Below are 57,671 nucleotides of genomic sequence, written 5' to 3'. Positions count from 1 at the left end.
CGGGTTAAGCGCGTTTACGGTGTCTTTATTCTTTTTTACCAGCGCCTGCATCTGCTCTACAGTGCCAAAACGGGCGGTATCAAAAACATCTTTGTCCTGGGCGGTGCATAGGGTGCCTATCAGGACTATCAGTAAAAACAGCTTTTTCATATCCTTCTGTTATTTGATTAGCGAAAAGCTATAGGTTACACTGATCTTATCGGATACTTTTTTGCTGACCACACTCGGAATTTCGATAGCAAAATCACCGGGCTTCACTTCAAAAGCTCCTGTTACAGTTATGGTGTTACCCGACTTAGATATCTTAGCCGAATCGGTCACTTTTTTGGTTTTGCCATGAAGCGTTAAGTCGCCCGTAATGGTGTAAGCTTTTGGTTCTGAGGTTAGTTTCGATGCATCAAACCCTTCTATCTTTCCTTTAAAAGTAGCCTTGGGGTATTTATCCGACTCTACGTAATTCTCGTTAAAGTGCTCTTCCATTAAGGCTACTTTAAAGCGGAAGCCCTTCATTAAAGCCAGTACGGCAATATCTCCGGTAGACGACTCCACCACTGCCGATGCTGTTTTGTTCTCACCTGCTACTTCTTCAAAAGAAGGTACCGTAGCCTCAAACTTAATGTTACCCGTTTTAGTAGTATACTTTTGGGCATACATGCAGTTATAGATGGTTAAAATGATGAGTACGAGTATAAATCTTAGATTTTTCATAGCTATATTGTTTTATTGTTCGGTAAGCCCGTCGGTATTCCATTTTAGTACAATGTCGATATTGCCCTGCGGCATCCTGCCGGTACTTGGCATAATTCCCGGCTCGCCATTTTGCAGCTGAATCCTGTCCAGCAGGCCTGCGTTCTGCACGGCATCTACCACATTGGCATAAGTGGTAAGGTCTCTAAAGGCGGCAATGCCCCCATCTGAATGGCAAACCACGCAATTGTTATCTATAATAGCCTTTACATTGGCGGTATAAGTTGTTACTACAATAGTATCGGTTGGGGGCGGTATAACATCGGCCTCAATATCCTGGTAAGTTTGGCTGTCGCAACTGTATAACGCTAAGGCAGCCAGTGGTATAAATATGTATTTTTTCATTATTAGCATTTTAAAAAACCCTGTATAAGTTAAACCCGAAAAAGAAATCGCCATCGCCCCAGTCGCCCGCAGCATTGGTTATATAACCACTTTCTGTCATGGCCTGAGAGCTGGTAAAAATGAGCTGGAAAATATGCCCGCCGGTCTCTACATCCAACCCTACCGATAGCGGATTGTTATAAAAATCGGGCTTATCAAAATTATAGGCATACTCCAGGTTTAGCGATAGCCTCTTGGTAAGTTTCATCCTTCCGCCGGCAGCCAGAGCAAACTGGTCATCGTTCTCTGTAGCAGGGGTGTACAGGTTTTTATGTATAAACGTGGGTGCCAGCTCCAGCGACAGTTTATCAGAAAATTTTCTGGATATAAGTAACTGGTTAACAAACGCAAGCCTGTCGGCAAATTCTATTTTAGGATAATCGTCCTTCTTTAAAAAACTATTGATATCTATGGTATTATAGCCCACAATATCTACCGGAAAATTCTCGCTTTGGCGTACCAGCCTGTACTTTAAACTGGTTTCGTACATTTTTAGCAGGGTGTGGCGCGATGCACTAACCGATAGCCAGTTGGTAATACCATAAACCCCACCCAGTTTTGTAGTGGCGGCATCAAGGCCAAAAAATTCGTCTATACCATTTTTAACGGTACCAAACCTGTGCGATACTACGAAGTAAAACTCTTTGGCCGCGGGCAGCTTGGTGCTTTGCAGGGTTACAATTTGCAGCCCCTTAAAGGTGGCGGTGGCATAGGTATCCTGCACTTGGGTAGAATCCAGCTGTGAGAGCAGGTCGTCTTCCTGTGCGTGGGCAAAAACGGTAAATAAAAGGCTTGCAGCCAATAGTAACTTCTTCATGCTTAAATAATTATTCTTTTATGGTACACTGGTCCAGCTTTACTTCGCCAAAAAGCTCATCAAAACCAATACACCGGCCTTTTATGGTAACTGTCTTGTTAATAGCGTGCTTACCGGGTTTAATGTCGAAACCGCAAAACACCTGCCCGTTTACGGTTAAAACCGAATCGGTTATTTGGGTAACCGTACCCTTTATCTCTATGGTTTTATTAAGATAGGTCGAATCTGCCTGCTGCTGGTTGGCCGTATAATCGGCAAGCAGCTTGGTGGCGGGTATCTGAAAATCAGCCTCTTCGCTGCTAACATTGCGTGCCTCTTTGTACAGGTAGCCATAATACATAAATGCGGCTGCACCGGCCATTACCAATAATACAACGAGTAGTATAAAACCCTTTTTTTTCATAATCGGTTAGCAAAAATTGTGGGATAATACCCAATTTTTTAACAAAACTATCAAACCATTGCTGCTACCCGCCTAAATAGTGGCAAATGCATTTTTTGATTTAGGATTTGCAAGCTTTGACCGAGAATTTGAATTTACCCCCTGTTGGAGATGGGGTTTGGAAGATTTTGAGGATACTTAAATATGATAATACTAAGGAGTAGCATTTTACTATGAAATTAAGTTACAACATATCTTAATTATTTAAATTTTGCAATAAAAGCTAAGTCTTAAGCAAAAAGCCAGTACTAAAATGGTGTTTATCAAAGCGGGAGGCCAACAGATTAAAATGTAACAACAACTATTATTTTACCCAAAGGTTAACCGGATATCCGGGGCCGGGCATTTTACCATCCAGTCTTCGTACGTATTTTACTACAATACAAGTTACTTTTTAACTTTACTATGCATGCATTGCATTATCCTCAATAAAGCACCTTTATACTAAGAAATAGTCAAATACATTAACGTTTTTACGCAGAAAACCCTGACAATTGATGATTGTCAGGGTTTTCCATTTTTCTTAAAAGTGTGTCGTTCATCGATAAATAAAATTGTTATATCGACATATTTTATTTTCCCAAAATTGTGCTTCCTGCCTCAGGCTTACTTTGTTATAGAATTGAGCATTCTTGAATTTAATTCAGAAAACGAGGTTTAAACATGATTAATATATAATTAATTGTGACAAAAAAAGCCTTATTGCAACTATTATCTATTTTTTAAATAATTATAAAATCTAAAAACCTGTCGGTAAAGGCAGCTAAAAACATCAGTAAAATACAGCCATTCAGCCCCCTCTTGTTTCTTGTTTACAAAATTCAAAAATACCCATTATTCAACTTTTAAATATTAATTACTAATCTAAAAGAAGCTTATGATTACTACATTACGCAATTTGGCATCCAGGGTCGCACTCCTTATGCTCATTTTGTTTGCTTCCTGGCCCTCCGCCCAGGCGCAAACAACGGCTTTTAGTTCAGACTTCAACACCAACACTGGAGTTCTGTACACAACAACCAATGGCCCCATTGGTAACAGCAGCACATGGAGCATGATACGCAGTGGTACCGATTTTGGTGCCCGTATTAATGCCGACATACTGGAGCTGTCTAACGACGCTACCGGTTTGTTTAACAACTCCGGTTGGGTACTTGCTTATGCATCTGCCCCTGCAGCACCTTATAATAGTGTGCTTAGCTCTAACCCGGGCGTTGTAACCTGGACATTTAATATGCGCCAGCCACGTGCCAACCCATCCGGAATATCCAGCGGCAGGTATGCTGCAGCATTTATTTTAGCCGGTACGGCAAACACCACTGCCACCACTGGTAGCGGTTATGCAGTAGTATTAGGAAACTCCGGCTCAGTAGACCCACTTAGGCTGGTTCGTTATACCGCAGGTGTAAGAACCAACAGCAACATTATCTCGTCTAACACGGCGGGATTGTCAGATTTTGGAGGTAACTTTTTAAGTGTAAGGGTAACCTATACCCCCTCTACCAATACCTGGCAGCTATTTGTAAGGAACGACGATTTGCTTGTAGCACTATTATCGTTCCTTGATCCGTCTCTGGGCACATTGATATCTCAGGGAACAGCAGTAAACAGCTCATCCACAGGCACATCACTTCCGCTTATCGGCGCCTATTGGAATGCCGGTACAGGTATAGCCCAGACTGCTTTTTTTGATAATGTAAAAGTTGCCGTTACCACTCCGGCAATAACCTCTTTAGCACCAGCCTCTAAGGTTGCCGGTACAGGCGCCTTTACACTTGCCGTAAATGGTACCAACCTTACCGCGGGCTCTGTTGTTAAGTGGAATGGCACCAACCTTACAACCACATATGTATCGCCAACGCAAATAACGGCGGCAGTACCGGCTAACTTAATTACGGCAGCGGGCACGGCATCTATTACAGTAGGTACAGGCGCAGCAATATCTAATGCCCTAACGTTTACAATAGATGCGGCAAACATACCGTCTATAACTACATCTGTATCGGCATTAAACCCTTATACAACAGTTACAGGTACAGCATCGGCACAGCAAAACTTTACCTCTACAGGAGCCAGCCTTAGTGCACCTATAGTGGTAACAGCACCGGCAAACTTTGAGTTATCTACCGTTGCCGGAGGTGCAGGAGCTTATTCGTCGAGCGTTAATGTTACCGCCGCTACTACCACTATTTATGCAAGGGTGGCAGCAACGGCGCCTCCTGGTTTATACAGTGGCAATATAACGCTTACCTCTACAGGGGCTACTACAAAACAGGTGGCCGTAAGTGCTACGGTTTTAAGTACAGAGCCTACCACGAGCGATACCAACCTTACCTTTACTAATACCAACTCTATATCTACCACCGTAAACTGGACCAACGGCAACGGCTCTAACCACCTTGTGGTAGTGCGCGCCGGCAGTGCAGTAACCGGCACCCCGGTAGATGGGGTAAGCTACACAGCCGTAGCTGCCTATGGAGCAGGATCTGAGGTTGGAACCGGTAATTATGTGGCGTATAATGGCACAGGCAACTCTGTAACATTAACAGGCCTTAGCCCGGCAACTACCTATTATGTTTCGGTTTTTGATTATAACGGATCTGGCGGAACAGAAAATTATAGAATTACAACCCCTGCAACAGGAAACAAAACCACCCTTAATGCCCCAGTTGGCCTACAGGTAACAGGCGCTAACACAGAATATAAAATTAATTTTGATACTACTGTAGAAGGTGTTAACAATGGTACTTATGCCGGTGGTGGTATTGGTCCATCGCCTCAGCCGGGCGAACTTAACTCTAACGCATTTGCATTTAGCGGCTTTAGCGATGGTGCGCTGGCCTTTGGGGCAACAAGCCCTGAAGATTCGGCCTCTTACGAAAACGGTACCAGTACCGGTGGAGAAACCGATGGCGGGCTTTATAGCTATATGGTTGCCGATGGTAACTATGCACTGGGCATCCAGCCTAGCTCAACAGAGTTTTCGCCTGGTAACATATCGTTCAGGTTCCAGAACCAAACGGGTGCACCTGTAACATCTTTAAGCGTTGGCTATAAAGTATGGGTACGTAATGATGAGGCAGGCGCAAATAGCCTTAGTTTTAGCTACTCTTCAGATAACACTACGTACAACACAGTAACGTCTTTAACCCAAACTACAGATGCAGCAGCAGACGTTATGCCGGGCTGGAAAGCATATAACAAAGTTGTAACCATTACAGGATTAAACGTTGCAGCAAACGGCTATGCTTATTTAAGATGGTCGGGCGCAGCGGTAACCGGCACTGCTTATGATGAAATTGCTATTGATGATATTAGCATTGTGGCTAACCCTACTACTACATTTGCATCGTTTAACGGCACTGCCGAAACATTTACCCTTGCAGGTAATGCTAACCTGTCTGGCAATACTACCATTTTGGGCAACACCAACTTTGTAAACGGTAAAGTAATTGTGGGTGCCAATACCCTAACATTAGGTGGTACGGTTACCAACACTTTTGCAGGCGGTATTAGCGGTAGTGCAGCAAGTAACCTTGTTATTAATGGCGCAGCCAGCCCAACTCTTAGCTTCGACCAGACTACAGTTGGCACTACCAATATGCTTAATAACTTAAGCATTAACACCACAGCGGCCAACACTACATCTATAGCCAATAACGTAATTGTTGGTGGTACACTTACTGTAGATACAGACCAGACACTTAACTTAGGTACTGCCACATTAAATGGTGCATTATCTACTATAGTAAATAATGGTACTGTAGCTACACAAAACACCAGCTTAACTCCGTTTGCTTCGGGCAAAACATGGGGAGGTACAGGTACAATAAACCTAAATGCAGCTACGGCAGCACAAACTCTGGTTGCCGGTACTTATAATAAAGTAACAGTAAGTACCACAGGTGGTGCTACGGCTACCGGTAACATTACCCTTAATGGCGACCTTAACCTGCCTAACGCAAACGTATCGGCTACTAAAGGTAGTTTTGATACCGGTGCCTTTACGCTTACAATGGCACCAACATCGGCCAATACCGGTGTGGGCGATGTTAGCGGTACTATTACACGTAACTCTATTGCAGCTAACGTGCAGTATACTTTCGGGCATCCGCAAACACACCTTGTTATACCTCCGGTTGGTACATTGCCAACATCGTTAAGCTTAAAAACTACGCTTGGCGTTGCCCCGGCAGGCAAAACCGATGGTATATTAAGAACTTATGATTTGATCCAGACAGGAGCTACAGGTACAAAAGCTATTATTACGGCCCACTACCTGGACTCTGAACTTAATGGTAATACCGAGAACAAACTGGTAGACTGGGTTGTACAGGTTTCGCCACAACAGGTTATAGAGCAGGGTCGTACCAACTACGATGCTACTCAAAACTTTGTAGAGCTTGGTAATGTTAACCTTGCATTCTTTGCCTCTACATTCGGGCAAAAACTGCTTACACTGGCTAACTCTCAGGTTGCGGTTGCAGTTTGGAATGGCTCTGTAAGTTCGTCATGGACAACGGCTGCCAACTGGTCGCCAAACGCAGTACCGTCAGACGATACTCAGGTAATTATACCCGATGCAGCTACTACGCCTAACGACCCTATACTTAACCCACTTGTTACCATAGGTAAATTATCGATAGAAACAGGTGGTATATTAAATTCGCCAACAGGCTCTCAGTTTAATATAACAGGAGCATCGGGCGCATGGATTAACAATGGTACGTTTAACCCGGCTAATGGTACGGTAACATTTACATCTAACGCTACTACTAACGGCGATGCTACCATTGCAGGCAGCACAACGTTTAACAACCTTGTTATACCAACCGGCACTACACTTAGGGCGTTAGCCAATAATGTTATGGATATTGCCGGTACATTTACTAAAACAGGCAGCTTTGTTGCCGGTGCAGTAAACAACACCGTTATATACAGTGGTACCAACCAAACGATAGTAACGCCTAACGGTGCACAATCGGCTTACGATAACATTACCATTACAGGTACAGGTGCTATCTTCCCAACTACATTAAATGTAAATGGAGATATTACCTTTAACAATGCTGTTAGCCTTGCAGGCAAAAGTATATTGTTAACCGGTACAGATAACCAGCTTATAGGCGGCACTGTTGCCCCTGTGTTTAATAACCTAACGGTTAACAAACCTACAGGCCAGGTTATACTTACTAATAGTGCTACAGTTGGTGGTACATTAACACTAACGTCGGGTTTATTAGACATAGACAATTACAACCTTACACTTGGTGTTACGCCAATTGCAGGAACTTTCTCTGCCACAAGCATGATAGTTGCCGAAGATGCGGGTGTTGTAAGGGCTCCGTTTACAGCAACAGGCTCATATTTCTTCCCTATAGGAGAAACTACAAGCAACACTACGTACTCTCCTATTACGGTTAACATTACATCGGCATCGGGCTTTACAAATGCTTATGTGGCGGTTAACGTTAAAGATGCGGTACACCCTGATAACCACAGCATAAGCAGCTACCTTACACGCTACTGGAATGTTACACAAACCGGTATTGCTAATGCTGTTGCTACTATTACGGCTAACTACTCTACGGGCGATGCCGTTGGTGGCCAGGCTACCCTTAGTGCAGCACAGCTTAGCGGAGCGTTTAATGTAGAAACTAATCCGTGGTTAAAATTTAGCCCATTAGCAAACAATACGCTAACTGCTACCAACGCTTTATTAGGCGATGGCGTGCTATCTGCCTTTACAGGTATAACCCTTGCTAACGTTATTGCTTTAATTACAGGCGAGGGCGAGGTTTGCCAAAACAGTGTTATTGTGCTAAGTGCCAATATTACTGCCGGCGATGCTCCATATACTTATTTTTGGTCTAACGGCCTGGGCACGGGTGCAACAGCAACTCCGCCAACTAATGTTGTAGGTAGCACTACTTATACATTAACGGTAAGAGATGCTAACGGTATCGTGTCTGTAGATACTGCGGTGGTGGTTGTAGATCCGTCGGCGGTTGGAGGTACTGCCTCATCAGACCAGGCTATATGCTCTAATACCTTACCTAACGCATTAACACTTACAGGCTACACAGGTAGCGTTGTACGTTGGGAGCGTTCTGCGACACCAGACTTTGCAACCGTAACTACTATAGCCAATACAACAGCTACACTGCCAAGCAGCCAGCTTAATGGTATTACAGCTACAAGATACTTTAGGGCTGTTGTACAAAATGGCCCATGCGACCCGGTATATTCTAACACGGTTACAATTACCGTTAATACTACCACATGGAATGGAACAAGCTGGAGCAATGGTGTACCAACAGATGGTTATACTGCTATATTTAGCGGCAACTATACCTTTACTTCAGATTTGTATGCCTGCCAGATAAACGTAAACAGCAACGCTGTTGTAGTTGTACCTACCGGCTTTAATGCCATTGTTACAGGTGCAGTTATTGTAACCACAGGTAGTTTTACTGTAGAAAACAATGCGGCACTTGTACAAATAAACAATGTTAACAACACGGGTAACATTACTGTAAAAAGAAACAGCAACCCATTATACAGGCTGGATTACACCTTATGGTCGTCTCCTGTTAGCGGCCAGCAATTAGGTACCTTCTCGCCATTTACAAGTACTTCGCGTTTTTATACTTACGGAGGCCTAAATAATGGTGTTTATGATGACGGATACTTTGTAGTGCCAGACCTTACTACAACCTTCCAGCCGGCAACCGGATACTTAATACGTATGCCAAACTCTATAACCGGTGGCCCTACAGGAACGTACTACCAGGGTACTACAACACATACCTTTGTAGGCAAATTTACGGGTGTGCCAAATAATGGTATAATAAACAAATCGCTTACTGTTTTAGGAGATGCGTATACTGCAACAGGTAACCCTTACCCTTCTCCAATAAGCGTTTACGAGTTCTTTATGCAAAACGATGGCGTACTTGACGATGATTCTGGTTTGTATTTCTGGAGAAAGAAAAACGACCACGCAATATCAAGCTATGCCACCCTAACCCTTGCAGGTTTAGTGGCTAACGGCGCAACACCGGATGGCGACTCTGAAGAAGAACAAGATCCTGATTACCAGTTTGGCGGACAAAACCAGTCGGTATACTACCAGGGCAGTAACCTTAACTGGATAATATCTCCGGGCCAGGGCTTCTTTGTAAAAGCCGATGTAAGTGTTAGCAACCCGCAACTTGCATTTAGAAACACTATGAGAAGACCGGCACTGGGTGCTGGACAGCCTTTCTTTAAAGGAGCGCAGTCTGGCCAGGATATGTCTCGCCTATGGTTAAACCTTAGCGGCACAAATGCCTTTAGCCAAATAGCTGTTGCTTACATAGAGGGCGCAACCCTGGGCATAGATTATGCTTATGATGGTAAAAGGCTTACAGATATGGGCAATGCCGAATTGTATACTACTGTAGGCCAAACCAACCTGGCCATACAGGCAAGGCCAGAGTTTAATGCTACAGATGTTGTTGCTCTTGGCTTTACAGCCCTTGCACCGGGCCAGTATACCTTTACATTAGATCATGTAGATGGTGTATTTGCCGCAGACCAGGATATATATCTTGTAGACAAGCTTACAGGTATAACACACGATATTAAAGCGGGTGCTTATAACTTTACTACAGAGGCCGGCACTTTTGCCAACAGGTTTGATGTTATATACATGAAAAACCTTGGTGTTAATAACCCTGAACTTGCAGCTAACAATGTAATTATTTACAAACAAAGCAAACAGGTAAAAATTGATGCAGGCGGCAACATTAAAGATGTTAACATTTTTGACCTTACAGGCCGACTAATTTACAGCCACGGTGGTATTAATGCTACAAACTTTAGCACTACCGATATACACATAGCCCAAGAGGTTATTATAGTAACGGTTACTTTAGAAAACGGAGCTTCCGTTAGTAAAAAGGTAATCTTTGATTAAGCTTTTTTAGATTTTTAATTTTTGTTAATGCCACAGTATGTTTATCATACTGTGGCATTTTTTTTTGTTTAATTTTTTAGGTTGATACCTCGCTGTATTTAAAAAAACTAAACAAAAAACTAAACAAAAAACTACATTATAATTACATTTACCTACATCGTTATACCGCAGTATTTTACACCTCCAAACAGCATTAATTGTTAATTATTTTTTACTAATTCGTGCAGTTTATCGAAAAAATGTGCTTTTTGTCTGTTTTTAAAAATGACAAAAAGGTCATTATTTAAATTTTAAATATCACAATTAGGGTAATTTTCGCAATATAATTTAACAAATCTGTCGAATTTATATTTTTAATGAAGTTTTTTTCGGCAAAGCTTATCAATCTACTAAATATTAGGACTGCATAATATGCGCTCTCATATTTAAATATATTTGTGAGGAAATTAAGATTTATTTAACAGTATAACGCTTCTTAAAAAAAAGTTAAAAAGATTTTGCTTCATTTTGAAACCATAATCGTAACCCGCTCGTATAGGTAGATATAGACAAATAAGTTTTTTCTATCATACGATAAATTTAAAAATTGCTTTAACAAACATTAACATAGTCTTAACTTTTACATTTGCCCTCATATTAATCGATATTTACAATCACATTATGAATTACATCTACCCCAATTTTACTAATCGCTATTTAAGGCTTGCTTTACTGGCTGTGCTTTTTGTAATTAATTTTCAGGTACAGGCACAATGCTCATTTGGAAACCAAACCACTTTTGGTACAGACCAGTGGTATGGTTATGTTTACAACAATATACCTACCGGCAACCCACCGGCAACAACACCGTTTGTAAGCGCTAACTACAGAGGCTATGTTACACGTGCCCAAAACTTTGACCAAAACTTAGGCAATGGTGCTATACCTGCCGAAGCTACCCTTTGTACGGGTACTTATAACGATAATTTTGCCATTCGCTACAAAATGACTAAAAACCTGGCTGCAGGTTACTATACATACATTGTAGGTGGCGATGATGGTTACAGGCTAAGCATTAATGATGGCGAATTTATTACGTCCCTTTCTGCCTGGGATGACCATTCTTATGGCTCTAAAACAGCAACTATATACCATGCAGGTGGTACAATTAATTATATACTTGAATACTACGAGCGTGGCACAGACTCGAGGGTTAGGTTTAATATGGCAGTTGCCGATTGTACTACCACTGCTCCGGAATCTATTACAAGCACAGGTACATCAAGCTGTACAACAACTACAACACTAACTGCTACCGGTGGTACAGTAGGTACTAATGCCACCTACCAATGGGGTATAGGCTCTGTAGCGGGTAACAACATAATATCTGGCGCTACAACAGCATCTATAACAGTACAACCACTATCTACAAAAACATACTGGGTAAGGCGCGTAGCTGCATCACCATGTTCTAATACTACCGATGCTGCTTTTAAAGTAGTAACACCGGCTGCTCCAGTGGCAGGTAACCCATCAGAATTTGGTAGCAATGCCTGGAACGTTTATGGTTACAAAGGCGAAAGCATTAGCCTTGCCAGCACTATAGAATATGCAGGTTTTTATACTGCATCTACATTAAGCTTTGATACTACTGCTTCTTGGCCACAAAACGCATCGCCATCATCTGCAACAGCTACTGCAAACAGTACTGCATGGAGTGGCTGTACAATACCGGTAGACAACTTTACATTTGTAAGCAAAAGGCAGGGTTTTCCTTGCGGTAACTACTCATTAGTGCTTAACAACTGGGACGACGAGGTTATTGTTTATGTTAACGGTACAAGCGTATACACACACAACGGATACAGTGGTGGTGCAGGTGGTGCTCAAACACTTGGCAATTTTAACCTAAGCGAAACTTCTACTATAGAGATAAGGATTAGAGAGAACGGTGGAGATGCCAACGCAAAACTTACTATTACAAATACTACAACAGCACCAACAGGCATATCGGGTACACTAACCGTTGGTTGTGGTAGCGAGTCTACAACACTTACAGCTACAGGCGGTACAGGTTCTACTTACCAATGGGGTACCGGAGACGTTGTAGGAGTTAACCCTATTGCCGGAGCTACAACAGCATCTATAACAGTTTCGCCATCGGCAACTACTAAATACTGGGTAAGGCGTGTAGCTACTGCACCATGTACTTTAACTACAACAGGCGTGGTTGTTACAGTAACAAGAAATACACCATTAGTAGACCCATCTACATTTGGGGCAGGCGTTTGGAATGTTTATGCTTACAATGGCGTAGATATAGCTACACCGTCTAACAATGTTTACCGTGGTTCTTATTCTGTAAGTACTTTAGGTTTTGATACTACTACAAGCTGGGGTTTATCGTCGTCTCCGTCATCAGCTACAGGCTACCAGGGATGTTCTGTAAACACAGATAACTTTACTTTTATCCACAAAAGAAAAGGCTTTAACTGCGGTTCTTATAAAATTACATTAAACAAATGGGATGATGCTGCCAGCATGTATATAGATGGCACATTAGTATGGTCTAACAACGCCTGGAGCGGCGATGCAGAAGTTAGTGTGGTAGTTGGTACTTACCAGTTAGGGCCAAACTCTACAATTGAATTCAGAACTCAGGATAACGCTACTTATGCAGTTGCAAAAGTAACTATTGCAGCAGTTACCTCTACAGATGCTGCCTCTATAGCAGGAGCGTCTATAACATGTAAAGATGCCTCTATAACACTTACAGCTACAGGAGCTTCTTTATTATCAAATACAGAGTACCAGTGGGGTACAGGCACAATAGGGCAAAACATAATTGCAGGCCAAACAGGCGCAAGCATTGTTGTTGCACCAAGCGCTACTACTACCTACTGGGTAAGAATTAAAAATACTATTTGTGGTACAACTACAGCCGGTACAACTAAACTGGTTACAGTACCAGCAGCAGTTACTTACACTAACGGTACATGGAGTGCTACACCAAGCATAAACACCCCGGTAGAAATAGTTTCGGGTAACCTGGAAGTAACTTCATCTTTACAAGCATGTTCATGTTTAGTTAAAGCTAACGCTACAGTAGCGGTAAACACAGGCGCAACATTTACAATTAAACGTAAATTAACGGTAGAGCCAAACGCTTTATTTTTAACACGCAACAACGGTGCATTAGTACAAATAGATGATAATATTGTTAACGAAGGTAGCATAAGGGTGGTTAAAAACACCAACCAGTTATACAGGTTAGATTACACAATGTGGTCGGCACCGGTAACAGGCCAGCAATTAGGTTTATTCTCTGTATTTACAAGCGCATCTCGTTTTTATGTGTACGGTGGTGTAGATGCCAGCAATAACTATACAGATGGTTACACAAGCATTAGCCCTAACAACAATTTTGATGTTGCTACAGGATACCTAATACGTATGCCAAACTCTGTAACAGGTGGCCCAACAGGCACGTACTACCAGGGTACAAGCACTATATCTTTTGAAGGTACATTTAAAGGCTTACCTAACAACGGTACTATTAATAAAACACTTAACACCCTTGGTGGCCGTTACACAGCAGTTGGTAACCCTTACTCTTCGCCAATTAGCGTAAAAGATTTTTACACTCAAAACAGCGGTGTGTTAGACGGTACTTCTGCAATGTACTTATGGAGAAAGAAAAACGACCACAACGTATCGTCTTATGCTACACTAACCCTTGCAGGTTTAGTAGCTAATGGTGCATCGCCAGACGGTTCTACAACTGTAAACCCTACTTACCTAAATGGTGGCCAGGATCAGGCAGTATTCTTTACAGGTACAAACAGCGATAATGCAAACTGGTTAATTGCACCTGGACAAGGTTTTATTGTAAGAACACAAACAGGCCTTACCAACCCGCAGCTTACCTTTAACAATACTATGAGAAGAGCAGCCCCAACAACAGGTGCAGAGCCTTTCTTTAAAGTAACACCGGGCCAGGAAACATCTCGCCTATGGTTAAACCTTACTACAGAAGGTGGCTTTAGCCAAACTGCTGTAGCTTACATACCGGGTGCTACTACAGGTTTAGATTATGGTTATGATGGTGTAAAATTAACCGATGGTAACAACGTAGCTCTTTACACACTTGCAGCAGATAATACGCTTACAATACAGGCAAGGCCGGCATTTACATCTTCTGATGAAGTTGCCCTTGGTTTTACAGCTAAAACTGCAGGTTCTTACACAATAGATGTAGATCATGTAGATGGCGTTTTTGCCGAAGGCCAAAGCATTTACCTTAGAGATAGCTTTACAGGTGTAACACATGATATTACAAGCACTGATTTTACCTTTACAACAGAGGCCGGTACTTTTGATGACAGGTTTACAGTACTGTATGCTCAGCCTACGCAATTGGGTACAGATAACCCTGTTATTACAGCTAACAGTGTAGTGGTTTATCAGCAAGACAACACTATAAACATAGCTTCAGGCAATATTGATATGACCGATGTTACTATTTACGACATCAGGGGCAGAAAATTATACAACCAGTCTAATATTAATGCTACTACAGTTACAGTAACAAACCTTGCAGCACAGCAGCAGGTACTTATTGTAGAAATTACCACAGTAGCAGGTAAGGTTAGCAAGAAAATAGTTTACTAAGCACACACAACACCCCGTTTTTTTTTTAGAATCCCTGTTGCAATGCAACAGGGATTTTTTTATGCCCTTATGCCTCATAACCTCGGCAGCATCAATAGCTTAACTATGAATAAATGATTAATTTATAAGTAAATAAAAAGCTATATCATACATTATCATTGTATAAATAGGATTTTACATTTTTAGTTATTTTTTAACTAATTACATAGCGATATTCCTACGTAAAAACGTAAAATAATCTTACATATAAATTTTATTTAACCACAATATTCTGACTAATAGGCGTTAAAACAATGACAAACAAACTCTTTGGCAGGAAAAAACTGTATTTCATCGAATATTTGAAGATTGGATAATAATCTAATTGGCATTTACTTTTTTTGTTAATGATTACTAAAATTTTAACAAAAAACAACTAATTAATTAATAAATATTAATCTAAATCTTAAATAACAATGAAACATCTTTACTTGCCGGGTAAGTGCTTAACGGTATTGTTACTATTTTTTACAGGTTTTATTACTGCTAATAACAAGGTTAATGGTGCTTTACTAACCAACAACCTAAACACAACTGTTGTTGCAGCGCCGGTTATAACAACGCAGCCTGCATCTCAGGTGGCCTGCACAGGCGCACAGGCATCGGCTACATTTACCGTAGTTGCCACCGGCGCCGAATCATATCAATGGAAAAAAAATGGCGTAGCCATAGACGGTGCAACATCGGCTTCCTATACAATTAGTAATGTAGAAACATCTCATATTGGTGCTTACAGCGTTGCAGTAACTAACAGCTCTGGCACCGTACAAAGCAGCACTGCTTATCTTAACAGTGTAATTACACAGCAGCCACAATCTGTAAACACCTGCCAGTTTAATGCGGTAAACCTTTCGGTTACGGCAAGTGGCACCTCTGTTAGCTACCAGTGGTATGTAAATACCACAAACAGCACAAGTGGCGGCTCTGCAATAGCAACGGCTAATTATGCCACCTACACTCCATCTGTTAATGCTGTGGGCACAAAATACTACTATGCTGTTATAAAAAATAATGGGCAGGAGTGTACCGCCACCACAACCAATGTTGCAGCCGTAACCGTTGCAACTGCGGCAAGTGTAAGTGCGCCATCGCCCAACCAGACTATATGCCCAAACAACGCCGCCGTTATAAGTGTTAGCTGGGCCAATGGCACATTGCAGTGGCACCAGAGTGCTAACGGCACCAGCGGCTGGATGCCTGTAACCGGTGGCTACGCAGTTAACAGTACTACCTATGTAACGGGTTTACTAACCAGCACCACCTACTACAGGGCTTTTGTAACCAATGGCAACTGTACTACTACAAGCACCGTTATATCTATTACCGTTGCCGAAAGCTACATCTGGACCGGTGCCGTAAGTGCCGACTGGAATCATCCGGGCAATTGGTCGTGCGGTACGGTGCCTACATCGGCACAAAATGTTATTATTACATCTCAGGCCGCTAACCAGCCCGAAATTGCCGAAATAACCGCTTATGCCAAGAGTATTTCTTTAGGCCAGGGCGCCTCATTAAATATATTAAGCACCGGTACACTGCAACTGGTAAACGAGGTTACCGTTGCCGAGGGTGGCGTATTAACCGTGCAAAACAACGGGTCGCTTTTACAGCAAAACAGCGTTGCCAACACCGGTAAAATAGTGGTAAAAAAAGACAGTAACCTTTTATACAGGTTGGATTATACCATGTGGTCGTCTCCGGTGGCAAACCAGCTTCTAAAAAACTTTTCGCCATTTACAAGCACCTCAAGGTTTTACACTTACGGCGGACTCGATACCGGCAATGTATACAAGGACCAGTATTTTGTAGTACCCAATATTAATACTGCAACCTTTAGTCCCGCAACGGGCTACCTTATCAGGATGCCCAACTCGGTAACAGGCGGGCCAACAGGCTCGTACTACATGGGCGAAGCTCCAATGGTTTTTAAAGGCAATTTTATTGGTACACCCAACAACGGCACTATTTACAAAAACCTGCAAACACAGGGCAACCGCTACACCGCTGTTGGCAACCCCTACCCTTCGCCTATAAGCGTATCGGAGTTTTTTACCCAAAACTCAGGTGTTTTAGATGGACTATCGGGTATGTATTTCTGGAGAAAGAAAAACGATATGGCCGTATCTACTTACGCCACCCTTACCCTTGCCGGCTTTGTGGCTAACGGTGCTACGCCAAAAGACGAAGAGGAGGATGAGGAAGAAGAAGTTCCTACTCCCGGCTATGCCTTTGGCGGACAGGATCAGAACATTTATTTCTCAGGAGAAGGTAACGATAATACCAACTGGCTAATAGCGCCCGGCCAGGGCTTTATTGTGCAAACAAAAGAGGGTGTGGCCAACCCGCAGGCTGTGTTTAACAGCAGCATGAGAAAACCGGCCACGATAACGGGCAGTGTAGCTTTTTTAAAGGGAGCATTGCAGCAGGAAAACCAGACATCGCGCGTATGGATAAACCTAAGCTCGGCAAATAGCTTTAGCCAAACGGCCATTGTTTATATGGATGGCGCAACTACAGGCCTTGACTATGGTTATGATGGCCGAAAGTTTATTAACGGTAACGCCACATTATATTCGGTGGCCCTAAACGAAACCTTAGCCATACAGGCAAGGCCGGTGTTTAACGCTACCGATGTTGTAGCACTTGGCTATGCGGTAGAAAACTATGGCAGCTACAAACTATCGTTAGATCATTTTGAAGGTGTTTTTGCCAACGGGCAGAACGTTTACCTTAAAGATAACTTTTTAGGCACAACCCATAACCTAACCGATGCCGATTATACATTTACAGCCGCGCCGGGCGTTTTTAACGAAAGGTTTGAGATTGTTTACGCACAACCGCTTAGCACCGGTAACCCTTTATTAAATGCCAACAGTGTGGTAGTTTATAAAGAGGGCAACGCTATAAAAATTTCAACAGGAAATATCGATATGAATGCTGTTACGGTTTACGATATTACCGGCAGGAGGCTGTACAACCAGCAAAACATTAACGCAACACAAACAGCTATAACTAACCTGGCCGCACAGCAGGAAGTATTAATTATTCAAATTGATACTGTGCAAGGCAAAGTCAGTAAAAAAATAGTGTACTAATATCCCCAATACCTTTGTTATTTTTTCCCTGTTGCTGCCCGCAACAGGGATTTTTTTTTGCTTCATAAATAAACATAACAACTAAATATCAACATATTAAATCTAAATAATTTAAAAGTTTAAAAAAAATAAAAGGCTCAGGCAACTTTTAAAAAAAAATGTACGTCTTTAGCATAACCAACCTTACTATAACCTTGAAGATAATAGCCTTACATACACCAGATGATGTGCTTATAAAAAAAGCACTGCGCCATGATGGTAAAGCAGAGCAGGCGCTCTTTAACCGGCATGCCCCTAAAATGCTGGGCGTGTGCCGCACCTATATTAAAGATTTGCATTATGCCGAAGATGTTATGATACAGGGTTTTACCAAGGTGTTCGAAAACCTGGATAAATTTAGGCATGAAGGCAGTTTTGAAGGATGGATTCGCCGCATTATGATTCGTGAGGCGGTCGATTTTTTAAGGAGCCGCAGGCAGTTATATTTTTCGGAAATAGAAGAAGCAGAGACCGTAGCGGTGCAAACCGAATCGGATTATGATATTGAGGTACTGCAATGGCTTATGGATAATTTGCCCAACGGCTACAAAACAGTAATGGTTTTATACACGGTTGAGGGCTACAGCCACAAAGAAATTGCCGACATGCTGGGCATTACAGAGAGCACCAGTAAATCGCAGATGTTTAAAGCCCGAAAAATGCTGCAACAGCAATTAGCCACACTTAGCAAAAAAGAAAATGGAGCACTATAATTTAGAAGATCAGCTACAGCGCAAACTTAAAGAGCGCAGCATAGCCCCATCTGCCGATGCGTGGGAAAGGGTTGCCTACAACAGGCAACTGACTAAGAAAAAGAACAAAAAACAGCCACTGTGGTATTGGGCAGCCGCCTGCCTTATAATTGCTTTTGGCATTGGCCTGTTTGCGGTGTTGCAAAATAATGCTGCTACCACTCAGCAACCCATACAGGTAGTTGTTACAACTGCTCAACCTGTGGAGCCTGCCATCATTGCCCCTGCTCCTGCTGCAGATACTTTTGTTGCGCCGGCATCGGTAGCGTTAACAACGCAGCGGGTACAGCATCAAAAAAACACCATCCAGGCGCCTGTTTCATTGCCTTTAGATAGTGTTGCTGTGGTTAACAAAGCGACTCTTCTGCCGCAGATTGAGTTGCAAAAAGCAACCGAAGTAGCCTATGCCCTAAACAGGATATCGCAACAAAACGGCCAGGTAACACAAAACGAGCTCGATTCGCTACTGCTTTCGGCACAAAAGCAAATTGCCTTAGAGCGTTTAAAGAATACATCGGAACCGGCCAGCGAAACCGCCCTTTTAAAAGAGGCAGAGACCGAGGTAGATATGTCATTCAGAGAAAAAGCACTTAATATCTTTAAGTATAAATTCAAAACCATCAGGATAGCAATTAAAGATTAGTAATAGCCTTAACCTTCAATCAATCATCATCATGAAACGAATTATTTTTTACATTGCCTTAGTGGCAACAGGGCTTTGCATGCCCAAAGCCTACGCACAGTTTACCCCTGTTAAGTTTGAAGACCCGCTGCCAACTGCACCCGAAGAACGCAAAGCCGAGCTGGAACGCCGTTTGCAAGTAAAACTGGACCAGTTTGAAAAGGTAAAACAAAACATTATTGCCGATGAAAAATACGATCTTAAAAAGGCTGTCGAAAAAATTACGGCGCAGTTAGAAGAGGGTTCTATTACCCCCGAACAGGCACAGGCTTTAAAAGAGGAAGCTGCCAAAAAAGCCGCCCTTAACATAGACAACAAAGTAGCTATTGTAGACAACCAGATTGCCCTGGCCAAACGCGACGAAGTTTACGATTTTAATGCCAACCAGGGTACTTATTTTGAAATGGGCTTTGGTAATGCTTACGACGATAACGGTAGTTTTTTACTCGGTTTTAATTATAACGCCAAAAACAGAAAAAAGAAATATGATAAACGCACTACATCTGATGTTGTACTGGCTAGTGGATTTAATAACACTATAGGCGACGGAAAAACCATTGGCGACTCGTACCGTTTTGGCAAGAGCGGCTTTGCCGAGATAGGTATTGCCCTTAAAACAAGGTTGTTTAAAGATTCTTATAAAGTGCGTTTGGTGTATGGGCTGTCGTATCATTTTAATACATTGTCGCCAAAAAACAATAAGTATTTTGTAAATAATGATGGTACTACCGTGCTGGAAGAATTCCCCAACAAATTAAAACAGTCGCAAATGCGGTTTGATAATCTTGTAGTGCCCGTGCATTTTGAGTTTGGGCCATCTAAAAAAAGAGAGTATAAAGATTACTTTAGGTACGATACCACCAACATGTTAAAAGTAGGCATTGGAGGATTTGCAGGTATAAACACCGGTGCTACCCAATTTTTAAAATATAAAGCCGGTGGCGAGAGGTTTGCAACCCGCGTAAGGACTGATTTTAATGCTACTAAATTTGTTTATGGTGTTAGCGGCTACATTGGCTTGGGCAGTATATCGTTATACGCTAAATACGACCTCAACCCGGTGTTTACAAACTCGGCAGCTAAAGACCATAATATTTCTTTAGCGCTGCGATTAGACCTTTAATCAGGCATTGCAATAAGCTTAAAGGCCCTGGTTCGTAACCGGGGCTTTACTTTTCAGATGTTATGTAAGCCTCCACAATCCTGTCGAGCTCCGGATAGGTACTGCTAAATACTCGGGGTTTAGAAAAAATATGTACGTCTTGCATAGTACTTTCGCCATAGCCCGAATATAATTTCTGGACAACATCCATGCCCTTTGTAACATTGCCAAATGCCGGATAACCTTTTACACCCTCAAAGTTAAGAGTATCCAGTTCCGGATTATCGCGAAGGTTTATAAACAAATCAAATCCGCGCGACTCTTTGCCCATGCGGGCAAAAGTTACCGTTCCTTTTTTATTGCTGTACCGCACCGCCTCATCGGGCACTTTAATTTTTTTCCATGCGTTTATTTTTTGCATATCGGTCGTACCAAATTGGGCTACAAAATTGGGCACCACCCTGTAAAAAAGGGTGTTATCATAATAGCCGCCTTTAATCAGGTTGTAAAGCCTGTCGGCCGCCGCAGGCGACCATTCTTTTTTTACCTCAATATCAAACTGCCCCTTGGTAGTTTCAAATGTTGCAGTAAACACCGAAGGAGCCGGATTGTTGGCTGCCTGTGTTTTTGAGTCTTTACAGCCCAGGAAAACAAGGCATAGCAGTATGAAGATGATTTTTGATGTTTGCATTGTAGTGTTTTGTATTTGTAAAAATATAAAATTAACTAATTGCCAAATAGCAGAATTTAGGTGTTTAAGGTGTGCCTTAGTAAATAGATGCCCCTTACATAAGCTTGTACGGATATAAAGGCTAACTTGTGAGAATAATCAACCAAATACTAAAGTTATGAATAAGTCTGGCCCTATAATTATTATCGAAGACGACCTGGACGACCAGGAAATGCTTTCTGAAGTGTTTAATGAGCTGGACTATAAGAACGAGATTATATTTTTTGGCGATGGAGAGCAGGCACTTAACTACCTTATAAATACAGATGTAGAGCCGTTTATTATATTTTCGGATATTAATATGCCTAAACTGAATGGAATGGAGTTACGGGCAAAAGTGCATCAAAACGAAGACTTGCGCCTTAAGTCGATACCCTACCTGTTTTTTTCTACAGTGGCAGAACAGGAAAATGTTATCGATGCCTACTCTAAATCGGTACAGGGATTTTTTATAAAACCATCCAATTTTAACGATCTTAAAAACATCATTAAAACAATTGTAGAATATTGGCTAATGTGTGTATCTCCAAATTATATTAAGTAGTTACCTTAATCTATTCTCGCCTATTCCGGTATTACAGGATTCCGGCTTTCACAGGTTTGCGGGTCTTCTCTAAGTGCTATCGGTTAATAACACTCTATCCGTTAAGCCCTTAGCAACAGTTATCTAATAGTATCCTTTTCCGCCTTTTAAACTCCCTATTAAAACAAACTTGCTATTCTCCTTCAACTTACTTTCGTCAAAACTTTCATCATAATTACCTAAAAAAACGCCTCCATTAACATCTATTTCCTCAGTTGTTATATTTTCAAAATTGTCATCTTTAAATCGTGGCGATAAAATTAATATATCTCCATTTACTCCATTTACTCCATTTACTCCATTAAAATTCAGCAAATAATCAGTCTTAAAAACTATAAGGTACTTATTAACAATTGATAATATTATTCCCCGAATAATATTCTTTCCATCAGGGCTTTCAAAATCCCAAGGTTCAGCTATTATAATAGTATACGCATTTTTATGATTATTCATTTAAATTTAACTTAAAGCAGGCCAATTAATATGATGGAATATTTTTATTTGTAATGGGTAACGACCTCAATTTAGAATAGGTACTTACTGCAAATTTTATATCAAAAATTATTTCTCCGGTTTTAGGGTCAAAACCATTAATTTGATCTAAGCCCAATCTCCAACTACTATCTTCTTCTAAAATTTTAAAATTAAAACTCCATCTATCGTGAGACTTTTTTAAATCTATGACATCTACCTTACTTAGCTTCCTTTGTGCAAAACCAATAGCTAAATGTTTTTGGTCTTTCGGATAGTGCGAAACAAATAAATATCTTTTTTTATACAATGCATAAAAGATAATATCATCGCTTTTATTTAAAGCAATTGTATCTTTCCCAGTTACAATATAATCCTCATAGAAATAATACTTTTTCCATTTAACCCGATAAGTACTGTAGGGATGATTTTTTTCATTTTCTTTCAATCTTCCATATTCCCATAAGGGTTCCAACTGAGCAAATAATGTAGCTGAAGAAAAAAGGAATAATAATACTATAAAATTTTTCATGCCTGTTTATTGTAGCTTAATAAAGCTATGAGGAGTTTTGTTTACTATATGTAGCAATCTATTACTAAATATACAAAACATAAAGCCCTAAATTACAAAGAAATGATGCTTTATTGCGAATAACTATACAAATGCACCTTCAAAATACTTATACTATTCTGTTGCAAAGCCTTTCAAATCTAAGCAAATGGCTTATCTTACCTTTTGTGCTTTAAAAACTTTTGTTTAACTTACCAGACATCACCACATTTCAAGGTTTAGTTTACTAATTTATTACAACATCGCTATTATAAACTTCTATTAATATTTTAGAATCGTCATCTTCAAAATCATCTCTTTCTAAATAAACTTTTTTATTTAGACATTTAGAAATATTAGAAATGTATTTAACTATAGTATTATGCTGTTCCACTTTATTTATTTCAAACGCATCAATATCATTATCTAAATCGCTACTATCATTAAAAAAACAATTTATTTGAACATCCTCAATATAGATTGAAGCCATAAAACCATATTCATTAAGGCCTTCCCAATACTCCTTTATATCTGTAAGCACTATGTAATCTTTTACTACTTGAGTTTGATAACTTTTAAAACTAACTTTGTAATTTATATTTACAAAATTTATCCATTTTTCCCAATCATTTAGTGTTAAGTCATAACAAATAATATTACGAAATTTACCATTATCAATATAATAAAATTTATCCTTTATGTTTTTCCAATCCATTATTAATTATTTTTAATAACCTTAGCGACTTTATCAACATTTCTCTCTGAAAGCTCTCTATATACATTAAATTCTCTCGTTCTACTAATATTTGCTCCTCGCCCAGATACTTTATTATAAATGGTACTTATACCATATATTTTTTCATCAATTAATTGTTTGTTCAAATTAGCTATCTATAATTTCTTTTGTGCAATCCTATATTTCAGCAAAAAATAAGGTGGCAATTTATTAAAATCCATATCTTTTATTTCATCAACAAAAGCCTTATAGTTTTTTGAATTCCACGATTTTAAAATTTTCTCCAATCTTTGATTATGAATTATTTCATCCGTATATTTTTTATTTTCCTCTAATACAAATATTTTTAATGGTGTTATGTATCCCTTTAAAATTTGCCCACCTAATTCAGTTTGAAATAGCAAAGAAAGATTTTGTAAAAAGACTTCTGGTGCTACCTGGTCAAGGCTTAACTCCGAAACAAATAGATTCTTAGCTACGTTATCATCTAAAGGATATAATTCACCAATATTCTCCCCAATTTCAACAAAATGGGAATTTTCAAAAGTGCTAAATACTATATTAACCTTAATCGCTGAAGATCGAAAACGTATAACGTTTTTAAATTCTTCCTCTATCTTAAATCCGTATCTAATAAGTATTGGCAGTAGATATGCTTTTATAATTGTGTTAAATTCCATAACTAGATTATTTAAATTATAATTTTACGAAATCAATATTATAACTATAATTCGGGACTGCTAATTTGTTCAAAGTTCAACAATAGACTACTTATTTTTTCAAATATGTCTCTCTGTTCTACATCAGAATATATCTCCTCTGCTTTTTCTTTAAGTATTCTGAATTCATCAGGATTTACTATTTTACCTCTCTTTATTATTTGATTTATTTTCTTTTGAGTTTTTCCCGAATCGTCATTCAGATCCTTGCCAAACTTTTCTTTAAGTAAGTGATTGATCTTACTGACATTTTCAACATCGAAATATTGTGCCATCTTCGTAATATCCTTTAGAGCCAGCCGCATTCCTCTTAAATTTTTTGCAGTGTAACCATTTATTATCGCATTTTTAAAAGAAGCCATACTATTATTAACCGATATTGTGTCTAAATGATCGATAATTGTTAGACACCAATCTTTTATAAATAATAGCTCTTCTTCTTTTTTTTGATTAGATAATTTTTCCATTTTATTTAACTTTAATATTTAGTAAGCATATACTTCTTTATGAAAATAAATATTAGTCTATTAACCTTCAAACCCATTTGCTTTATATGGGTCCTTCCAATTTTTTTCCCGATAGCGCGGATTTTTAATCCGTGCTACGCGCAATACAGCAAATCTAATACATTGCTTACAGCAATTCTTACGAGTTATTAATAATAAAAAAATGCTTCCGCTACGCGGAAGCATCAATTTCTTTGGCAGGCTGAGAGGGACTCCTGTCGAACACCTTATACCCATTTTGATGTTTTTTGAAACCGCAAAAACAATGAGATAACGAATTCAGAAAATCACTGATTATTACTTTTACATCGCCGCACTGCGTACATCAAAAAACAGAGTTACATAATAAAGACACTTAATTTTTGGATCATAATACCTTGCGCTGTAGTAATAATTCCCGGTTTCCTCATCAAATCCTTTGCCGTTAAACTTAAACGGCGAGTTATTAGAATTTAGGTGCTCATCTACAAGTGTTTCGCCAAATGGCAGGTACTCCATGTGCTGGCTTAACAAATCCCGCGGCATTGGTCATGTAGTGCTGCTACCCAAATGATCTGGGTGCAAATAGTAAATAAGTGAGCTTAACCGGTATATAAACATCTGCCTATGTAAACCATAAAATGAGTGTGAATTTAACAGATATTCGTACACTAGATTATAATTAAAAATAACATCCTTATAACTAACAGTTTAATTATAAAATTCTCTTAAAAGAACTTCGATAATTGATTTTAATAAGGACGCAATAACTAGGTCCATTTTACCAATTACATAAATGAACACAAACCAAATAGACATAATAGTATTAACATAGTTAATGCATTTGTAATAAATCTTTGATGTTTTTTAAAAAATTATCATCTGTAAACTGTCCGTTTATGTTAGTGATAAAATAGTTACTGTTCTCCTTAAAAATTATTCCTGTGGAATATTTACTCACAATTGCTTCGTTATTATTTTGATCTTTATATATAAATTCAATTTGAATAGTTCCTTTAAAAGGTCTAGTTAACTCATTATTTTGAGAGTGTAAGGACGATATTTTATTACAAAAATCAGCAATTTGTACCTTATTACTTATTACAACCTCTTTAACTCCACCATATCGATGAGTTGCCCTATTTTCTATATAAATTTTAACAATATTACTACAATCAAATTTAACTTTAGTTGTTGTGCAGCTTGAGCTTATTAAAGCTAAACAAATGCACAATATATAAAATATAGTTCTCATAAATTCATTTTTAATTTCTACTTCCATTAAGTTCGTTAGTAAAAGGTGGTATAGCTGGTGGTATAGATAGTTCATGCATTAATTTTGCTCCTGATAGGTTTATTGATCCATTTTTCCTGTTTCCTGCTAAACCTCCGCTAATTCCAATTCCCAAACTAAAACCAAAATAAGAATTATCCCAAGCGGAAAATGCAGATGCAGTGATGAATTTAAAACTCGCACTGATACTTTTCTCTAAACCCTCAAATTTGTATCTATTAAAATCATTGTAAGTACTTTCTGAATTATAAATAAAACTTACAGATATACCTAAATCTCCTTTTATAGTTCTACTGTCTCTCTCTATTCCTACATCACCACCTTTTTCTGATGGCCCATATACGAATAATCCGCCTTTATCAGCACCAACCAACGGAGCAACTACACTCCATGTACCACCAAAATTTACAGTCCCAGCATGCACGCCCGCTCCAAAATTAAGTCTTATCGCATCGGGTTTACCTAGCAAGGTGGCCCATATATCAAAACCAAAGATATAAGTAGGCTCACCAGGAGCTTGTGAAACAGGGGCTAGAGGTGCGAACGTAACTCTGTTATAATAGTTTATATCATATATATCTGACTTTATGATTATTGATTCATGATAACGTTTAGTGTGAGGGTTATATGCCCAAATAATTATATCTTCAGGGGCTCTGCCGTCTGGATCAATATATTTAATCGGGTTTTCATAACAATACCCGTAAGGATCTATAGTTTGCTCCGCCAACGGGTCAACACTAATAAAGATACTTAATTTTGGGTCATAATACCTTGCGCTGTAGTAATAATTCCCGGTTTCTTCGTCGCGCTCTTTGGCGTTAAATTTAAATGGGCTGTTAATAGAGTTTAAATGTTCGTCTGTCAACGTTTCGCCAAATGGCAGGTATTCCATGTGCTGGCTTACTGCTCCGGAGGCATTTGTCATGTAACTACTACTGCCTAAATGATCTGGGTGAAAGTAGTATATACTTAGTTTAGAAACATCGTGCGTTATAGTTATATCTGTTTCTTCGGGAACTTCTCCCGTTATAGGTAATACTACATGAAATTTATCCTTCACATCATCACAATATCTTGGGCATGTATGACACTGGTAGTACTTGCACCGCGCACAGGTACATTATTAATGCCAAAGAAGTCCAATGCATTACATCGTCTATTATATTTTGCGGGTAAAAACCAAGGTCAGTAATGGTACCGGTCTTGCCGCTAACGCGTTCGCTGCCTATGTAATAATGTTTGGTATAGCTCATACGGTCTATACGTTTCCTGTTGGTTTCTGTATGGTATACCTTGCCCATTAGCAGACCGCTTGGATATATCATTATATTATTTTTAGCACCTTCGGCCACCTGCATTGTAGATATAAATGGCTATGGGGTGGCTGGTGCCGTCGTCGGGCTTAAGGTCTACACCTATACGGCGGTTTTCTTCGTCCCAATCAATATCTATGAAGTCTTTATGATCAATTTATATTTACTGGATCTGTACACTGTTTTAAACATTCCGCATCAAAATCAAATTTAGATAATGCACGATATAAATCTTTAAAATTTAAACCTAAATTTAACTCATTTAATTCTCGAAGTAATTTGCTTGTTTTATAATCTCTATAAGATAACTTGTTTATATCCCTTATTAAAAACAATAAGTCATTTCCATTAAAACCTTTAAGCCTATAACTTTTATAGTTCCAAACATTATAGGCTAATATAAATTCATTACATGACGATGAATTAAATGAAATATTTAACTTATCATTTACTTTATTTATTCGATTACCAACTTTAAACTTAAGAAATATAATATCAATATAGTAACTACCTATTGTATCCAATTTAATGCTTATCAAATCTGGATCATGTATAATATTATTATCTTTCTCTAAAATTAAAATATTCTCTTGAATTAAATGCTGAGAGAAAGACCTTTCTACAGTACTATTTGTTTGGGAATAAATTTTTGACGATGATATTATTAAAACTATTAATATTATTTTTTTCATTTATTTTATTATTAGATAACTTGTCATATAAAACTATTTACCTGGTTTCCTTCTTTTATTAGAATCGTAACTCTCTTGAAAATTCATCGCTGATTCAGAACGGAAATGATGTCTATTTTCAGGTAATTGACAGTCGTGTTGAGTAACTTTTCCTGATGTATAAAACTTAAATTTATCGATAGGATTAATCGTCATGCCATATGCATGTCCCATTTCATGTGCCAGTACATTACTAATAGGATCAACAATTCTAAAATCTAAAGTGGTCATTATTGAAGACATACCTTGATAAGTTCCGTCCGCATTTTGTGTCCATTTGGCAGCAGTAGCACCCCCTCCTGATCCACTAGCAACGCCTGCATTAATTACAACATCAACGCACTGTGTGTCTCCTTTGCTATCTTTAAATTCCAAATTATTAACCAAGTTATAGTTATTTTCATCGGTAGCCGCGAAGTTATTAATTGCATCAAATATTTGTTGCTCTTTTACCCTACTATCTGCCAATTTTTCAGTTGATTTTTTATAATTTTTTACAGAGGTTTTATAGTCTTTAAATTCAGCTCGAGTAGCAAAATCTTTTCTTTTCTTGTCAAGCTGACACTGATATTTTGCATCAATATTTGCTTTCTGACCATTATTTAATGCTTCCAATTTTTCCCTTTTTGCTGTTTCACCATTAACTAAGTCTCTTCCATCAGGATCAATTTAATTAATTGGATTATTTAAACAATAAGCATAAGCACTAACCCCCGGATATTTCTCCGCCATCGGATCCACACTTATAAAGATACTTAATTTCCGTAAGCGTTAATCTTACAAAGATAATATTTGTTTGGCGTTCAGTTTATCTTCCCATTGCTACGAAAGTAAAAATGTTATAGCCGCACCAGGATCTGTAATTTGTAATATAGCATATTACCACTCGTTTTGTGCACGAGCCAAGAGGCTCGCGCTAGCTGGGGGAACGTATCAACGATATACAAAAAATGAATGCCGATACTAAAAGCGTTCTGTTTAAGGTCATTGATACCTACATCCAAAATTTTAAAACTAAACAGGTTTTTAGATAGAACGACAAAGCCACCGATTAAGGTGGCTTTGATTTATTACCGTGAGTATCTATCCTCTATCTCCTTATTTTTCCTTAAGGCGTTTATAAAAATACTGACAAGCGTCATCTTCATTGGTAAATATTCTTATTGAATGCTTTTCACCCCTTTCCTTAAAATAAACTTCATACTCAACCGAATAAGTACCTTTTCTGATAGTAAGAGAAAGCTTATCATCGTCATTGGTGGAACCATAAAGACCATGTAAATAATACCTGTCCTCAGGTACTCTTAACTCTTTTAACTTGATATATAATTCTTGTATCGTCATAGCTTAAAATGGTGCAATAATCCCCTTTTAATTAATATGTCTGCACCAACAGGTAATTGGAATTAAATACCAAAAGCACTTTCATAATGCCCCCGGAAAGTCTGGGGTTTTACTTTTCCCTTCTAATGCTTCCTATTATTACAAATCGGGCATTTTCTTGTAATTCTTTTTCGGTCAACGATTTATCATACTTTTTAAATAAAAGACTACCATTTACAACAACAATCTTGTCGGGTAAATCTAAAAAATCATTGCCCTTATGCCTTGGGGTTAAGATTAAAATATCACTTTCAATGCTATCAAAATTCAAATAGTTATTAGTTTAAAAACTAATAATTGGTTACTTTTTACGCTTATTATATTTCCCCTAACGATATTTTGCCCGTCTGGACTTATAAAATCCCACGGCTCACCGACTGAAATAAAATACCTTTCTTTCGTCATAATATATTATCTTAATGATTGCCAATTAATCAATCTTACATTTACAGGATCTAAAGTCATAAATTCTGCACCTTCCCAATCATTCCGTTACGAGGTAGAACCTTTCTACCGTTGAGCAATAGAGTAGGATTGGATATTGTACTTACGGTTGGAGTATTAGGGGGTAATTTTTAAACAGCCTCTTGATCTCCATGCTGTTATTGGTATTGATTGTGCTGATTATTGCAAGCATAGTTGTGCTAAATTTCTTCTCAAAATCTGCAGCGCATATAAGTTACCCCTGTACTTTAAATTTACGTTGTAACAAAAAATGCTCCCTTACAGGAGCATCAATTTCTTTTTGCAGAGAGGAAGGGATTCGAACCCTCGATACCCTTGTGGAGTATACACACTTTCCAGGCGTGCGCCTTCGACCACTCGGCCACCTCTCTAAGTTTATGCGGCTGCAAAAGTAGAATTAAAAAATGGATATTTAAAATTATTCCGACAATTCGCCGCGCAGCGATGTCTCAAACAGGTCTTTAAATTTGGCATGTTCCGGGTGCCGACCCAACAGGTACATCATTTTGGTAATGGCGGCTTCGGTAGTAATGTCGGCGCCGCTTATAACGCCTATTTCTTTCAGCAGGGTGCTGGTTTCGTAATGGCCCATGTTTACGCGTCCGCCAGAGCATTGCGTTACGTTAACAACATGCAGTCCGCTCTCAATAGCGCGTTGCAGTATACCTATAAACCAGTCTTCAGACGGGGCGTTGCCCGCACCGTACGTTTCCAGTACAATACCTTTTAGGTTGGGTATATTTACAATGGCCTGCATAACTTTTACGTTAAGGCCGGGAAACATTTTTACAATGGCCACATTATCTTCAAACTCCAGGCCTACGCTTAATTGCTTGCCATCATTTGCATGATTAAGGTACTCTTTATTTACCTTTAGATGAACGCCGGATTCGGCCAGGGCCGGGTAGTTAGGCGATGTAAAGGCATTAAAATGCTCGGCACTAATTTTGGTGGTGCGGTTGCCGCGGTACAGCTTGTATTCAAAATACAGGCACACCTCGCGGATTATAGGCTGCCCATCGTGGTGTAACGACGCTACCTGTATGGCAGTAATAAGGTTTTCTTTGGCATCGGTACGCAAATCGCCTATTGGCAATTGCGACCCGGTAAACACTACAGGCTTATTAAGGTTTTCGAGCATAAAGCTTAACGCCGATGCCGAATACGACATGGTATCAGACCCATGCAGTATTACAAAACCATCATAACTGTTATAGTTGTCTTTTACAAGATTGGCTATCATAACCCATTTAGACGGGTCCATGTTAGACGAATCTATAGGGCTCTCAAAAGACACCGTTTGTATATCGCAATCCAGCTGTTTAAGTTCTGGTATGTTTTGCAGTAATTTTTTAAAGTTAAACACTTTAAGCGCGCCTGTCTCAAAGTTTTTAACCATACCAATGGTACCGCCGGTATATATCAGTAAGATATTGGGCTTAGGCATCCTGGTATTTCATTTTGTTAACCACGGGGTTAGCATACATGGCCAGGAAACCTTCTTTTAAAACCGGATTTTCTATGTCGATACGCATTTCTAAACGCCTTAAAAACACCTGTTTTTCTTTCTCGGTATACCTGTCGGCAAAGCGGCTGGTGTTATTTAAAAGGTCGTAAGCAATATAATTGGTAGGCCAAAGTTTGTAGGTACTTAAAATAGAATCGTCTATTACCTGTGCCAGGGCCTGTATTTGCTTGTTGGCGTTTTCCTGGGTGGCAGTAATAGCATCAAGCTCGGTATCCAGCACATCGCCTACATGCAGGTGAATGCGCTTTTTTTGGCCCATTATACCGCTAAGCAGCGTAGTAAAATCTTCGTTCTTTTCTTTAACGTATACCTCATCTTTAGACTGTGCTAATAGCTGCGGCATTTTAAGGGCATCGGTAGGATCGTATTCATACGAAATAGATACCGGTACTATTTTTAGCTTCTTAAAGAAATCCATAATGTTTTTCTCGTCAGATGCCATGCCAAGCATTTTAAGCACGCCCTGCTGTGTAGCATCGTTACCATCTTTTGTACGGCCTTCGCGCTGCGCTATCCAGACTGATCGGTTTTCGCGCGTTAGCAGTTGGCACATATATTCAGACATTAACTTAGAGCTTTGCAGCAGCTCTCGCGGAGACAAGCCCCTTTGCACCACAAAATTGCGGTTAAGCCTGGAGAGTACACGCAAAAATGTTTTTTGCACAAGGTTATCGCCAATGGCCGATGCCGTCATGATAAGGCCATGATCCAGCAAACAAACATTAAGCAATGATGTATCTAATATAATATCTCTATGGTTAGAGATATAAAGGTAAGGCGTGTGGTTATCCAGCTTCTCGAAGCCTGATGTAGTTAAACCTTCAGAACTTTTTTCGAGTACTTTTTGTACAGCACTGTATATAAAGTTGGCCTGAAAATCGCGCTTAGAATGCGTTTTTTTGAGCTGTTCTGCCCAAACCTCATCTTCAACGTCCGGAAAGGTAAAGCTCATGAGCGCTTTCATCATAGGGTGGTGTACTACACTACGTAGGGCCTCATTTACTTCGCTGTCATAAAAGGGCCTGATATGATCAAATTTCGACATGTACTTAATTAGGGATTAAACTATCAGCAAATGAACAAAAAATTATTGAATTTAACCCGAATTCTGTGTTAAATCCCATATATATCTTTAGAATTTTGTGTAGTAATGGCTGCAATTTGTTCTATTGGCAGGCCGTATATCTCAGATAATTTTTGCGCAACCAGTGGTATATAGGCGCTCTCGTTACGTTTGCCCCTGTGCGGCACAGGCGATAGGTAGGGCGCATCTGTTTCTAACACAATATGTTCTAAAGGTATCTGGTTTAAAAACTGGTTTATTTTACCGTTTTTAAAAGTAGCCACGCCGCCAATACCCAGCTTCATGTTATAAGAGAGGGCTTTTTGGGCCTGCTCAAAATCGCCGGTAAAGCAATGGAAGATACCGAATAAGTCGGTACCCTTTTCATCTTCCAGCACCTCAAAGGTTTCGTTAAAGGCATCGCGGCAGTGTATGTTTATGGGCAGCCTGTATTTTTTAGCCAGTTGTATCTGGTGCTTAAAGGCCTGTTGTTGTTCGGCAAGGCGGGTTTTATCCCAATAGAGGTCTACCCCAATTTCTCCCACAGCATAAAACTTATGCTTTGCAAGTTGCGCTTCTACATGGGCAAGCTCTTCGAGGTAATTTTCTTTAACGTAGGTGGGGTGCAGGCCCATCATTAAAAAAACATTGTCGGGGTATTGGGCTTCTAGGTCGTACATCTGCTGCGTATATTCAGAATCTATAGACGGTACAAAAAGGCGGGTAACACCGGCATCAAAAGCGCGCTGCATCATGGCATCCCTGTCGGCACTAAATTCTTCGCTGTATAAATGGGTGTGGGTATCGGTAAGTATCATATTGTCATGCTATGGCGCAAAATTACAAACTTGGCGCGGCTTTTGACGTGCATACATAAATTTAAATTATTTTTGAGACCAGCAACACCATTAACCTAATGAAAGACCTGTACAGCCATTTAAAAGACAAAGGCTACAAACGCATAAAATTTAAAGTATCTAAAACCCAGCACCTTTTAGTTAAGGCTAAAATTAACGGTGTAGAAGGCAATTTTATATTAGACACCGGCGCTTCTAACAGCTGCGTGGGCTTTGAGGCCATAACGCATTTTGAGCTTAAGGCAGATGACTCTGACACCAAAGCAGCAGGTGCCGGAGGCATTGGCATGCTAACACAAACATCGGTCAAAAACAACCTAAAACTGGGCCGCTGGAGCACCAAAAAGCTGGCGTTGGTTATTTTTGATATGTCGCATGTTAACCTGGCATTGGAGCAGTACAAAGCCAAGCCGGTACATGGCATTATTGGTGCCGATATACTTTTAAAAGGTAAAGCAATTATAGATTATGGCAATCTTTGCTTTTATTTAAGATAATTACCCAACTATTTAAATATCAAGTAGTTTTTTTTATAATTTAGGCGTGTCAACCAACCTTATTATGAAAAAAACTTTACTTGCCTTACTGGCTCTTGTGCCGCTGTTAACTTTTGCACAGGTAGCTAATGATGAATGCGCAACGGCAACTGTACTTACAGTTAGCCCCGATGCCAACTGCACAACTACTACTACAAACACAACACAGGGAGCAACAGCATCGGCCGGAGCCCTTACCTGTACCGGTTTTGCCGACGACGATATCTGGTACAGCTTTACCGCTACTAACGAGCGCGCCTTTATTAAGCTTGCCCTAACCAATACTACCGCCGCCAACCCTTATGCGTTCGCCGTATACGAAGCATCGTGCAGCTCTGCATCCATTTATTGCGGAAACACCTTTAACAACGTTATAAACAACCTTACCGTTGGGCAGGTGTATTATGTAAGGGTTTATAGCACCGCGAATGCTTACACGCTATTTGCGCCGTTTACTATATGCATTGCAACCCCACAAACTGCAATTACAACATCATCTACTGCTTATACACCAACCCAGTTGGTTACAGATGTGCTTTTAAACAGCAACCAGGTAGCGATATCTAATGTAACATCATCGTCGGGGGTAGATTTTGGCAGTGTTGCCAGCCTGGGTTCTTTTGATTATAACGGTACTACTTTTGCATTACAAAACGGCATTATATTAGCCAATGGAGCCATTGCAACGGCGCCGGGGCCAAATACATTTTTTCAATCTCCACCTGCTGTATGGGCCGGAGATCCAGACCTGGTGCCTTACATTCCTGCTACCTCTACGGTTAACACCAATGCCACATCGCTTGAATTTGATTTTGTACCGGTTTCCAGCCAGATAAGCCTTAACTATATATTTGCATCAGAAGAATACGGCCTTGCTTTTCAGTGCATGTATGCCGATACTTTTGCAATACTGCTTACCGATGTAACCGAGGCTACCCCAGCCGTTAACATTGCTGTTATACCCGGCACCACAACACCAATATCTGTATTTACTATTAGAGATAACGCTTACAATAGCGGCTGCCCATCGGCAAATGCCCAATATTTTGATGAATTTTATGGCTTACAGAGCGATCTAACCGACACAAGCTATACAGCACCGGTTAATTTTAATGGCATAACTGTACCGTTAACTGCCCAGGCATCTGTAATACCTAACCATACTTACCACATTAAGTTTGTAATTGCTAACCATTTTGATATGATAGGCAACTCTGCCGTATTTATTAACGCCTCTAATTTTGTAGTTATTCCGGATGCGCCTACCGGACAGGCAGAACAAACATTTATATATGGCACCACAATAGAATATTTAACCGCAACAGGCCAGAATATACAATGGTATGCCACGCCTACAGGCGGTACACCGTTAAACATTGAAACATTGCTAACCGATGGTACTGTATACTACGCCTCTCAAACCGTAGACAACATAGAAAGCACAGAGCGTTTTGCCGTTACCGCTATAGAACTGTTGGATATAGGATTTGCAACCTATAACACCTGCGAATCTGACGCTGATGGCTTTGCCACCTTTACGCTGTCTTCGCAAAATACAATTGTACTTAACGTGCTTGAGCCGGAAGATTACACAGTAGCCTACTTTTTAACCGAAGCGGATGCCGAGGCTAACTTAAACGCCTTGCCGGATGTTTTTACCAATACAGTAGCTTATTCTCAAACCATATATGCAAGGGTTACAGAAGTTGATGGCACTACCTATGCTGTTACCACTATAACGCTAAATGTTACTGCGTTGCCGGATGTAAGCAACCTGCCTGCGTTAACGTCTTGCGATGGTAGTTTTAACCTTACCGAAATTCAAAATGCTATTGGGTATCAATTCTATCTGTTGTATTTTCCAACTGAGGAAGATGCAATATCATTAACTAATGCTATTGATTTTCCTGCTAATTACAGCACCACTACCACCGGTAGTATCTGGATCAGGGCAACCTATGTATCGGGCATTGATAACGAGAGCTGTGTAGCAATTGGAGAACAGGAGCTTATTGTAAATGATGCAATTACGGTAAGCCTTAGCACCAGCGGCCAAACTATTACAGTGGTAACATCTGTACCCGGCACATACCAGTATGCTTTAGATTCGGGGCCGTATCAAACCTCTAATGTTTTTACAAACGTTAGCTACGGTACGCATACGGTAACCGTTTTAACGGAGTGTTCAACCGTTTATCTAATGAGTTTTACAGTTGCGCCCGATGCACCTGAGGGCCAAACCACCCAAACCTTTATAGAAGGCGAAACCATAGACGACCTTGAAGTGGAAGGCGAGAACATAAAATGGTATGCTACCGAAACGGGCGGCACACCGCTGGATAAAACAGCAACACTTAACTCGCTTACCCTGCTTGTAGATGGCGCTACATATTATGCCTCTCAAACCATAGATGGGGTAGAAAGCACCCAGCGTTTGGGCATTACCGTTACTAAAATATTAAGCACAAACAGCAACACTATAGCAGGACTGGCGTATTATCCTAACCCTGTAAAAAACCTGTTTACCCTAACCCATAAAGCTGCCATAGATACTGTAAAAGTTTACAACACTTTAGGCCAGCAGGTGCTTGCTAAAACAGTAAACAATAGCCAGGCTATGGTAGATTTCTCGGCACTAAATGGCGGCATTTACTTTGTAAAAGTACAGGCCGGCAACAGCCAGCAGACTATTAAGGTGGTTAAAGAGTAATCTTATTTACTTATACTTTAAGCTCCGCAAATTGCGGAGCTTTTTTGTTTTGTCGCGTTGGCTACCTAAAGAACAAAGCAGCAATACATTACCATAATTTTTGGTTTTATTTAAGGTAATTTTTTGACTATTGTAAGTACTTTTATAGAAACATCTTTTGATATGAAAAAATTTTACGCTTTTTGCTTACTGCTTTTTAGCATTACCATGTATGCACAGCCCACTATTGGAGAACCGACCGACCTGGTTGCCTGCGATTTGAACGGGCAAGGGTTTGCTACCTTCGACCTTAGCTCAAACAATCCTTCTGTTTTAGGCAGCCTTAACCCTGCCGACTATACGGTTAGCTATCACTTTGACCAGGGAACGTTAGAGGCAGGCCTTGCCTTACCCAATGTGTACCTTAACGAAGTGCCGTTTGAACAGGTTATTTATGTTAAGGTTACCGAAAATATGGATACCGACAATTATGCAATGGCTACATTTTCTTTAATTGCCAACCCGGCGCCCACTTTAGCCGAATATGAATATTTAGTGGCCTATGATGATAATAACGACGGTATTGCAACCTTTGACCTTACCACCATAGAACCGGTGGTTTTAGAGCCGTTGGAAGAGCCATTGCTTTACAACATTTCTTATTACACCACCTATGCCGACGCTTCAGCCGGCACCGGTGCTATAGCCAGTCCGCAGGCGTATGTTTCGTCCGGCAGCACAATTTATTACAGAGTACAAAACGATACTACCGGCTGTTACACAATAGGCAGCACAGAACTTGTTGTACTGCCCGAAGGCTATGAAACCGAGGAGCCTGAAGGCGAAACTATCCAGACTTTTATTGAAGGCCAAACCCTGGAAGACTTAGAGGTTGAAGGAGAAAATGTACAGTGGTACGAAAACGAAACCGAGACTGTTCCGCTGCCGCTTACCACTGTACTTGTTAACGGCACAACGTACTATGCCTCTCAAACGGTTTATAATATAGAAAGCACTAACAGGCTGGCCGTTACCGTTAACCTGGTATTAAGCGTGGCCGATAATCAGCTTACAAGCCTTAGCTACTACCCCAACCCGGTTAAAGATGTATTTACTATTAGTAACACCAACCCTATAGAGGCGGTTAGCGTTGTCAATACATTAGGGCAGCAAGTAGTTTCTAAAACTATAAACAACACCAATGCTACAGTAGATTTTAGTTTGCTAAACAGCGGCATCTACTTTGTACAACTATCATCGGGCGGAAGCCAGAAAACTATAAAGGTGGTTAAAGAGTAAATGTTCTGCACTTATAAAATTTAAGAGCTCTGCAATTGCGGGGCTTTTTTTATGGCATATATTTCATAATCAGTAGTGTATTAGCCTCATTTTATTACATTTGCAAAAAAACATCCTCCCCTATGAAAAAACTTTACGCTCTCTGCTTACTACTTTTTAGCATGGCAATGTATGCACAGCCCAACATTGGCCAGCCATTAGACCTTACTGCATGCGACACTAACGGCAGCGGCTATGCTACATTTGACCTTACCATGAACAATGGCCCGGTTTTAGGAAACCTAAATCCAAATGATTATAGTGTAACCTACTATCTTAACGAAGCCAGTATGTTAGCTGGCGTGGCTTTGCCTTACATGTACACAAACACGTCGCCAAATCAGGTTATCTATGTTCAGGTTACCGGTAATAATTTTAGCGATTTTGCTACGTTTACTTTAACTGTAAATTCGGCACCGGCCATAAATGCCCCAACGCCTCTTACCCTGTGTAATGAGATACTGCCTAACGATGGGTTAACAACGTTTGACCTTACCACCAAAAACAACGAGATAATCGGAACCTGTTTAGGCTGTACGGTTGAGTACTTTCAGCAAGGCGATAACAACCCTATTGCCATGCCTACGGCTTATGTTAATACTACCAGCCCACAAACATTAACTGTAAAAGTAACCTCTGTAGAGGGCTGTACATCATTGACAACCCTTACACTAAAAGTGTTGCCCCTGCCTTTGTCGGTAGAATTACCTGCCTTGATTTCTTGCGAAGGCATTTTTGACCTTACCCTGAACAGCAACCTTTTTGAACCTACTGTAACTGTAACCTACTATACCACTGTAGCCGATGCCGCTAACGATGTTAATCCTATTGTAAATTCTGCTGCTTACGCAAGCACAACGGGCAGCGTTTGGGCAAGGGTATCTTTAATCACGGCTAACCCAGACGAACCTGTGTGCTACACTATAGTAGAGCAAAAACTGACCAATGATCTTCAATTTATTAATATTGACACTATTGGCAACGACATAGTTATAACCCTTACTGCGCCTGGAGAATATCTGTACACTATAGTAGAGGCACCTGCATCTGTCGAATTTGTAAGCCAAACCTCTAACACCTTTCCAGACATGCCTTTTGGTACTTATGTATTTACAGTAGAGAACGCCTGCGGCAACATAATAACTATAGGTATGGACCATACTTTAGTAGCTCCTGTAGGACAGACCCTACAACTGTTTACTGAAGGTGAAACTCTTGCAGACCTTGATGTTATGGGCGATAACCTTAAATGGTATCAAACTGAAACAAGCCAGGAGGTTTTGCCACTAACCACCTTGTTGGTAAACGGCACTACTTATTATGTATCGCAAACTATAGACGGAGCAGAAAGTGCCCGCCTTAACGTTACTGTAACCCTACCATTGGGTGTAAGTACTAATAAATTCGCAAGCCTTAGCTACTACCCTAACCCGGTTACAAATGTATTAACTGTTAGTAATAACAACGCTATAGATGCGGTTAGCATTTTTAACATCATGGGGCAACAGGTAGTTTTTAAAGCTGTAAACAACACCAATGCTACAGTAGATTTCTCGGCCCTAAACAGCGGCATCTATTTTGTACAACTATCATCGGGCGGAAGCCAAAGAACAATAAAGGTTGTTAAGGAGTAAATGTCCTGCAATCGTAAAAATTAGAAGCTCTGCAATTGCAGGGCTTTTTTATGGAGATTAAATCACTAAACCATTAGTTTTTTTATTCAGAAAATACGCAACCTTAGACACAGTACTGCGTCTAACAATAAACCACTTAAATTGTTAACTATGAAAAATTTATTGTTCTTACTACTATTTACCAGTTACGCTGTTTATGCACAACCCAATATTGGAGCACCCGCAGATATTGTTGTTTGCGATCAGGATAGCAATACAGTGGATGGACAAGCCATAATTAACCTAACTGTAAACAACACCCTAATTTTAAATGGGCTAAACCCCGATAATTATACCATTGCGTATTTTGCAACACAACAGGAGGCTGTAGACAATGTAAATGCTGTAGTTAGTGAGAGTAATGTACTTTTAAACAACGGGCAGACAATTTTTGTGCGATTAACCGATATAGTGCAGCCTGATAATTTTGCCACTGAAAGTTTTTCGATCATTATAAATACGCCAGCTATTTTAACGCAATTAGATCCGTTTATTGTTTACGACGCCGATGGCGTACCCGATGGTACTGTTATTTTTGACCTTACACAATTTGAGTTAGATATCTTATCTCCGTTTACAATTCCGGACGTTGTAGCCTTTAGCTATTATGCCACATTAAACGATGCCGAAAATGCTACAAACCCAATTTTAAATCCTGCAAGCTATGCACTTACTACTCAAACTGTATTTTTTAGAGTGGTAACTGCTTATGGTTGCTTTACAATTGGCAGTTATAATACTACAGTAAATGGCATAGCCCCTCCCACAGGAGAGGCTACCCAAACCTTTACGGAGGGCAACACCCTTGCAGACCTTAATGTTGAGGGAGAAAATCTTAAGTGGTATGCTACGCCAGCCAGTCAGGATATATTGCCACTAACTACCTTGTTGGTAAACGGCACAACGTATTATGTATCGCAAACCGTTAATGGAGTAGAGAGCGCCCGCCTTGGTGTTACCGTTAACCTTCCGTTGGGTGTAAGCACTAATAAATTCGCAGGCCTTAGCTACTACCCTAACCCGGTTAAAGATGTATTTACTGTTAGTAACAACAATGCGATAGATGCGGTTCGCATTTTTAACATCATGGGGCAGCAGGTTTCATCTAAAACGGTAAACAACACCAATGCTACAGTAGATTTTTCTGCCCTAAACAGCGGAGTTTATTTTGTACAACTAACATCGGGCGGAAGCCAGAAAACTATAAAGGTGGTAAAGGAGTAACAATATCTTTTAAACATAACATCAGGACCCGCTTAATTTCAGGCGGGTTTTTGTTTGCTACAAATTATCTGTTTTGCGAATTATTTTTTGGGCAGTTAGCACGAAAACGATGTTTCTAAAATTATCATTATTAAAATATTAAATAATTCGTGTAAGAATTTACATAAAATAAAAATAGATTTAGCAAAAAAATATCGTAAAAAACTAATTATCAACAGCATAATTGCCTAAAATATTTTTAAAATTATATTTCGTCTTTCTTTATCATTTTGTAAAATTTAGATATTATTGCAACCATACAAATTAAATTACCTAACAATTTACAAATGAAAAAATTATTACTTATTACATGCCTAACCGCACTTACGTTATCTTTTAATTCTTGTTCTGACGACGACTCTAAAGCTACTGAAACGGTGGTTACCGAAGAAATTGGCGGTACGCTGTCTTTTAAAGTGAATGGTGTACAGAAAACGTTTAATAACGTTGTTGTAAGCAAAACCGATTATGATGGAGATGTGTATCTTGAAGTTACAGCATCGGTTAACGGAAGTGCTACTGAGTATCTTTCTTTTAACCTTTGGCAGAATGACCTGGGCTCTGAAGCCGTAGAATATTTTACCTATGTTAATGGCAGTAAAATGTACAGCGATGGGTGGAGCACTAATAATACTAACCCACAGGTTAACTCTATAGTGCAAACTAACAGCAACAACAAACTTAAAGGATCTTTCTCCGGTACTGTGGCGCGCATGGCAACTATGGAAGGCGAAACTGACGAAGTTATAAACCTTACCGATGGTACATTTGAAGCTATTTACGAATAGTAGCCACAAATAAGGTTAATGCAAAAATCCCGCTTAGAAATTCTAAGCGGGATTTTTTATGCGTTATACTTTGCAGTATACTATAGTTCTAATGCTTTTTTAGGATTGTTGTCCATAAGCAGTTCTGTTGGGTTTTCTAACGCCTCTTTAACCGCTACAAGGAAACCAACCGACTCACGTCCGTCGATGATCCTGTGGTCGTAAGAAAGGGCAACATACATCATAGGGTGTATCTCTACTTTACCGTTAACGGCAATAGGGCGCTCTATAATGTTGTGCATTCCTAAAATACCAGACTGCGGAGGGTTAATAATTGGGGTAGACAGCATACTGCCAAACACACCACCATTGGTAATGGTAAAGGTGCCACCCGTCATATCATCTACAGTAATCTGTCCGTCGCGGGCACGTAGCGCAAGACGTTTAATTTCGGCTTCGATACCACGGAAAGAAAGCGTTTCGGCATTTCTAACCACCGGCACCATAAGGCCTTTAGGGCCCGATACTGCAATAGAGATATCGGCAAAATCGTAAGCTACTTTATAGTCGCCATCCATCATAGAGTTAACATCCGGAAACAACTGTAATGCCCTTACAACCGCTTTTGTAAAGAACGACATATAACCAAGGCCTAAACCGCCGTGCTTGGCTTTAAAGGCATCTTTATACTCGTTTCTTAATGCGTTTATAGGTGTCATGTTTACCTCGTTAAACGTGGTAAGCATAGCGGTTTCGTTTTTAGCGGCAACAAGGCGCTCTGCCACCTTGCGGCGAAGCATAGACAGCTTAGTACGCTCAGACCCACGGTTACCGTTTGTAGGGGTACCCATAGAAACCTGCTGATTAGCGTTTACGGCATCGTCTTTAGTAATCCTGCCGCCTTTGCCTGTACCGGCAACGCCCTCTGGGGCAATGTTTTTTTCGTCTAATATTTTTTTAGCAGCCGGAGACGGTGTACCTGCAGCGTAGCTTTTTTCGGCTGGCTTAGGCTCTTCCTTTTTAGGTTCCTCTTTTTTAGGCTCCTCTTTTTTCTCTTCGGCTTTAGGCGCTTCTTCTTTCTTTTCTTCTTTAGCTGGGGCAGCACCATCGGGTTTTGCACCATCTGTATCTATAAGGCACACAACCTGGCCTACAGCTACAGCATCGCCTTCTTCTGCCTTAAGGGTAATAATACCTGCAACTTCGGCAGGAAGCTCAAGGGTTGCTTTATCTGAATCTACTTCGGCAATTGCCTGGTCTTTCTCTACATAATCCCCGTCTTTTACCAGCCATGTTGCTATTTCAACTTCGGTTATCGATTCCCCCGGCGAAGGAACTTTCATTTCTAAAATCATGTCAGTATAATTTTATTGGTGTTGCTATATTTTGAAAACTCAAAAATACAATTAATTAAATAAATTTTTATCAAAAACCATGGCCAAGGCAGCAGCATGGCGTTTTTTAGAACGTGTGTAGCTACCGGCAGCCGGTGCGCTGTAAGCCTTAAGCGATGCAAGCCTAAGCTTAACTTCGTTAAAGTTCATTAGCATGTAGCTGTAAGCACCCATATTTTTAGGCTCTTCCTGTGCCCATACATAATCATCGGCATTAGGGTATTTAGCTATAATTTCTTTAAGCTGCTCTACCGGTAACGGAAACAATTGCTCTATCCTAACAAAGGCAACATCATCGCGCTTAAGGTTTTCTCTCTCGGCAATAAGGTCGTAGTAAAATTTACCGGTACAGAATACCAGCGATTTTACTTTTGCAGGATCTGCAGCCGGGTCGTCCAGTACTTCCTGGAAGGTACCGTTAGCAAACTCATCTACTGTAGAAACCACAAGTGGGTGGCGCAGTAAACTCTTAGGTGTAAACACAATAAGTGGCTTACGGTAGGTAGTTTTCATTTGCCTTCTTAGCAGGTGGAAAAAGTTAGCCGGTGTAGTACAATCGGCCACAAACATATTGTGGTTGGCACAAAGTTGCAGGTAACGCTCCATACGGGCAGATGAATGCTCTGCACCCTGGCCTTCGTAACCGTGTGGCAACAGCATTACCAAACCGTTCTGGTTGTTCCATTTATCTTCGGCAGCACTAATGTACTGGTCCAGCATTATCTGGGCACCGTTAGAGAAATCGCCAAACTGGGCTTCCCAGATAGTAAGTGCTTTAGGGTTGGCAAGGGCATAACCATAATCAAAACCTACCACAGCATATTCTGACAGTAGCGAGTTAAAGATGTTGAATTTGCCTTTTGCATCTTTAAGGTTGCTAAGGGCTACATACTCTTCTTCAGAATCTTCTACCTTAACAACGGCATGGCGGTGCGAAAAGGTACCCCTCTCTACATCCTGGCCCGAGATACGCACATCAAAACCTTCGGTAATCAAAGAGCCGTAGGCAAGCAATTCGGCCATAGCCCAATCCAGCTTATCGGTTTCAAAAAACATATTTTTACGGTCGTTGATAAGCTTTTGTATCTTGCTTATAAATTTTTTGTCAGATGGCAGCTCGGTAATAACCTTAGCAATATCTGTAAGTATTTCTTTAGAAAAAGCAGTGTTAACTTTTTGAAGCATAACATCGGCACCGGCCTGCTCATAACCTTCCCACTCATTTTGCATAAACGGGGTAATTATGGTAAGGTCTTTTTTGCGCGATGCCTCAAGGCTTTCTTCCAGCAATGCTTTGTATTCTTTTTCTATTTTGCCGGTATAGTCTTTATCTATAACACCCGCAGCAATAAGCTTTTCGGCATACTGGTCTCTTGGGTTTTGGTGCTTGGCAATAAGCTTGTATAATTTAGGCTGGGTAAAACGTGGCTCGTCGCCCTCGTTGTGGCCGTATTTTCTGTAACCCAAAAGGTCTATAAAAACATCGGTACCAAACTCCATCCTGTATTCTAATGCAAATAAAGTAGCGTGTACCACCGCCTCGGCATCATCTGCATTTACATGCAATACGGGAGACAGGGTTACCTTGGCCACATCGGTACAATAAGTACTTGACCTGGCATCAAGGTAGTTGGTGGTAAAGCCCACCTGGTTGTTAACCACTACGTGTATGGTACCGCCGGTTTTGTAACCGTCCAGCTTGGCCATCTGTACAATTTCGTACACAATGCCCTGGCCTGCAACGGCAGCATCGCCGTGTAGTGCTATTGGTAGCACCTTGCTAAAATCTTCAGGAAAATACCTGTCCTGCTTAGCGCGGGCAATACCTTCTATAACCGCACCCACAGTCTCTAAGTGAGATGGGTTTGGCGCAAGGTTTAAGTTTATTTGTTTACCCTCTTTGGTTACTTTGTTGGCCGTAAGCCCAAGGTGGTATTTTACGTCGCCATCAAAAAGGGCATCATCATCATAATCTTTACCGTCAAACTCGCTAAAAATATCCGATGTTGGCTTGTTAAACACGTTAGCCAGCACATTAAGGCGGCCCCTGTGTGCCATACCCATAACAAAATGCTCTACACCTTTAGAGGCTGCTGCCTCTATAAGCGCATCTAACGCCGGTATTAACGATTCGCCCCCCTCTAAAGAGAAACGTTTTTGGCCTACATATTTGGTATGTAAAAAGTTCTCGAAAGAAACAGCCTCGTTAAGTTTGCCAAGAATGCTTTTCTTTTGGTCGGCATTAAAATCAGGCTCGTTATTGTTAACCGATAGTTTGTTTTGTATCCATTTTCTAACCTGCGGGTCGCGAATGTACATGTACTCGATGCCTATGTGGCCGCAGTACACCTTTTGAAGGTGGTCTACAATGGCACGTAGCGAAGACGATGGCAGGCCAACTTCTTTACCGGCATCAAAAACAGTATCAAGGTCGGCATCGTTCAGGCCAAAGGTAGAAAGCTCTAACGTTGGGCTAAAGGTGCGGCGCTCCCTAACGGGGTTGGTTTTTGTAAAAAGGTGCCCACGGGTGCGGTAACCTTCTATAAGGTTAAGCACCTTGAACTCTTTTTGTAGTTTTTCGGGTATACCCGAATAATCAGAAACCGATGCCTGCGGTGCAGGTGCAGCGGCTTGCTGATGTGGGGCGGCGGCAGCTACCTCGGTAGCACCAGAACCATAATCGGAAGCAGCGAAATCAAACCCCTGGAAAAAACTTCTCCAACTGGGCTCTACGCTGTCCGGATTTTCTATATATTGTTCGTATAAATCTGCGAAAAATGCAGTATGTGCTGCGTTTAAAAAGGAAAACCTGTCCATACTTATATATTAGTGACCGTGTTTTTAAAAAATTTTGTACAAAAGTACAATAAATGTAATAATCTTTCAACGATTTTTATATATTTATGCTTAGTAAATATACATTGCAACCGCTATGGATACCCGCTCCGTAATTTCTTTAACAAAAATTATTTCAATTCTTGCACTTACCCTGAATTTCACGGGGGTATACGCGCAGGAAGCTGCTGATTTTTGGGATAAAGTACGCTTTGGCGGAGCCCTTGGCCTGGGTTTTGGCAGCGGATATACCGATGTTAGCATTGCCCCCAGCGCCATTTACCAGTTTAACGATTATGCCGCCCTTGGCGTGGGTGTGCAGGGCACGTATGTGCACCAAAAAGATTACTACGATTCTTACATTTATGGCGGCTCTGTAATAGGTCTTTTTAACCCCATACGCGAGGTGCAGCTATCGGTAGAGTTGGAGCAGCTGCGCGTTAACCTTAATGTAGACGAAGCTTATGCCAGCTACTACACCAGCCTTAATTTTAAAGACCGCGATTTTTGGAACACCGCCGTGTTTTTTGGCGCCGGCTACCACATGGATAATGTTACCGTTGGCCTGCGCTATAACGTGCTTTACAGCAAAAAAGACCTGGTTTACAGCGATGCGCTTATGCCTTTTGTTCGGGTTTATTTTTGACGAAGAAATGGAACGCGACTTTGGGATAAGATGGAACGCGGATGACACGGATGCTGCGCAATCGCGGATTTGCACGGATTTTTAGAACATTACACAAAGATTCGCAAAGGAAGCACAAAGCAACACGAAGGTGTTTGGTTATGGCTTTAGCTTTGGGAATTTTTGTACCCTACTTAGTTATATGCTTATTGCGATTTAAATGTTCTCTGATAATTATACCCATATCCTGAAGCATTTTATCATCAACATTATTACTCAATTGCCTGGTGTGGATTACAAGTTTTGATTGATCTTCATTATAGTGAAGATAAAACGAATTTCCTCTACTATAATCAGCATGTTTTCCTTTTTCATCCCCCGGATAAGTAACATCAAACATAGTATCGATTTCACGAATTTTACCTGTATTTTTAATATAATCTGAACATGCTAATATAGTTACAGGGAAATCCTGAATAAAATTTTCTTTAAAAAATGTATCCTTTCTGTTTTGTAAGTTAAACTTAAAGTCTTTTCTTTTTTTTGCTTCACTATTCTTCTTAGCCGGATTATCGTTCATCTCTGTAGTAAAAAATCTCTCTTCAAAGTTTATGTAAGCTTCAGGAGCATGTTCCGGAAAAATATAATCATGTAATTTTTGATATTTACTCCAAGTATGGCCAACCGGAAACTTTTCAGTTCTAATAAAATTCAGATTTTGGTTATCCATCTGGTTATACCAATCTTTGGCGTTACCCTCATACCACGCTTCAACTTCATTTAAAGCAGCTTCTTTTCCAACTACCAATATTTTTGAATTTGGATTTCCACCTCCCAAATGACTTCCGTTTTCAATGCAATTGTTTACTATTGCTGTAAAATTTTCAGTAAATTCAACTTTACTATTCATTTTTTTTTGTTTTTAGTTAAAAAACAAATCTATATTTTAAACATCGAACTTCAAACTTGAAAGACGTATTTTTTCTTCAAAAAAACAATATCTGTATTTGCCTTTGTTTTTTTGAAATCAATTAGAAAATCTGCAAAATCCGCGATTGCGAAGCATCTGTTTTATCCGCGTTCCATTACAACCCTTTTTTTGCTTCGCGAAACTTTGCGAAATAATTTTTACTGAATTTTGATTTTTTACTTCCCGCAAAATTTTGGTTTTGCAATATGATCATTTTTTGATTTTTTACTTTGTGAAACTTTATGCCTTCTATGCCAAATTTTGTAAAATGACTTAAAACGCGAATCTCGAAGTCCGAAAGTGAAATATCAATGTTAAAATTGCACTTTTTTGAGCGTTGAGCAAACCAAAAACTGCGACTAAAACCAAAATTAATACTTATTCCTGAACCATACTTTTTGCCATTCGCGCTTTAAAACTAAAAAGGCAACCTGTTCGGCCAGCTCGGCTATATCGCTGCCATCCAGTCTTTTAATTTCTTTTTCGGGCACATCTATAATATAGAGCAGGTTTAGGTATTCGGCAAACTTGTGCTGAATAAGCCTGTATATTTTATCCTGAACACTGAGCTTCAGGGTAATAGGAGTAATATCTTCGGCAAAATCAACCGACTCGTTGGCCAGGGCAAAGTCTTTGTTTAACTGCGCAACTAACTGACTGTAAAGCTTTTCCTTTTGGGCTTCGCTCAATAGCAGGTCAGTGTTTTGGGGTGGAGTAAAAATCATACTTTGCGCTGCATAAGGTTTTGGCCAAACTTTTTAAGTAACTGCTTCTTTTCCAGACCTATATCCATGCGCTCCAAGGTATCAAATGCCTTTAAAGTGTAGGCTTCAATAGCATTTTGGGTGGCAACATCGGCACCAGTGGCTATAAAAATGCCCTTAACCGCACTAATTTTATCGGTACTATCCTCCGGATGAGCAGCAAACCATTTAAGCAGGCCGGCTTTGCTATCGGCACTGCCCTGCTCTAACGCCTTAAGGTATAAATAGGTTTTTTTGTTCTCTATAATATCGCCACCTACCTGTTTACCAAAGGTTTGCGGGTCGCCAAAAGCATCCAGGTAATCGTCCTGAAGCTGGAAAGCAATACCTAAATTCAAGCCAAAATTGTATATGGAGTCGCAATTCTCCTCGGTAGCCTTAGCCACAATAGCGCCCATTTTCATGGCAGCACCCACTAACACAGCGGTTTTATACTCGATCATCTTAAGGTACTCAGGCAACGAAACATCCGTACGGGCCTCAAAATCAACGTCCCACTGCTGGCCTTCGCATACTTCCAATGCTGTTTTGCTAAATAGCTTAGCCAACGCCTTAAACGTAACCGGCTCATACTGTTCAAAGTACTGATACGCTAAAATAAGCATCGCATCGCCGGAAAGAATACCCGTATTAAGATCCCACTTTTCATGAACCGTCTGATTACCACGCCTTAAGGGAGCATCGTCCATAATATCATCATGCACCAACGAAAAGTTATGGAATATCTCTACCGCCACCGCAGCCGGTAAGGCTTCGCGGCAATTGGCGTTAAATATCTCGGCCGCCATAAGGGTAAGCACGGGGCGCATCCTTTTACCACCAAGCGACAAGATGTAATTTACTGGATTGTAAAGGTTTGCGGGTTCTTTTGTTATGGTTGCGCTTGCAAAGTAGTCTGCAATTACTTGTTGGTAGTGCCCAATGGGTTGCATGAAGTATTTTTTTGCTAAATTAAGTTATTCCTTTTTCTTATCAAAAACTGTGCACTTATTCTTAACACTAAGCACATTATACACAGCACTATTATATAAACGGCGTTGGTATAAAAGTGCTGTATTTTGGGCTATTAGCAACTGTAACCTGCTAAATTTGCACCTTATATAACTCACAATCAAACAAAAACTTTGGAAACTTTTTAGGTTTTTAAAGTTTCCTGATTTACCTTTGCACTCTCAATTAGAGCAGGATAATGAAAGAGACCATATTAAAAAAAGCCACCGAAATGTTTTTATTGCTTGGATTTAAAAGCGTTACGATGGACGACATTGCCGCCGAACTGGGCATTTCTAAAAAAACCATTTACCAGCACTTTGCCAATAAGAACGATTTGGTAGAGGGCAGCTCTAACTATCTGTTTGACACCATTGCAGGCGGAATAGACACTATTTGCCAGATCGACCAAAGCCCTATTAAAGAGTTTTTTGTGGTAAGACAATTTTTACAGCAGGCCCTAAACCATGATGCTGTATCGCCTGATTATCAGTTACAAAAGTTCTTCCCTAAAATATTTGCCTGCCTGCGCACCAAACAATTTGAAAAACTGCACAGCTGTATGTTAAACAATTTGCAACGAGGTGTAAACGAAGGCCTTTACAGAGCCGACCTTAACATTGAGTTTACTGCCCGTATTTACTTTACCGGCATTACCGGCATTAAAGATGCAGATATTTTTCCGAGGGCAATTTATAATATGGAACTACTTACACGCCAGTATCTTGAATATCATTTAAGGGCAATTGTATCTGAAAAAGGCCTCGAAGAACTTACTAAAACCATTGCGGAAAAATAATTTTAAATTTATTTGACATTTTTGTCAAACATTTCAAAAAAGTAAATAAATTTGCATTGACAATTATGTCAAACATAAAGTTAAACAAGAATGTCAGCTAAAAGTTTAGATACCGATACAGAGCACTTAATAAAAGAAACCGCTAAGCGCGTATTTTTTACCGAGGGCAGGTTTAACGCTACCACTCAGGAAATTGCAGATGCCGCCGGAGTTAACCGCACGCTAATAAACTATTATTTCAGGTCGCGCAACAACCTTTTCGAGATTGTTTTTCAGGATGCGCAAATACAGGAGCATGACCTTATGGAGAAGATAATATTCTCTAATCTAAGCTTTAAAGAAAAGATAAGCCAACACCTTGACACGTTTTTTGAGCAAACCAAAAAATACCCTTACCTGGAAATATATATGGTTACCCAAATGAACCAGGGCAACTGTTACAAAGATAAAGAGCACATGAACATGCTGTTAGACAAATTTTACCTGGAGGTTGCCGTAGAGATGGAAAAAGGCAATATCGATAAAATGAGGCCGGAGCAGTTTGTACTCAACTTTGTGTCGCTTATGTCGTTTCCCGTGTCTATGAGGCCGCTATTGCAGGAAACCATGGGCTTTAACAACGAGAGCTACGACAAGCTATTGGAAGAGCGTAAAGACGTGATAATGAATACCCTTTTTATAAAATAAAATTCATCAACTCAATAAATAAACCGTTACAAACAAATGAAGATCATCAATCAAAAAATGGGCAGTATCTTAAAAAGCATCGCTTTGCTGATGGCTTTTTTAGCAGCCCCTACCCTACAGGCACAACAGGTTCCGGGGCAGGCGCTTACGCTAAAAGACGCCGTTAACTATGCGCTGCAAAATAAGTCGGATGCCAAAAAGGCAAGGCTTCAGGTAGAGAACAGCGAGTACCAGATAGAAGAGGTTCGTGCCCGCGCGCTGCCTACTATTACGGCAAACGGCAACCTTACCTACAACCCTATACTACAGCAAAATGCATTGCCGGGCGACTTTTTTGGCGCACCTGGCACTACCATTCTTGCTCCGTTAGGGCAAAAGTGGACATCGAGTGCCGGGGTTAACCTAACCCAAACGGTTTTCGACCAGTCGGTTTTTACGGGTCTTAAGGCCGCTAAAACCACGCGCGAATACTACCAGGTTAACGCACAGCTTACCGATGAGCAGGTTATAGAGCGTGTTGCCAACAACTATTACCAGGTGTATGTGCAGCGCGAAAAACTAAGGGTTATAGACAGTACCTACAAAAATACCGAGAAATCGAGGAATATTATTAAAGGCCAGTTTGACAATGGGCTTGCCAAAAGAATAGACCTTGACCGTATGAATGTTAATCTGTCTAACTTACGTACACAGCGTCAAACACTTATAAACGAAGTTCAGAAACAGGAAAACACACTTAAGTTCTACATGGGTATGCCTATAGATACTAAAATTGTAATTCCGGAAACCGAATTTACCGTTACCCCACTTACACTGGAAGAAAGTGCCGATGTTACAAAACTATCTGAATACCAGTTGCTTAAAACTCAGGAAAAACTGTACTACTACAACAGGAAAGCTATTGTGGCTGAGTACTACCCTACCCTTTCTTTAACCGCTGGTTATAACTACCTTGGGCAGGGGCCTGAGATGCCGTGGTTTAAAAAACCATCGGATGGGGTGTACTGGACAGACTATTCTACCATCGGTGCCAACCTTAAAATTCCAATATTTAATGGTTTTGGAACCCGTGCCCGCGTTAGGCAGGCTACTATAGACCTTAAAAAGACGGAGGAAGATGTTAAGGACACTAAACTATCGTTAGAGCTGGCCTACCAAAATGCTACTACGCAGATAAGAAACAGCCTGATAACCATCGACAATCAAAAAGAAAACGTAGAGCTGGCACAAAGTGTTATGGACGATACCCGTAACAACTACCAAAATGGCCTTGCTACTTTAACCGATTTACTGGATGCCGAAAACTCATACATTGAGGCAACTAACAACTACACTACTGCCCTATTGGATTACAAACTGGCAGAAGTACAACTTATAAAATCAAAAGGCGAATTAAAAACCCTAACAAACTAACCCCATACAGATGAAAAAAGTAATATATATAGTAGTAGGTATTGCCGTAATAGGGCTTATAGCTTACATACTAACCAACAACAAGAAAAAGAACGAGGCCGAAACTGCAACCATTTCTAAAACAAATGATGCCGTTGCCGTTCGTATAGACACTGTTAAAAATGCAGTACCTAACCTTGATTATGTAGCCAACGGTACGTTTGCACCATCTCAGGAGCTTAGCTTTCCGGCAGAGAACAGTGGCCGTGTGGTTAAAGTACTGGTAGACGAAGGCGACAAAGTGCGCATTGGACAGGTGCTTGCCGTTATAAAAGGCGATCAGCTTTCTATAGAGTTAAGCAATAACCAGGCATCATACCAAAATGCATTAACCAACAGCCAGCGATATGAGAATGCTTATAAAACAGGCGGTGTAACCAAACAGCAGTTAGACCAAGCTAAATTAGACCTTGTTAATGCCAAAGCCCGTTTAGACCAGGCTAAAATTAACTATGGCGATGCCAGCATTAAAGCCAGCATTAACGGTATTGTAAACAAACGTAATATAGAGCCGGGTAGCGTTGTTGCTCCTGGTACTGAGTTATTTGAGCTTGTAAATGTATCTACCCTTAAACTTAAGGTAAATGTAGACGAGCAGCACGTGGCAAGCCTTAAAGTGGGCAACACCATTAATGTAAAAGCAAGTGTTTACCCTGATAAAGAATTTACAGGTAAGATTACTTTTATTGCGCCTAAGGCAGACGGATCGTTAAACTTTCCGGTAGAGATAGAGGTTGCCAACAACCCTGATAACGAGCTTAAAGCGGGTATGTACGGTACTGCAACTTTTGGAAGCAATACAGCGCAAAAAGTGCCTGTTAAAACAATACCCCGTACTGCGTTTGTGGGCGGTGTAGCCGGCAACCAGGTGTTTGTGGTTAAAGATAGTGTAGTGCGTATGGTTAAAATTGTATCAGGACGCATTTTTGGCGACAACGTAGAAGTACTTGAAGGCCTTAATAATGGCGAGATCGTGGTAACCAGCGGACAGATTAACCTAACCGACGGTACTAAAGTAAATCCAATAAAATAAAAGTTTAAGTGGCGGGTGTTTTCAAACAACCTGAAACTTTAAACTTTAAACAAACGAATAATGAAAATAGCAGAAATATCCATAAAACGGCCAACGCTTGTTATAGTGTTGTTCATTATACTCACGCTTGGAGGGCTTTTTAGCTACAGCAGCCTGAGCTACGAACTTATCCCTAAGTTCGAAATTAACGTGGTAACCATTTCTACCGTGTATCCGGGTGCTTCGCCGGGAGAGGTAGAAAATACCGTAACCAAGAAAATAGAAGACGCAGTATCGTCTCTGGAGCTGGTAAAAAAGGTAGAGTCTAAATCGTACGAAAGCCTATCTGTAGTAATGGTAACGTTAGAGGCTGAAGCCGATGCCGATTACTCGCTAAACGATGCGCAGCGTAAGATAAACGCCATTGAGAAAGATTTACCCGAAGACGTAGACCCGCCATCGTTAAGTAAATTCTCGTTGAGCGATTTACCAATTATTACCATTGGTGCTACATCAAAAATGGACGAGGTTGCTTTTTACGACCTTCTTGATAAAAAGATAGAACCTATTCTTGCCCGTGTAAACGGTGTGGCCCAGGTTAACCTTGTGGGTGGCGAAGAGCGTGAAATACAGGTGAGCCTTGACCAGGAAAAACTAAAAGGTTACGGCCTTTCTATCCCTAATGTACAGTCGGCTATCTTAAGCTCTAACCTTGATTTCCCTACGGGTAACATCCAGACAAGAGAAAGCTCTATGCTGGTACGTTTATCGGGTAAATACAAGAATGTAGAAGAGATGCGTAACCTGGTAGTATCGTCTAACAACGGCATACAGGTGCGTTTAGGCGAAATTGCCGACGTTCAGGATTCGCAAAAAGAGGTTGAAAAGATATCGCGTGTAGACCGTAAGGGTGCGATTATCCTTCAGATCATCAAACAAACCGATGCCAACGCCGTTGCGGTGAGCGAGGAGATACAGGCTGCGGTTAAGAAAATTGAGAAGGATTATGCAGCCAACGGACTTAAACTGCAAATTGCCGATGACAGTAGTGAATTTACACTAACTGCGGCAGATAACGTAATTCACGATTTATTTATAGCCGTATTCCTTGTGGCCTTTGTAATGTTGTTCTTCCTTCACAGTATCCGTAATGCGTTTATTGTAATGGTATCTATACCGGCATCGCTTATAGCCACCTTTATTGGTATTTACCTAATGGGCTATACGCTAAACTTAATGAGTTTACTTGGATTGTCGCTTGTGGTAGGTATCCTTGTAGATGATGCCATTGTGGTACTTGAAAATATTTACCGCCACATGGAGATGGGTAAAAACAAGGTACGTGCTGCTTATGATGGTACTGCCGAAATTGGCTTTACCGTAACGGCCATTACCGTGGTTATCATCGTGGTGTTCCTGCCTATAGCCATGAGTAGCGGACTGGTATCTAACATTATATCGCAGTTTTGCGTTACCGTTGTAATTGCAACAGCGCTATCGTTACTATCATCGTTTACACTTATACCTTGGTTATCATCACGTTTTGGTAAACTGGAGCACCTAACAGGTAAAAATCTATTCGAAAAAGTAATCCTTGGTTTCGAAAGCGGCCTTGACAAATTTACACATTGGGTATCGGGTATCCTTACATGGTGTATAGCATCGCGTTCGCACAAGGTTATTACTTTAGTTGTAGTAGTTGTGTTGTTTTTATTCTCAACAATAGGCCTTTTAGGAGGTGGATTTATTGGTGGTGAGTTCTTCCCTAAATTAGACAGGGGCCAGTTCCTGGTACAAATGGAGCTGCCTAAAGATGCATCGGTAGAGCAGTCTAACTTTATTGCCCAAAAGGCAGAACAATACCTTAAAGGCAGGCCGGAAGTTACAGGTGTTATTACAACTGTAGGCCAAACCAGCGAGGGTATGGGTGCAACACAATCTACCGCTTACAAGGGCGAGATTAAAGTAACCCTTGTAGACAGGGCAGAGCGAGACGACAATACGTTTGTATTTGCTGCCGAAGTAAAACGCGACCTTGAGAAAAAACTGGTTGGCGCTAAAATTAAAACCGTACCGGTAAGTATTATGGGTGGTGCCGATGAGGCTCCTATAGCCCTAACCATAACAGGCCCTAACTTAGAAGCTGCCAGCAAATTTGCGTCAGATGCTGCTAAAAAACTGGCCGCAATACCGGGTGCAACTGCTATTAAATTAACATCTGAAGGGGGTAGCCCGGAGGTAAATGTACAGGTAGACCGCGATAAAATGTCGTCTCTTGGCTTATCGCTGCAAACGGTGGGTATGACCATGCAAACGGCCTTTAACGGTAATACCGATGGTAAATTCCGCGCCGGTGAGTACGAGTACGATATCAACATCCGTTTTAACGAATACAACCGTTCTAACATTAACGATGTAAAAGACCTTGTGTTTATTAACGATGCAGGCCAACAGATAAAACTATCGCAATTTGCTGATGTTACAGAGAGCTCGGGCCCGAGTTTCCTGGAGCGTAGAGATAAAAGTGCATCGGTTACCATACAGGCACAGGCCGCAGGCCGCCCAAGTGGTACTGTAGCAGATGAGTGGGAAGCAGAATTTTCTAAAATGCCGCGCCCAACCGGAGTTAATTATGTTTGGGGTGGCGATAAAGAAAACCAGGCCGAAGGTTTTGGTACCCTTGGTATTGCATTGCTTGCTGCTATTATATTGGTTTACCTTGTAATGGTGGGCCTTTACAACAGCTTTGTGTATCCGTTTGTGGTATTGTTCTCTATACCGCTGTCGTTTATCGGGGCACTGCTGGCACTGGCATTAACCAACAACTCGCTTAATATATTCACCATCCTCGGGGTTATTATGCTAATTGGACTGGTGTGTAAAAATGCGATCCTGCTTGTAGACTTTACCAACACCCGTAAGGCAGAGGGCGAAACTACACATGAGGCGCTAATACAAGCCAACCACGCACGTTTGCGCCCTATCTTAATGACCACTATTGCCATGGTTTTTGGTATGATACCAATTGCATTGGCAACCGGTGGTGCAGCACAAATGAATAACGGCCTTGCATGGGTAGTTATCGGGGGCTTAACGAGTTCGTTATTCCTTACCCTGATAATTGTACCGGTTGTATACTCTATTTTTGATAGTTTGATACACCGCTTTAGCAAAAAAGACCCGCCTAAATATGATGAGCTTATGGTTGCCGATTACGAGCACCGCGAGCTTAGCGATGACGGCTTTACAGCAAAACACTAAACTACACATACTAAATTGCCCTGGCCCCAAACTTAGTTTGGGGCTTTTTTTTACAAAAAATTCAGCATTAAAGATTATAATTTTTAATCTCTAAAAAAATAATGACAAAATTTTAAACTAAATACAAAACTAACACCCAAAGCTTAAGTTTATTTAGAATAGATAAAAATAAGCTTGTGAAATAGCTTTTTGCGATATACATTTGTGCCCACATAAAACACCAAACAAATGAACGCAAACATTCTTAAAAAATTAGTCTTCAGCATTATGCTGTTGTGCTCGCTGACGACGTGGGCACAGGACAAAGCCGTTTTAAGCGGTAAAATTACGCTGAGTGACAACACCCCGGCAGAAAACATTATGATAGCCCTAAAGGGCACTATTCATAGTGCGGTAACCAATGCACAGGGTAGCTATGAGATTAAAAACATTAAACCGGGCACGTATACGGTGCGCATTTCTGCCATTGGTATAGCAACGGTAGAAGAAAGTATTACCTTAACATCGGGCGAAAGCCAGTCTAAAGATTTTATGCTGTCTGAAAGTCCGGAGCAGTTAAAAGAAGTGGTTATAGACGCTGCAAAAAACAAGTATAAAACAGATAAGCCTTCTACATCGCTGCGCTTAAACACCCCTGTTTTAGAGATACCTCAAAACATACAAATTGTAAGCAACCAAACCCTGCAGGACCAGCAGATAATAAGCATGAGCGACGGGCTTATACGCAACGTAAGTGGCGCCACACGCCTGGAGCACTGGGGCGATATGTATGCCAACATTACCATGCGTGGCTCTCAGATACAGGCTTTTAGGAACGGGTTTAACGTAGTGTCTTCTTTCTGGGGACCATTAACCGAAGACATGAGCTTTGTAGACCATATAGAATTTGTAAAAGGCCCGGCAGGCTTTATGCTTGCCAACGGCGATCCAAGCGGCTTATACAATGTGGTTACCAAAAAACCTACAGGCCAGACTAAAGGCGAGGTTAGCTTTACC

At 40.5% G+C, this 57,671-nt stretch carries 47 protein-coding genes and 1 tRNA gene (2 of these 48 cut by a window edge); 20 read left to right on the top strand and 28 right to left on the bottom strand.

Annotated features, from left to right (window positions below; translation table 11 throughout):
- The 5 genes in view from G509_RS0108325 to G509_RS0108305 are tightly spaced (at most 12 nt apart) and all read right to left on the bottom strand, a layout consistent with a single transcriptional unit that may run on beyond the window.
- Nucleotides 1-150 carry the 5' end (the start) of an ankyrin repeat domain-containing protein gene (locus G509_RS0108325; RefSeq protein WP_026991100.1) on the bottom strand. Its footprint begins 366 nt before the window's first position, so only the first 150 of its 516 coding nucleotides appear in the window; its start codon is at nt 148-150; its stop codon lies off the left edge, out of view.
- Nucleotides 151-159: 9 nt separating this feature from the next.
- Nucleotides 160-708: a YceI family protein gene (locus tag G509_RS0108320; protein WP_026991099.1), complete on the bottom strand. Its 549-nt coding sequence runs from the start codon at nt 706-708 to the stop codon at nt 160-162.
- Nucleotides 709-720: 12 nt separating this feature from the next.
- The gene (locus G509_RS0108315) at nt 721-1,092 is read right to left on the bottom strand and encodes a hypothetical protein (RefSeq protein WP_026991098.1); all 372 of its coding nucleotides are present in this window, start codon (nt 1,090-1,092) and stop codon (nt 721-723) included.
- Nucleotides 1,093-1,102: 10 nt separating this feature from the next.
- Nucleotides 1,103-1,948: a DUF5777 family beta-barrel protein gene (locus tag G509_RS0108310; RefSeq protein ID WP_026991097.1), complete on the bottom strand. Its 846-nt coding sequence runs from the start codon at nt 1,946-1,948 to the stop codon at nt 1,103-1,105.
- 10 nt (nt 1,949-1,958) lie between these two features.
- Nucleotides 1,959-2,351 carry an OB-fold protein gene (locus tag G509_RS0108305; RefSeq protein WP_026991096.1) on the bottom strand — a complete coding sequence of 131 codons (393 nt, stop codon included), beginning with the start codon at nt 2,349-2,351 and terminating at the stop codon, nt 1,959-1,961.
- A 916-nt stretch (nt 2,352-3,267) separates the two neighbouring features.
- Between G509_RS0108305 and G509_RS0108295 the strand changes: the two genes are divergently transcribed.
- The 6 genes from G509_RS0108295 to G509_RS0108270 all read left to right on the top strand — a co-directional run bounded on the left by G509_RS0108295 (nt 3,268) and on the right by G509_RS0108270 (nt 20,730).
- Nucleotides 3,268-10,350, top strand: coding sequence for a T9SS sorting signal type C domain-containing protein (locus tag G509_RS0108295; protein ID WP_131450745.1), 7,083 nt, complete (start codon nt 3,268-3,270; stop codon nt 10,348-10,350).
- A gap of 660 nt (nt 10,351-11,010) precedes the next feature.
- Nucleotides 11,011-15,000, top strand: a complete 3,990-nt coding sequence (locus G509_RS0108290) for a T9SS sorting signal type C domain-containing protein (protein ID WP_026991093.1) — start codon at nt 11,011-11,013, stop codon at nt 14,998-15,000.
- A gap of 455 nt (nt 15,001-15,455) precedes the next feature.
- The gene (locus G509_RS21710) at nt 15,456-18,134 is read left to right on the top strand and encodes a T9SS sorting signal type C domain-containing protein (protein ID WP_035754931.1); all 2,679 of its coding nucleotides are present in this window, start codon (nt 15,456-15,458) and stop codon (nt 18,132-18,134) included.
- Between the two features lie 158 nt (nt 18,135-18,292).
- Entirely contained in the window at nt 18,293-18,886 is a 594-nt protein-coding gene (locus G509_RS0108280; RefSeq protein ID WP_242604883.1) for an RNA polymerase sigma factor, read from the top strand.
- Complete coding sequence (locus tag G509_RS0108275) at nt 18,873-19,568, top strand: hypothetical protein (RefSeq protein ID WP_026991091.1); 696 nt, start codon at nt 18,873-18,875, stop codon at nt 19,566-19,568. The genes G509_RS0108280 and G509_RS0108275 overlap by 14 nt, the downstream gene beginning before the upstream one ends.
- A gap of 31 nt (nt 19,569-19,599) precedes the next feature.
- Nucleotides 19,600-20,730, top strand: a complete 1,131-nt coding sequence (locus tag G509_RS0108270) for a hypothetical protein (RefSeq protein ID WP_026991090.1) — start codon at nt 19,600-19,602, stop codon at nt 20,728-20,730.
- 46 nt (nt 20,731-20,776) lie between these two features.
- Here the strand turns inward: G509_RS0108270 and G509_RS0108265 are convergent, their stop codons facing one another.
- Nucleotides 20,777-21,400, bottom strand: a complete 624-nt coding sequence (locus G509_RS0108265; protein ID WP_035738743.1) for a peptidylprolyl isomerase — start codon at nt 21,398-21,400, stop codon at nt 20,777-20,779.
- Nucleotides 21,401-21,557: 157 nt separating this feature from the next.
- On the opposite strand from G509_RS0108265, the gene G509_RS0108260 reads away from it, so the two are divergent.
- Nucleotides 21,558-21,983 (top strand): response regulator, encoded by a 426-nt coding sequence (locus G509_RS0108260; RefSeq protein ID WP_026991088.1) that lies wholly within the window; start codon nt 21,558-21,560, stop codon nt 21,981-21,983.
- A gap of 123 nt (nt 21,984-22,106) precedes the next feature.
- Here the strand turns inward: G509_RS0108260 and G509_RS0108255 are convergent, their stop codons facing one another.
- From G509_RS0108255 to G509_RS0108175, 17 genes are all read right to left on the bottom strand, one after another.
- Nucleotides 22,107-22,475 carry a hypothetical protein gene (locus tag G509_RS0108255; protein WP_026991087.1) on the bottom strand — a complete coding sequence of 123 codons (369 nt, stop codon included), beginning with the start codon at nt 22,473-22,475 and terminating at the stop codon, nt 22,107-22,109.
- A 25-nt stretch (nt 22,476-22,500) separates the two neighbouring features.
- Entirely contained in the window at nt 22,501-23,025 is a 525-nt protein-coding gene (locus G509_RS0108250; protein WP_026991086.1) for a hypothetical protein, read from the bottom strand.
- A 265-nt stretch (nt 23,026-23,290) separates the two neighbouring features.
- Nucleotides 23,291-23,758, bottom strand: coding sequence for a hypothetical protein (locus G509_RS0108245; RefSeq protein WP_026991085.1), 468 nt, complete (start codon nt 23,756-23,758; stop codon nt 23,291-23,293).
- A gap of 176 nt (nt 23,759-23,934) precedes the next feature.
- A complete protein-coding gene (locus G509_RS0108240; protein WP_026991084.1) occupies nt 23,935-24,459 on the bottom strand; it encodes a hypothetical protein in 525 nt (174 codons plus the stop codon).
- A 44-nt stretch (nt 24,460-24,503) separates the two neighbouring features.
- Nucleotides 24,504-24,965 (bottom strand): hypothetical protein, encoded by a 462-nt coding sequence (locus G509_RS0108235; RefSeq protein ID WP_026991083.1) that lies wholly within the window; start codon nt 24,963-24,965, stop codon nt 24,504-24,506.
- Between the two features lie 342 nt (nt 24,966-25,307).
- The gene (locus G509_RS21705) at nt 25,308-25,502 is read right to left on the bottom strand and encodes an RHS repeat-associated core domain-containing protein (protein WP_244877497.1); all 195 of its coding nucleotides are present in this window, start codon (nt 25,500-25,502) and stop codon (nt 25,308-25,310) included.
- Nucleotides 25,503-25,818: 316 nt separating this feature from the next.
- On the bottom strand, nt 25,819-26,265 hold the full coding sequence (locus G509_RS0108225) for a hypothetical protein (RefSeq protein WP_026991081.1): 447 nt from the start codon (nt 26,263-26,265) through the stop codon (nt 25,819-25,821).
- Nucleotides 26,249-27,340: an RHS repeat domain-containing protein gene (locus tag G509_RS0108220; protein ID WP_207382711.1), complete on the bottom strand. Its 1,092-nt coding sequence runs from the start codon at nt 27,338-27,340 to the stop codon at nt 26,249-26,251. The genes G509_RS0108225 and G509_RS0108220 overlap by 17 nt, the downstream gene beginning before the upstream one ends.
- A gap of 4 nt (nt 27,341-27,344) precedes the next feature.
- Nucleotides 27,345-27,605: a hypothetical protein gene (locus G509_RS0108215; RefSeq protein WP_131450746.1), complete on the bottom strand. Its 261-nt coding sequence runs from the start codon at nt 27,603-27,605 to the stop codon at nt 27,345-27,347.
- A 140-nt stretch (nt 27,606-27,745) separates the two neighbouring features.
- Nucleotides 27,746-28,285 carry a hypothetical protein gene (locus G509_RS0108210; RefSeq protein WP_026991078.1) on the bottom strand — a complete coding sequence of 180 codons (540 nt, stop codon included), beginning with the start codon at nt 28,283-28,285 and terminating at the stop codon, nt 27,746-27,748.
- 33 nt (nt 28,286-28,318) lie between these two features.
- On the bottom strand, nt 28,319-28,939 hold the full coding sequence (locus tag G509_RS0108205) for a M57 family metalloprotease (protein ID WP_026991077.1): 621 nt from the start codon (nt 28,937-28,939) through the stop codon (nt 28,319-28,321).
- A gap of 483 nt (nt 28,940-29,422) precedes the next feature.
- Nucleotides 29,423-29,668, bottom strand: coding sequence for a hypothetical protein (locus G509_RS0108200; RefSeq protein WP_026991076.1), 246 nt, complete (start codon nt 29,666-29,668; stop codon nt 29,423-29,425).
- Nucleotides 29,669-29,777: 109 nt separating this feature from the next.
- Nucleotides 29,778-29,978: a hypothetical protein gene (locus tag G509_RS22815; RefSeq protein ID WP_051200066.1), complete on the bottom strand. Its 201-nt coding sequence runs from the start codon at nt 29,976-29,978 to the stop codon at nt 29,778-29,780.
- Nucleotides 29,979-30,455: 477 nt separating this feature from the next.
- Nucleotides 30,456-30,543, bottom strand: a tRNA-Ser gene (locus tag G509_RS0108190).
- Between the two features lie 47 nt (nt 30,544-30,590).
- A complete protein-coding gene (locus G509_RS0108185) occupies nt 30,591-31,619 on the bottom strand; it encodes an asparaginase (RefSeq protein ID WP_026991075.1) in 1,029 nt (342 codons plus the stop codon).
- Nucleotides 31,612-32,745: a 1-acyl-sn-glycerol-3-phosphate acyltransferase gene (locus G509_RS0108180; protein WP_026991074.1), complete on the bottom strand. Its 1,134-nt coding sequence runs from the start codon at nt 32,743-32,745 to the stop codon at nt 31,612-31,614. Before G509_RS0108180 ends, G509_RS0108185 begins: the two co-directional genes overlap by 8 nt.
- A gap of 68 nt (nt 32,746-32,813) precedes the next feature.
- Nucleotides 32,814-33,581 (bottom strand): TatD family hydrolase, encoded by a 768-nt coding sequence (locus G509_RS0108175; protein WP_026991073.1) that lies wholly within the window; start codon nt 33,579-33,581, stop codon nt 32,814-32,816.
- Between the two features lie 98 nt (nt 33,582-33,679).
- Here G509_RS0108175 and G509_RS0108170 point away from each other — a divergent pair, with 98 nt between their 5' ends.
- The 6 genes from G509_RS0108170 to G509_RS0108145 all read left to right on the top strand — a co-directional run bounded on the left by G509_RS0108170 (nt 33,680) and on the right by G509_RS0108145 (nt 41,907).
- Nucleotides 33,680-34,117, top strand: a complete 438-nt coding sequence (locus G509_RS0108170) for a retropepsin-like aspartic protease (protein ID WP_026991072.1) — start codon at nt 33,680-33,682, stop codon at nt 34,115-34,117.
- A 64-nt stretch (nt 34,118-34,181) separates the two neighbouring features.
- Nucleotides 34,182-36,866 (top strand): choice-of-anchor L domain-containing protein, encoded by a 2,685-nt coding sequence (locus tag G509_RS0108165; RefSeq protein ID WP_026991071.1) that lies wholly within the window; start codon nt 34,182-34,184, stop codon nt 36,864-36,866.
- Between the two features lie 162 nt (nt 36,867-37,028).
- On the top strand, nt 37,029-38,144 hold the full coding sequence (locus tag G509_RS0108160) for a T9SS type A sorting domain-containing protein (RefSeq protein WP_131450747.1): 1,116 nt from the start codon (nt 37,029-37,031) through the stop codon (nt 38,142-38,144).
- Nucleotides 38,145-38,266: 122 nt separating this feature from the next.
- On the top strand, nt 38,267-39,817 hold the full coding sequence (locus tag G509_RS0108155) for a T9SS type A sorting domain-containing protein (RefSeq protein ID WP_026991069.1): 1,551 nt from the start codon (nt 38,267-38,269) through the stop codon (nt 39,815-39,817).
- 150 nt (nt 39,818-39,967) lie between these two features.
- Nucleotides 39,968-41,080, top strand: coding sequence for a T9SS type A sorting domain-containing protein (locus G509_RS0108150; RefSeq protein ID WP_026991068.1), 1,113 nt, complete (start codon nt 39,968-39,970; stop codon nt 41,078-41,080).
- Nucleotides 41,081-41,406: 326 nt separating this feature from the next.
- On the top strand, nt 41,407-41,907 hold the full coding sequence (locus G509_RS0108145; protein ID WP_026991067.1) for a hypothetical protein: 501 nt from the start codon (nt 41,407-41,409) through the stop codon (nt 41,905-41,907).
- 80 nt (nt 41,908-41,987) lie between these two features.
- Here the strand turns inward: G509_RS0108145 and odhB are convergent, their stop codons facing one another.
- Nucleotides 41,988-43,241 carry a 2-oxoglutarate dehydrogenase complex dihydrolipoyllysine-residue succinyltransferase gene (odhB, locus tag G509_RS0108140; protein ID WP_026991066.1) on the bottom strand — a complete coding sequence of 418 codons (1,254 nt, stop codon included), beginning with the start codon at nt 43,239-43,241 and terminating at the stop codon, nt 41,988-41,990.
- A gap of 51 nt (nt 43,242-43,292) precedes the next feature.
- Nucleotides 43,293-46,097, bottom strand: coding sequence for a 2-oxoglutarate dehydrogenase E1 component (locus G509_RS0108135; protein WP_026991065.1), 2,805 nt, complete (start codon nt 46,095-46,097; stop codon nt 43,293-43,295).
- A gap of 115 nt (nt 46,098-46,212) precedes the next feature.
- Between G509_RS0108135 and G509_RS0108130 the strand changes: the two genes are divergently transcribed.
- On the top strand, nt 46,213-46,761 hold the full coding sequence (locus tag G509_RS0108130; protein ID WP_026991064.1) for a hypothetical protein: 549 nt from the start codon (nt 46,213-46,215) through the stop codon (nt 46,759-46,761).
- Between the two features lie 169 nt (nt 46,762-46,930).
- Here the strand turns inward: G509_RS0108130 and G509_RS0108125 are convergent, their stop codons facing one another.
- From G509_RS0108125 to G509_RS0108115, 3 genes are all read right to left on the bottom strand, one after another.
- Nucleotides 46,931-47,650: a hypothetical protein gene (locus tag G509_RS0108125; protein ID WP_026991063.1), complete on the bottom strand. Its 720-nt coding sequence runs from the start codon at nt 47,648-47,650 to the stop codon at nt 46,931-46,933.
- Nucleotides 47,651-48,081: 431 nt separating this feature from the next.
- On the bottom strand, nt 48,082-48,435 hold the full coding sequence (locus G509_RS0108120) for a hypothetical protein (RefSeq protein WP_035738740.1): 354 nt from the start codon (nt 48,433-48,435) through the stop codon (nt 48,082-48,084).
- Nucleotides 48,432-49,406, bottom strand: a complete 975-nt coding sequence (locus G509_RS0108115; RefSeq protein ID WP_026991061.1) for a polyprenyl synthetase family protein — start codon at nt 49,404-49,406, stop codon at nt 48,432-48,434. Before G509_RS0108115 ends, G509_RS0108120 begins: the two co-directional genes overlap by 4 nt.
- Before the next feature lie 257 nt (nt 49,407-49,663).
- Between G509_RS0108115 and G509_RS0108110 the strand changes: the two genes are divergently transcribed.
- From G509_RS0108110 to G509_RS0108085, 6 genes are all read left to right on the top strand, one after another.
- Nucleotides 49,664-50,263, top strand: coding sequence for a TetR/AcrR family transcriptional regulator (locus G509_RS0108110; RefSeq protein WP_026991060.1), 600 nt, complete (start codon nt 49,664-49,666; stop codon nt 50,261-50,263).
- Nucleotides 50,264-50,353: 90 nt separating this feature from the next.
- On the top strand, nt 50,354-50,950 hold the full coding sequence (locus G509_RS0108105) for a TetR/AcrR family transcriptional regulator (protein ID WP_026991059.1): 597 nt from the start codon (nt 50,354-50,356) through the stop codon (nt 50,948-50,950).
- A gap of 36 nt (nt 50,951-50,986) precedes the next feature.
- Nucleotides 50,987-52,363 carry a TolC family protein gene (locus tag G509_RS0108100; protein WP_026991058.1) on the top strand — a complete coding sequence of 459 codons (1,377 nt, stop codon included), beginning with the start codon at nt 50,987-50,989 and terminating at the stop codon, nt 52,361-52,363.
- Nucleotides 52,364-52,373: 10 nt separating this feature from the next.
- On the top strand, nt 52,374-53,435 hold the full coding sequence (locus G509_RS0108095) for an efflux RND transporter periplasmic adaptor subunit (RefSeq protein ID WP_026991057.1): 1,062 nt from the start codon (nt 52,374-52,376) through the stop codon (nt 53,433-53,435).
- 60 nt (nt 53,436-53,495) lie between these two features.
- On the top strand, nt 53,496-56,675 hold the full coding sequence (locus G509_RS0108090; RefSeq protein ID WP_026991056.1) for an efflux RND transporter permease subunit: 3,180 nt from the start codon (nt 53,496-53,498) through the stop codon (nt 56,673-56,675).
- A 228-nt stretch (nt 56,676-56,903) separates the two neighbouring features.
- Nucleotides 56,904-57,671, top strand: partial view of a TonB-dependent receptor gene (locus G509_RS0108085; RefSeq protein ID WP_026991055.1) — the 5' end (the start) only. 1,671 nt of this gene lie beyond the right edge of the window; the window shows 768 of its 2,439 coding nt (coding positions 1-768); its start codon is at nt 56,904-56,906; its stop codon lies off the right edge, out of view.

Origin of the sequence: Flavobacterium subsaxonicum WB 4.1-42 = DSM 21790, assembly GCF_000422725.1 — a bacterium.
In the GTDB taxonomy this organism is placed as follows: Bacteria; Bacteroidota; Bacteroidia; order Flavobacteriales; family Flavobacteriaceae; genus Flavobacterium; species Flavobacterium subsaxonicum.
Note: the sequence above shows the minus strand (reverse complement) of the source record. Positions and strands in the feature narration are given on the sequence as shown.

Excerpts from the sequence above, each read along its gene's own strand:
- G509_RS0108120 (WP_035738740.1), bottom strand. The coding sequence starts at position 48,435 with ATGATTTTTACTCCACCCCAAAACACTGACCTGCTATTGAGCGAAGCC.
- G509_RS0108145 (WP_026991067.1), top strand. The coding sequence starts at position 41,407 with ATGAAAAAATTATTACTTATTACATGCCTAACCGCACTTACGTTATCT.
- G509_RS0108170 (WP_026991072.1), top strand. The coding sequence starts at position 33,680 with ATGAAAGACCTGTACAGCCATTTAAAAGACAAAGGCTACAAACGCATA.
- odhB (WP_026991066.1), bottom strand. The coding sequence starts at position 43,241 with ATGATTTTAGAAATGAAAGTTCCTTCGCCGGGGGAATCGATAACCGAA.
- G509_RS21710 (WP_035754931.1), top strand. The coding sequence starts at position 15,456 with ATGAAACATCTTTACTTGCCGGGTAAGTGCTTAACGGTATTGTTACTA.
- G509_RS0108115 (WP_026991061.1), bottom strand. The coding sequence starts at position 49,406 with ATGCAACCCATTGGGCACTACCAACAAGTAATTGCAGACTACTTTGCA.
- G509_RS0108185 (WP_026991075.1), bottom strand. The coding sequence starts at position 31,619 with ATGCCTAAGCCCAATATCTTACTGATATATACCGGCGGTACCATTGGT.
- G509_RS21705 (WP_244877497.1), bottom strand. The coding sequence starts at position 25,502 with ATGGAGTACCTGCCATTTGGCGAAACACTTGTAGATGAGCACCTAAAT.
- G509_RS0108320 (WP_026991099.1), bottom strand. The coding sequence starts at position 708 with ATGAAAAATCTAAGATTTATACTCGTACTCATCATTTTAACCATCTAT.
- G509_RS0108270 (WP_026991090.1), top strand. The coding sequence starts at position 19,600 with ATGAAACGAATTATTTTTTACATTGCCTTAGTGGCAACAGGGCTTTGC.
- G509_RS0108315 (WP_026991098.1), bottom strand. The coding sequence starts at position 1,092 with ATGAAAAAATACATATTTATACCACTGGCTGCCTTAGCGTTATACAGT.
- G509_RS0108225 (WP_026991081.1), bottom strand. The coding sequence starts at position 26,265 with ATGGAAGTAGAAATTAAAAATGAATTTATGAGAACTATATTTTATATA.
- G509_RS0108180 (WP_026991074.1), bottom strand. The coding sequence starts at position 32,745 with ATGTCGAAATTTGATCATATCAGGCCCTTTTATGACAGCGAAGTAAAT.
- G509_RS0108250 (WP_026991086.1), bottom strand. The coding sequence starts at position 23,025 with ATGAAAAATTTTATAGTATTATTATTCCTTTTTTCTTCAGCTACATTA.
- G509_RS0108280 (WP_242604883.1), top strand. The coding sequence starts at position 18,293 with ATGTACGTCTTTAGCATAACCAACCTTACTATAACCTTGAAGATAATA.
- G509_RS0108130 (WP_026991064.1), top strand. The coding sequence starts at position 46,213 with ATGGATACCCGCTCCGTAATTTCTTTAACAAAAATTATTTCAATTCTT.
- G509_RS0108155 (WP_026991069.1), top strand. The coding sequence starts at position 38,267 with ATGAAAAAACTTTACGCTCTCTGCTTACTACTTTTTAGCATGGCAATG.
- G509_RS0108105 (WP_026991059.1), top strand. The coding sequence starts at position 50,354 with ATGTCAGCTAAAAGTTTAGATACCGATACAGAGCACTTAATAAAAGAA.
- G509_RS0108215 (WP_131450746.1), bottom strand. The coding sequence starts at position 27,605 with ATGATATATCCAAGCGGTCTGCTAATGGGCAAGGTATACCATACAGAA.
- G509_RS0108160 (WP_131450747.1), top strand. The coding sequence starts at position 37,029 with ATGAAAAAATTTTACGCTTTTTGCTTACTGCTTTTTAGCATTACCATG.
- G509_RS0108240 (WP_026991084.1), bottom strand. The coding sequence starts at position 24,459 with ATGGAATTTAACACAATTATAAAAGCATATCTACTGCCAATACTTATT.
- G509_RS0108295 (WP_131450745.1), top strand. The coding sequence starts at position 3,268 with ATGATTACTACATTACGCAATTTGGCATCCAGGGTCGCACTCCTTATG.
- G509_RS0108265 (WP_035738743.1), bottom strand. The coding sequence starts at position 21,400 with ATGCAAACATCAAAAATCATCTTCATACTGCTATGCCTTGTTTTCCTG.
- G509_RS0108135 (WP_026991065.1), bottom strand. The coding sequence starts at position 46,097 with ATGGACAGGTTTTCCTTTTTAAACGCAGCACATACTGCATTTTTCGCA.
- G509_RS0108245 (WP_026991085.1), bottom strand. The coding sequence starts at position 23,758 with ATGGATTGGAAAAACATAAAGGATAAATTTTATTATATTGATAATGGT.
- G509_RS0108210 (WP_026991078.1), bottom strand. The coding sequence starts at position 28,285 with ATGAAAAAAATAATATTAATAGTTTTAATAATATCATCGTCAAAAATT.
- G509_RS0108165 (WP_026991071.1), top strand. The coding sequence starts at position 34,182 with ATGAAAAAAACTTTACTTGCCTTACTGGCTCTTGTGCCGCTGTTAACT.
- G509_RS0108260 (WP_026991088.1), top strand. The coding sequence starts at position 21,558 with ATGAATAAGTCTGGCCCTATAATTATTATCGAAGACGACCTGGACGAC.
- G509_RS0108095 (WP_026991057.1), top strand. The coding sequence starts at position 52,374 with ATGAAAAAAGTAATATATATAGTAGTAGGTATTGCCGTAATAGGGCTT.
- G509_RS0108235 (WP_026991083.1), bottom strand. The coding sequence starts at position 24,965 with ATGGAAAAATTATCTAATCAAAAAAAAGAAGAAGAGCTATTATTTATA.
- G509_RS0108310 (WP_026991097.1), bottom strand. The coding sequence starts at position 1,948 with ATGAAGAAGTTACTATTGGCTGCAAGCCTTTTATTTACCGTTTTTGCC.
- G509_RS0108305 (WP_026991096.1), bottom strand. The coding sequence starts at position 2,351 with ATGAAAAAAAAGGGTTTTATACTACTCGTTGTATTATTGGTAATGGCC.
- G509_RS0108290 (WP_026991093.1), top strand. The coding sequence starts at position 11,011 with ATGAATTACATCTACCCCAATTTTACTAATCGCTATTTAAGGCTTGCT.
- G509_RS0108275 (WP_026991091.1), top strand. The coding sequence starts at position 18,873 with ATGGAGCACTATAATTTAGAAGATCAGCTACAGCGCAAACTTAAAGAG.
- G509_RS0108255 (WP_026991087.1), bottom strand. The coding sequence starts at position 22,475 with ATGAATAATCATAAAAATGCGTATACTATTATAATAGCTGAACCTTGG.
- G509_RS0108150 (WP_026991068.1), top strand. The coding sequence starts at position 39,968 with ATGAAAAATTTATTGTTCTTACTACTATTTACCAGTTACGCTGTTTAT.
- G509_RS0108125 (WP_026991063.1), bottom strand. The coding sequence starts at position 47,650 with ATGAATAGTAAAGTTGAATTTACTGAAAATTTTACAGCAATAGTAAAC.
- G509_RS0108200 (WP_026991076.1), bottom strand. The coding sequence starts at position 29,668 with ATGACGATACAAGAATTATATATCAAGTTAAAAGAGTTAAGAGTACCT.
- G509_RS0108110 (WP_026991060.1), top strand. The coding sequence starts at position 49,664 with ATGAAAGAGACCATATTAAAAAAAGCCACCGAAATGTTTTTATTGCTT.
- G509_RS0108175 (WP_026991073.1), bottom strand. The coding sequence starts at position 33,581 with ATGATACTTACCGATACCCACACCCATTTATACAGCGAAGAATTTAGT.
- G509_RS0108100 (WP_026991058.1), top strand. The coding sequence starts at position 50,987 with ATGAAGATCATCAATCAAAAAATGGGCAGTATCTTAAAAAGCATCGCT.
- G509_RS0108090 (WP_026991056.1), top strand. The coding sequence starts at position 53,496 with ATGAAAATAGCAGAAATATCCATAAAACGGCCAACGCTTGTTATAGTG.